Source organism: Vibrio sp. 2017_1457_13 (assembly GCF_030851525.1).
Lineage (GTDB): Bacteria > Pseudomonadota > Gammaproteobacteria > Enterobacterales > Vibrionaceae > Vibrio > Vibrio metschnikovii.
In genome coordinates this window covers 230,687-288,357 of sequence record NZ_VHTA01000006.1, presented here as the reverse complement: position 1 = coordinate 288,357, position 57,671 = coordinate 230,687, and the positions used below count along the sequence as shown (strand labels likewise).

General features: G+C 44.6%; 55 protein-coding genes and 1 tRNA gene (1 of these 56 cut by a window edge). 29 read left to right on the top strand and 27 right to left on the bottom strand.

The window, feature by feature from the left end; all coding sequences use genetic code 11:
• The first annotated feature begins 101 nt into the window (after positions 1 to 101).
• A complete protein-coding gene (locus FKN88_RS10680) occupies positions 102 to 992 on the top strand; it encodes a YvcK family protein (protein WP_154170584.1) in 891 nt (296 codons plus the stop codon).
• A gap of 112 nt (positions 993 to 1,104) precedes the next feature.
• On the opposite strand, the gene FKN88_RS10675 is transcribed toward FKN88_RS10680, so the two are convergent.
• Both FKN88_RS10675 and FKN88_RS10670 read right to left on the bottom strand, forming a co-directional pair.
• On the bottom strand, positions 1,105 to 2,076 hold the full coding sequence (locus FKN88_RS10675; protein ID WP_040904182.1) for a lytic transglycosylase domain-containing protein: 972 nt from the start codon (positions 2,074 to 2,076) through the stop codon (positions 1,105 to 1,107).
• Positions 2,077 to 2,096: 20 nt separating this feature from the next.
• Positions 2,097 to 2,387, bottom strand: coding sequence for a YcgL domain-containing protein (locus tag FKN88_RS10670; protein WP_040904181.1), 291 nt, complete (start codon positions 2,385 to 2,387; stop codon positions 2,097 to 2,099).
• Between the two features lie 299 nt (positions 2,388 to 2,686).
• On the opposite strand from FKN88_RS10670, the gene minC reads away from it, so the two are divergent.
• Genes minC through minE form a run of 3 tightly spaced genes read left to right on the top strand, consistent with a single transcriptional unit; the run spans position 2,687 to position 4,453 of the window.
• Positions 2,687 to 3,349: a septum site-determining protein MinC gene (gene minC / locus FKN88_RS10665; RefSeq protein ID WP_154170582.1), complete on the top strand. Its 663-nt coding sequence runs from the start codon at positions 2,687 to 2,689 to the stop codon at positions 3,347 to 3,349.
• 21 nt (positions 3,350 to 3,370) lie between these two features.
• Positions 3,371 to 4,183: a septum site-determining protein MinD gene (gene minD, locus FKN88_RS10660; protein ID WP_004394872.1), complete on the top strand. Its 813-nt coding sequence runs from the start codon at positions 3,371 to 3,373 to the stop codon at positions 4,181 to 4,183.
• A 6-nt stretch (positions 4,184 to 4,189) separates the two neighbouring features.
• Positions 4,190 to 4,453 (top strand): cell division topological specificity factor MinE, encoded by a 264-nt coding sequence (minE, locus tag FKN88_RS10655; RefSeq protein WP_004394871.1) that lies wholly within the window; start codon positions 4,190 to 4,192, stop codon positions 4,451 to 4,453.
• Positions 4,454 to 4,553: 100 nt separating this feature from the next.
• Here the strand turns inward: minE and rnd are convergent, their stop codons facing one another.
• The 8 genes from rnd to FKN88_RS10615 form a co-directional block, all read right to left on the bottom strand.
• Positions 4,554 to 5,672 carry a ribonuclease D gene (gene rnd / locus FKN88_RS10650; protein ID WP_154170580.1) on the bottom strand — a complete coding sequence of 373 codons (1,119 nt, stop codon included), beginning with the start codon at positions 5,670 to 5,672 and terminating at the stop codon, positions 4,554 to 4,556.
• A gap of 97 nt (positions 5,673 to 5,769) precedes the next feature.
• Positions 5,770 to 7,467 (bottom strand): long-chain-fatty-acid--CoA ligase FadD, encoded by a 1,698-nt coding sequence (gene fadD / locus FKN88_RS10645; RefSeq protein ID WP_154170578.1) that lies wholly within the window; start codon positions 7,465 to 7,467, stop codon positions 5,770 to 5,772.
• Between the two features lie 110 nt (positions 7,468 to 7,577).
• Positions 7,578 to 8,435, bottom strand: a complete 858-nt coding sequence (locus FKN88_RS10640) for an alpha/beta fold hydrolase (RefSeq protein ID WP_154170576.1) — start codon at positions 8,433 to 8,435, stop codon at positions 7,578 to 7,580.
• Positions 8,435 to 8,992 carry a Slp family lipoprotein gene (locus tag FKN88_RS10635; protein WP_158138727.1) on the bottom strand — a complete coding sequence of 186 codons (558 nt, stop codon included), beginning with the start codon at positions 8,990 to 8,992 and terminating at the stop codon, positions 8,435 to 8,437. The genes FKN88_RS10640 and FKN88_RS10635 overlap by 1 nt, the downstream gene beginning before the upstream one ends.
• Positions 8,993 to 9,007: 15 nt before the next feature.
• Positions 9,008 to 9,316 (bottom strand): chromosome partitioning protein ParA, encoded by a 309-nt coding sequence (locus FKN88_RS10630; protein WP_154170574.1) that lies wholly within the window; start codon positions 9,314 to 9,316, stop codon positions 9,008 to 9,010.
• Between the two features lie 90 nt (positions 9,317 to 9,406).
• Positions 9,407 to 10,117, bottom strand: coding sequence for a tRNA (adenosine(37)-N6)-threonylcarbamoyltransferase complex dimerization subunit type 1 TsaB (tsaB, locus tag FKN88_RS10625; RefSeq protein WP_154170572.1), 711 nt, complete (start codon positions 10,115 to 10,117; stop codon positions 9,407 to 9,409).
• Between the two features lie 8 nt (positions 10,118 to 10,125).
• Positions 10,126 to 12,054, bottom strand: a complete 1,929-nt coding sequence (locus FKN88_RS10620) for an ATP-dependent DNA helicase (RefSeq protein WP_154170570.1) — start codon at positions 12,052 to 12,054, stop codon at positions 10,126 to 10,128.
• A gap of 103 nt (positions 12,055 to 12,157) precedes the next feature.
• The gene (locus FKN88_RS10615; protein ID WP_154170568.1) at positions 12,158 to 12,361 is read right to left on the bottom strand and encodes a hypothetical protein; all 204 of its coding nucleotides are present in this window, start codon (positions 12,359 to 12,361) and stop codon (positions 12,158 to 12,160) included.
• 185 nt (positions 12,362 to 12,546) lie between these two features.
• Between FKN88_RS10615 and purU the strand changes: the two genes are divergently transcribed.
• Positions 12,547 to 13,380, top strand: a complete 834-nt coding sequence (gene purU, locus FKN88_RS10610; protein WP_115152654.1) for a formyltetrahydrofolate deformylase — start codon at positions 12,547 to 12,549, stop codon at positions 13,378 to 13,380.
• Between the two features lie 94 nt (positions 13,381 to 13,474).
• On the opposite strand, the gene FKN88_RS10605 is transcribed toward purU, so the two are convergent.
• On the bottom strand, positions 13,475 to 15,478 hold the full coding sequence (locus tag FKN88_RS10605) for an NADPH-dependent 2,4-dienoyl-CoA reductase (protein WP_154170566.1): 2,004 nt from the start codon (positions 15,476 to 15,478) through the stop codon (positions 13,475 to 13,477).
• 182 nt (positions 15,479 to 15,660) lie between these two features.
• Here FKN88_RS10605 and sppA point away from each other — a divergent pair, with 182 nt between their 5' ends.
• A complete protein-coding gene (sppA, locus tag FKN88_RS10600; protein WP_306687496.1) occupies positions 15,661 to 17,511 on the top strand; it encodes a signal peptide peptidase SppA in 1,851 nt (616 codons plus the stop codon).
• Positions 17,512 to 17,673: 162 nt separating this feature from the next.
• Positions 17,674 to 18,687 (top strand): asparaginase, encoded by a 1,014-nt coding sequence (ansA, locus tag FKN88_RS10595; RefSeq protein WP_154170562.1) that lies wholly within the window; start codon positions 17,674 to 17,676, stop codon positions 18,685 to 18,687.
• A 101-nt stretch (positions 18,688 to 18,788) separates the two neighbouring features.
• On the opposite strand, the gene FKN88_RS10590 is transcribed toward ansA, so the two are convergent.
• On the bottom strand, positions 18,789 to 19,073 hold the full coding sequence (locus tag FKN88_RS10590; RefSeq protein WP_004394858.1) for a YeaC family protein: 285 nt from the start codon (positions 19,071 to 19,073) through the stop codon (positions 18,789 to 18,791).
• 117 nt (positions 19,074 to 19,190) lie between these two features.
• On the opposite strand from FKN88_RS10590, the gene FKN88_RS10585 reads away from it, so the two are divergent.
• Positions 19,191 to 20,015 (top strand): DUF2989 domain-containing protein, encoded by an 825-nt coding sequence (locus FKN88_RS10585; protein WP_161439002.1) that lies wholly within the window; start codon positions 19,191 to 19,193, stop codon positions 20,013 to 20,015.
• Between the two features lie 40 nt (positions 20,016 to 20,055).
• On the opposite strand, the gene msrB is transcribed toward FKN88_RS10585, so the two are convergent.
• A complete protein-coding gene (msrB, locus tag FKN88_RS10580) occupies positions 20,056 to 20,472 on the bottom strand; it encodes a peptide-methionine (R)-S-oxide reductase MsrB (RefSeq protein WP_154170560.1) in 417 nt (138 codons plus the stop codon).
• 333 nt (positions 20,473 to 20,805) lie between these two features.
• On the opposite strand from msrB, the gene gap reads away from it, so the two are divergent.
• From gap to FKN88_RS10550, 6 genes are all read left to right on the top strand, one after another.
• Positions 20,806 to 21,801 (top strand): type I glyceraldehyde-3-phosphate dehydrogenase, encoded by a 996-nt coding sequence (gap, locus tag FKN88_RS10575; protein ID WP_154170558.1) that lies wholly within the window; start codon positions 20,806 to 20,808, stop codon positions 21,799 to 21,801.
• Positions 21,802 to 21,962: 161 nt separating this feature from the next.
• Positions 21,963 to 22,844 (top strand): D-hexose-6-phosphate mutarotase, encoded by an 882-nt coding sequence (locus tag FKN88_RS10570; RefSeq protein WP_154170556.1) that lies wholly within the window; start codon positions 21,963 to 21,965, stop codon positions 22,842 to 22,844.
• Between the two features lie 85 nt (positions 22,845 to 22,929).
• Positions 22,930 to 23,748: a 23S rRNA (guanine(745)-N(1))-methyltransferase gene (rlmA, locus tag FKN88_RS10565; RefSeq protein ID WP_154170554.1), complete on the top strand. Its 819-nt coding sequence runs from the start codon at positions 22,930 to 22,932 to the stop codon at positions 23,746 to 23,748.
• Between the two features lie 73 nt (positions 23,749 to 23,821).
• Positions 23,822 to 24,745 carry a ChaN family lipoprotein gene (locus FKN88_RS10560; RefSeq protein ID WP_154170552.1) on the top strand — a complete coding sequence of 308 codons (924 nt, stop codon included), beginning with the start codon at positions 23,822 to 23,824 and terminating at the stop codon, positions 24,743 to 24,745.
• A gap of 262 nt (positions 24,746 to 25,007) precedes the next feature.
• Complete coding sequence (locus tag FKN88_RS10555) at positions 25,008 to 25,370, top strand: hypothetical protein (RefSeq protein WP_154170550.1); 363 nt, start codon at positions 25,008 to 25,010, stop codon at positions 25,368 to 25,370.
• 201 nt (positions 25,371 to 25,571) lie between these two features.
• Positions 25,572 to 26,093 carry a DUF2058 domain-containing protein gene (locus FKN88_RS10550; RefSeq protein WP_158138733.1) on the top strand — a complete coding sequence of 174 codons (522 nt, stop codon included), beginning with the start codon at positions 25,572 to 25,574 and terminating at the stop codon, positions 26,091 to 26,093.
• Between the two features lie 598 nt (positions 26,094 to 26,691).
• Here the strand turns inward: FKN88_RS10550 and FKN88_RS10545 are convergent.
• Both FKN88_RS10545 and FKN88_RS10540 read right to left on the bottom strand, forming a co-directional pair.
• On the bottom strand, positions 26,692 to 27,387 hold the full coding sequence (locus FKN88_RS10545; protein ID WP_154170546.1) for a response regulator: 696 nt from the start codon (positions 27,385 to 27,387) through the stop codon (positions 26,692 to 26,694).
• The gene (locus tag FKN88_RS10540; protein ID WP_154170544.1) at positions 27,377 to 28,828 is read right to left on the bottom strand and encodes an ATP-binding protein; all 1,452 of its coding nucleotides are present in this window, start codon (positions 28,826 to 28,828) and stop codon (positions 27,377 to 27,379) included. The genes FKN88_RS10545 and FKN88_RS10540 overlap by 11 nt, the downstream gene beginning before the upstream one ends.
• 94 nt (positions 28,829 to 28,922) lie before the next feature.
• Between FKN88_RS10540 and nifJ the strand changes: the two genes are divergently transcribed.
• Both nifJ and FKN88_RS10530 read left to right on the top strand, forming a co-directional pair.
• Entirely contained in the window at positions 28,923 to 32,219 is a 3,297-nt protein-coding gene (gene nifJ, locus FKN88_RS10535; protein ID WP_306687497.1) for a pyruvate:ferredoxin (flavodoxin) oxidoreductase, read from the top strand.
• A 157-nt stretch (positions 32,220 to 32,376) separates the two neighbouring features.
• Positions 32,377 to 32,467, top strand: a tRNA-Ser gene (locus FKN88_RS10530).
• A gap of 437 nt (positions 32,468 to 32,904) precedes the next feature.
• Here FKN88_RS10530 and FKN88_RS10525 read toward each other — a convergent pair.
• Positions 32,905 to 33,879, bottom strand: a complete 975-nt coding sequence (locus tag FKN88_RS10525) for a transposase (protein ID WP_306687498.1) — start codon at positions 33,877 to 33,879, stop codon at positions 32,905 to 32,907.
• 149 nt (positions 33,880 to 34,028) lie between these two features.
• Here FKN88_RS10525 and FKN88_RS10520 point away from each other — a divergent pair, with 149 nt between their 5' ends.
• From FKN88_RS10520 to FKN88_RS10495, 6 genes are all read left to right on the top strand, one after another.
• Positions 34,029 to 34,985: an endonuclease/exonuclease/phosphatase family protein gene (locus FKN88_RS10520; protein ID WP_004394846.1), complete on the top strand. Its 957-nt coding sequence runs from the start codon at positions 34,029 to 34,031 to the stop codon at positions 34,983 to 34,985.
• 135 nt (positions 34,986 to 35,120) lie between these two features.
• Positions 35,121 to 35,465, top strand: a complete 345-nt coding sequence (locus tag FKN88_RS10515; RefSeq protein ID WP_004394845.1) for a YajD family HNH nuclease — start codon at positions 35,121 to 35,123, stop codon at positions 35,463 to 35,465.
• Positions 35,466 to 35,501: 36 nt separating this feature from the next.
• Positions 35,502 to 36,098 carry a TetR/AcrR family transcriptional regulator gene (locus FKN88_RS10510; RefSeq protein ID WP_154170538.1) on the top strand — a complete coding sequence of 199 codons (597 nt, stop codon included), beginning with the start codon at positions 35,502 to 35,504 and terminating at the stop codon, positions 36,096 to 36,098.
• A 99-nt stretch (positions 36,099 to 36,197) separates the two neighbouring features.
• The gene (locus tag FKN88_RS10505) at positions 36,198 to 37,235 is read left to right on the top strand and encodes an NADP-dependent oxidoreductase (RefSeq protein WP_154170536.1); all 1,038 of its coding nucleotides are present in this window, start codon (positions 36,198 to 36,200) and stop codon (positions 37,233 to 37,235) included.
• A 12-nt stretch (positions 37,236 to 37,247) separates the two neighbouring features.
• On the top strand, positions 37,248 to 37,862 hold the full coding sequence (locus FKN88_RS10500) for a glutathione S-transferase family protein (protein WP_187985155.1): 615 nt from the start codon (positions 37,248 to 37,250) through the stop codon (positions 37,860 to 37,862).
• Positions 37,863 to 37,999: 137 nt separating this feature from the next.
• On the top strand, positions 38,000 to 39,400 hold the full coding sequence (locus tag FKN88_RS10495) for an HD-GYP domain-containing protein (RefSeq protein ID WP_154170533.1): 1,401 nt from the start codon (positions 38,000 to 38,002) through the stop codon (positions 39,398 to 39,400).
• 61 nt (positions 39,401 to 39,461) lie between these two features.
• On the opposite strand, the gene FKN88_RS10490 is transcribed toward FKN88_RS10495, so the two are convergent.
• The 5 genes from FKN88_RS10490 to FKN88_RS10470 form a co-directional block, all read right to left on the bottom strand.
• Positions 39,462 to 41,066, bottom strand: coding sequence for an ABC-F family ATPase (locus FKN88_RS10490; protein WP_154170531.1), 1,605 nt, complete (start codon positions 41,064 to 41,066; stop codon positions 39,462 to 39,464).
• Positions 41,067 to 41,284: 218 nt separating this feature from the next.
• A complete protein-coding gene (locus FKN88_RS10485) occupies positions 41,285 to 43,006 on the bottom strand; it encodes a SulP family inorganic anion transporter (protein ID WP_154170529.1) in 1,722 nt (573 codons plus the stop codon).
• Positions 43,007 to 43,051: 45 nt separating this feature from the next.
• Complete coding sequence (locus tag FKN88_RS10480) at positions 43,052 to 43,471, bottom strand: TIGR01244 family sulfur transferase (protein WP_154170527.1); 420 nt, start codon at positions 43,469 to 43,471, stop codon at positions 43,052 to 43,054.
• Positions 43,472 to 43,488: 17 nt separating this feature from the next.
• A complete protein-coding gene (locus FKN88_RS10475) occupies positions 43,489 to 44,352 on the bottom strand; it encodes an MBL fold metallo-hydrolase (protein ID WP_154170525.1) in 864 nt (287 codons plus the stop codon).
• A gap of 103 nt (positions 44,353 to 44,455) precedes the next feature.
• Positions 44,456 to 44,932: a YqhA family protein gene (locus FKN88_RS10470; RefSeq protein ID WP_040904169.1), complete on the bottom strand. Its 477-nt coding sequence runs from the start codon at positions 44,930 to 44,932 to the stop codon at positions 44,456 to 44,458.
• 305 nt (positions 44,933 to 45,237) lie between these two features.
• On the opposite strand from FKN88_RS10470, the gene phnD reads away from it, so the two are divergent.
• Genes phnD through phnE (FKN88_RS10450) form a run of 4 tightly spaced genes read left to right on the top strand, consistent with a single transcriptional unit; the run spans position 45,238 to position 48,672 of the window.
• Positions 45,238 to 46,185 (top strand): phosphate/phosphite/phosphonate ABC transporter substrate-binding protein, encoded by a 948-nt coding sequence (gene phnD / locus FKN88_RS10465; protein WP_306687499.1) that lies wholly within the window; start codon positions 45,238 to 45,240, stop codon positions 46,183 to 46,185.
• Positions 46,186 to 46,244: 59 nt separating this feature from the next.
• Positions 46,245 to 47,063: a phosphonate ABC transporter ATP-binding protein gene (gene phnC, locus FKN88_RS10460; RefSeq protein WP_306687500.1), complete on the top strand. Its 819-nt coding sequence runs from the start codon at positions 46,245 to 46,247 to the stop codon at positions 47,061 to 47,063.
• Positions 47,060 to 47,866 carry a phosphonate ABC transporter, permease protein PhnE gene (gene phnE / locus FKN88_RS10455; protein ID WP_004394833.1) on the top strand — a complete coding sequence of 269 codons (807 nt, stop codon included), beginning with the start codon at positions 47,060 to 47,062 and terminating at the stop codon, positions 47,864 to 47,866. The genes phnC and phnE (FKN88_RS10455) overlap by 4 nt, the downstream gene beginning before the upstream one ends.
• On the top strand, positions 47,863 to 48,672 hold the full coding sequence (gene phnE / locus FKN88_RS10450) for a phosphonate ABC transporter, permease protein PhnE (RefSeq protein WP_154170519.1): 810 nt from the start codon (positions 47,863 to 47,865) through the stop codon (positions 48,670 to 48,672). The genes phnE (FKN88_RS10455) and phnE (FKN88_RS10450) overlap by 4 nt, the downstream gene beginning before the upstream one ends.
• A 107-nt stretch (positions 48,673 to 48,779) precedes the next feature.
• Here phnE (FKN88_RS10450) and FKN88_RS10445 read toward each other — a convergent pair whose 3' ends face one another.
• From FKN88_RS10445 to FKN88_RS10435, 3 genes are all read right to left on the bottom strand, one after another.
• Positions 48,780 to 50,402, bottom strand: a complete 1,623-nt coding sequence (locus FKN88_RS10445) for a methyl-accepting chemotaxis protein (protein WP_158144828.1) — start codon at positions 50,400 to 50,402, stop codon at positions 48,780 to 48,782.
• 223 nt (positions 50,403 to 50,625) lie between these two features.
• Complete coding sequence (locus tag FKN88_RS10440) at positions 50,626 to 52,584, bottom strand: DNA topoisomerase III (RefSeq protein ID WP_306687501.1); 1,959 nt, start codon at positions 52,582 to 52,584, stop codon at positions 50,626 to 50,628.
• 84 nt (positions 52,585 to 52,668) lie between these two features.
• Complete coding sequence (locus tag FKN88_RS10435; protein ID WP_072669841.1) at positions 52,669 to 53,004, bottom strand: Grx4 family monothiol glutaredoxin; 336 nt, start codon at positions 53,002 to 53,004, stop codon at positions 52,669 to 52,671.
• 321 nt (positions 53,005 to 53,325) lie between these two features.
• Here FKN88_RS10435 and sodB point away from each other — a divergent pair, with 321 nt between their 5' ends.
• The 3 genes from sodB to FKN88_RS10420 all read left to right on the top strand — a co-directional run bounded on the left by sodB (position 53,326) and on the right by FKN88_RS10420 (position 55,469).
• A complete protein-coding gene (gene sodB, locus FKN88_RS10430; RefSeq protein WP_158138747.1) occupies positions 53,326 to 53,910 on the top strand; it encodes a superoxide dismutase [Fe] in 585 nt (194 codons plus the stop codon).
• A gap of 128 nt (positions 53,911 to 54,038) precedes the next feature.
• A complete protein-coding gene (locus FKN88_RS10425) occupies positions 54,039 to 54,542 on the top strand; it encodes a VC2046/SO_2500 family protein (RefSeq protein WP_154170514.1) in 504 nt (167 codons plus the stop codon).
• Between the two features lie 258 nt (positions 54,543 to 54,800).
• Positions 54,801 to 55,469: an SDR family oxidoreductase gene (locus FKN88_RS10420; protein WP_158144826.1), complete on the top strand. Its 669-nt coding sequence runs from the start codon at positions 54,801 to 54,803 to the stop codon at positions 55,467 to 55,469.
• A 95-nt stretch (positions 55,470 to 55,564) separates the two neighbouring features.
• On the opposite strand, the gene FKN88_RS10415 is transcribed toward FKN88_RS10420, so the two are convergent.
• From FKN88_RS10415 to FKN88_RS10405, 3 genes are all read right to left on the bottom strand, one after another.
• Positions 55,565 to 56,317 (bottom strand): VacJ family lipoprotein, encoded by a 753-nt coding sequence (locus FKN88_RS10415; RefSeq protein WP_154170509.1) that lies wholly within the window; start codon positions 56,315 to 56,317, stop codon positions 55,565 to 55,567.
• A 410-nt stretch (positions 56,318 to 56,727) separates the two neighbouring features.
• Positions 56,728 to 57,237 (bottom strand): DUF2802 domain-containing protein, encoded by a 510-nt coding sequence (locus FKN88_RS10410; protein WP_040904167.1) that lies wholly within the window; start codon positions 57,235 to 57,237, stop codon positions 56,728 to 56,730.
• Positions 57,237 to 57,671, bottom strand: the 3' portion of a protein-coding gene (locus tag FKN88_RS10405; RefSeq protein WP_004394823.1) for a chemotaxis protein CheW. The gene runs 51 nt beyond the window's last position; the window shows 435 of its 486 coding nt (coding positions 52–486); its start codon lies beyond the right edge, outside the window; its stop codon occupies positions 57,237 to 57,239. The genes FKN88_RS10410 and FKN88_RS10405 overlap by 1 nt, the downstream gene beginning before the upstream one ends.

The following is a 57,671-nucleotide window of genomic DNA, read 5'->3' as shown; positions in this document are numbered from 1 at the left end:
AAAAAAAACGGTTTTGATGCATAAATTGCCGCAAAATGAGTACCATCCGCTTGAGCATTGCTCTAAATTGTAGGCCATCAAAGAACAACTCGAATGATAACATGTCCCTCTATGATGATAAAAAAGTGGTTGCGATTGGCGGCGGCCACGGATTAGGCAGAATACTGGCTGCATTAAAAGTCTTTGGTTCCAATGCAACAGGTATTGTCACCACTACAGATAACGGCGGATCGACCGGGCGTATTCGTCACTGCCAAGGAGGTATCGCTTGGGGAGATACACGCAACTGCATTAATCAATTAATCACAGAACCTTCGATAAGCTCGATGATGTTTGAGTACCGTTTCAAAGGCGCTGGTGAACTGAACGGACATAATCTTGGCAATTTAATGTTAACCGCGTTAGACCATCTATCGGTACGCCCGCTAGAAGCGATTAACTTGATCCGCAACATGCTCAAAGTCGACGTCAATATTGTGCCGATGTCAGAACATCCAGCTGACTTAACCGCCCTATCGGTAGAGGGAAAATGGGTCACAGGGGAAACCAGTGTTGATGAAATGGCCCAAGATCTACTGAGGCTGGATCTTGATCCAGAAGTCCCCGCCACTAAGGAAGGCGTCCAGGCTATCTCTCAAGCGGATGCGATCATTCTCGGTCCGGGCAGTTTTCTCACCAGTATCATGCCACCGCTATTATTACCTGAAATCGGCCAAGCGATCGCAGAGAATACCCGCGCCAAATTGATTTTTGTTGAGAACCTTTCCCCAGAATATGGCCCAGCGGGGCGCATGAGTTTGCAGCAGAAATTAGAATGGTGTGAGCGCGCCTGTGCCGCTCGCCATATTGATGTAGTGATTGGCGCCATTGAGCATCCAGAGCTCAATCATCAATGGAATTGTGTCACACGCGATCTCGCTTCTCCCAATCGTGATTGGCGGCATGATCGCGTCAAGTTACGCAACGCAATTGAAGAACAATTGATCGGCTAAAAGCGACAATCCACTTTTTATCAATTTCATCAATCACCAAGGTACGAGAATAAAAAAGGGCTGTCACAAAACAGCCCTTACCGAGGAGACTAACCACTTTGGTCACTCATGGTTAAAATTTGATCCTATCGGCTAAATGGCTGACCGCAACCGCAAAGTAGTGCGAGCGGTTCCATTTCATCAGCACATTATAATTGTTATACACCAAGTAAATCCGCCCACTTTCATCATCTGGCATAATAAGCCAAGCTTTGATGTCTTCTTTCAACTGTGGCAATGGTTGACCATCATAACGAGTGATACCAAGCTCACTCCACTCGCGCAGTAACTTGCCTTTTTCAGCCTGACGGCCTTCCAAAGCTTTATCAAAATTAGCCGGAATTTTTACCTGACGCCCCCAAGTATAACGATCATCCCAACCGGATTTACTTAGATAATTAGCCGTTGACGCGAAAACATCCGCCTTGGTGCCCCAAATATCTTTTTTACCGTCACCATCACCGTCTGCGGCAAACGCTAAAAAGGAGCTCGGCATAAACTGACATTGTCCCATCGCCCCAGCCCATGAGCCTTTCATTTCATCAACCGTAATATGCCCCTGTTGCAAAATTTGTAAGGCAGCCATGGTTTCCTTACGGAAAAACTCTTCGCGTCGACCATCATAAGCCATCGTTGATAAAGCATCGATAACTGGGAAATTGCCAGTAAAGCTACCGAAGTTACTTTCGACACCCCAAAGCGCAACGATAAAACGCGGCTGAACACCATACTGCTTACCAATACGCTGTAACTCATCATAGTGTTTTTCATACAATGCTTGAGCTTGTTTGACTTTCCAGTCCGGTACCGCACGAGGGATGTATTCATCTAAAGTTAAACGTCTTTCCGGTTGATTACGATCTGCGGTGACCGCTCGAGGACGATACTCCACATTAGCAAACGCTTCTGCCAATATTTGCTCAGAAATGCCTTCTTGACGCGCCTGTTGCTTTAACCCTTCAAGATATTGCTCAAAACTCACCGTATTGGCCAGCAAAGGAGCCGATAGCGTTAACCCTAAAATAACTGACAGTAATTTTCTCAAGATGCCCTCCTCAAGCGATCCTAATCAGCAGTGGCTTGTCTACTTTGTGCTTTCTGCTGTTTATGTATATCCAATAAATTTTCTGTTGGCGGGGGAAGCTGTAAAAAGAATCCCGTTACTTGCAACGCTGTTTTTACCTTATCCACATCCACTCGAGCTAGTTGACGATTGGTCAAGTTGACTAACATGACAAAGATAGGTTTACCAAAGGTCTCGAGCAAAGTGTCAGGAACTTGTGAAAAGTCATCTCTTTTCGGAAGATACAGATAAGTTCCTTCTTTTTTCGAACTTTTATAAATAGAACAAAGCATGCCAACCCTTTTGTATTGTGTTATCTGCGTTATGTGCAGCCAGAGAGAGTATACACCCAAATGACTTGGATATATTTTGAATAACCACAGTGAAAATTGCGAGTAAATCACGCATTTGACCGCAAGATAACTTGCTGTCACTGAGCGCTGAATATAACATGACAGCCATCGTCTTCGACAACGCTAATTATTCTATACCCAAGTAACCTCAAAATAAGTATGCTGCTCTTTTTCGAGTGTTGTGAGCTGATTTGGGTATATAACCAGCGTTACCAACGTTTATTGAGGTCAACGTTATCATGTCTCATACACCTGACCTAAAAGGCAGCAGCTTCACTTTGTCTGTATTGCACCTTGCAGATCATCATGTTGCCAATGCGATCGATTTTCTCAAACAAAAAGCCGATCAAGCCCCCGCTTTTTTTGCTAATGCACCAATTGTACTTAATATTAATAAAGTCGGTGGTGAACTGGATTTTCATGCTCTGAAACAGGGCATTCGTGAAGCGGGTTTTGTCCCGGTTGGCATTACTGGCTGTAAAGATAAACGTTGTCAACGTCAAGCATTCGAAGCTGGCTTTGCCGTCATGACAGCCAGCAATACGCCGGCGAACGCTCCGGCAGCGATGGCCCCGACAAAAGTGATTCATACGCCAGTCCGCTCTGGCCAGCAAGTTTATGCCAAAGATGGCGACTTAGTGATTCTTAGTCATGTAAGCCCAGGCGCAGAAGTCATCGCCGATGGTTCAATCCATATTCATGGTACATTACGTGGGCGAGCCATTGCTGGGGCGAGTGGTCAAAGAGAAGCAAAAATAATTTGTAATGATTTACAAGCCGAGCTGGTGTCTATTGCAGGAAATTACTGGCTAAGCGATCAAATTGACAGTCAGTTTTGGCAAAATAAAGTGATGCTAAGCTTAAACGATGAATCACTGCATTTTGAAAAATTGACAATTTAGATTCGAAAGGAAATTAATTAAATGGCACGCATTATTGTTGTAACGTCAGGAAAAGGCGGAGTGGGTAAAACCACCTCCAGCGCAGCCATTGCCTCAGGGCTGGCGTTGAAAGGTAAAAAAACCGCGGTGATTGATTTTGACATCGGGTTACGTAATCTCGACTTAATTATGGGTTGTGAACGACGGGTAGTGTATGACTTTGTCAACGTCCTCAATGGGGAAGCGACACTGAATCAAGCGCTAATCAAAGATAAACGCAATGAAAACTTATTTATTTTACCGGCTTCACAAACGCGAGATAAAGATGCCCTGACCAAAGAAGGGGTACAGCGTATTCTCAATGAACTAAATGAGATGGAGTTTGAATTTATTATTTGTGACTCTCCAGCAGGCATTGAGCAAGGGGCGCTAATGGCGCTCTATTATGCGGATGAAGCGATTGTCACCACCAACCCTGAAGTCTCTTCTGTGCGTGACTCAGACCGTATCCTCGGTATTTTAGATTCAAAATCACTGCGCGCCGAACAAGGCCTTCCGCCAGTTAAACAGCATTTACTGTTAACTCGTTATAATCCAACACGGGTTAACCAAGGCGAGATGCTCAGTGTTGAAGACGTTGAAGAAATTTTGCATATTCCACTGCTAGGAGTTATCCCTGAGAGTCAAGCCGTATTGAACGCCTCAAACAAAGGCGTACCAGTGATTTTTGATGAACAATCAGATGCCGGCCAAGCCTACGATGATACCGTTGAAAGACTGCTTGGCCAGCAAGTAGAGTTTCGTTTTCTTACTGAGCCGAAAAAAGGCATCTTTAAACGACTTTTTGGAGGCTAAATTAGTATGTCTTTACTTGAGTTTTTCCGCCCACAGAAAAAAAACTCGGCCAGTTTGGCTAAAGAGCGCTTACAAATTATTGTTGCCGAGCGCCGTAGCCAAAGCGATCCTGCGCCAACCTATTTACCACAATTGAAAGAAGACATTCTGAAAGTGATTGCTAAATACGTTGCGATTGATCCATCGATGGTTGAGCTTTCTTTTGAACATAAAGATGACGACATTTCTGTCTTGGAGTTAAACGTAAAACTCCCTGATGAAGAGAAGTAAGCCAGCGCATCAATACTGACACCGCTTTATAGATAGGCCATCCCAACAGAGCAAAGGTTGGGATGACTACTGTCGACTGCCACTTAGTGGCTGATAAACGTTATCCGATCAACTTATTGAGTCGCTCACCGAGTAAAGGTAAACGCCAATTTTGCATTAAGTCTGGCAGGTGATCCGGTTCACGCTGCTGGTTCCAAACCCAGCTCACTAACTGATTTAACTGCTTTTTTGATGCCAAAAACTCACTGGCTAAACCCGAAGTTTGCGATACCACTTTGACTTCATCTTTGAGTTTTTTGAATAGCTGCTTATAGCCAGGGTAATCCATTAACGGCACGATCGCCGCAGGGTAATTCTCTACAGGCGTCTGTTTCGCTTGTTTAACGATCGTTGCTATCGCATCACTGTGACGACGAATCACATGCGGGTCAATCCCCTCTTCTTCCATTCGCTTTGGCGAACTCAGCGCTAAACGGGCAATAGTTAGTAAATCATGTTCACGGATCACAAAGTTCAAAGCTAAATCACGTTTAACCGCCTGTTGATAACGCCAAGTGGCAAGCGGTTTTAAAATGGCTAACTCTTTAGGCTTTAATTGCCAAGCACCTTTGATCTCAAGGTAAGCGAATTGTGCATCAAACACTCGAGTCCGTTTTTCAACTTGCAGTTGTGACTCTTGTAAAACAGCATCCCACCAGCCAGCTTGCGTGACTTTATCGAGTAGCTGTTCATACATCGGCAGTAAATAAAAAACATCCGCGGCGGCATACTCTAGTTGTTTCTCAGACAAAGGCCGCGCAAGCCAATCGGTACGAGACTCGCTTTTATCTAGCTCAACATTGAGTAAATCATTCGCCAAAGCAGCAAAGCCAGTTGATAAGCCATAACCAATAAAGGCCGCCATCAATTGAGTATCCACCATCGGAAATGGTACACAACCCAAGCTGTTGTGGAACACTTCCAGATCTTCTCCGCAGGCATGCAAGACTTTTAAAACGGAAACATCTTGCAGCAGCTCAATAAATGGCGTCATATCCTCCATTGCCAACGGGTCGATCAGCGACAGCGTCTCCCCATCAAATAATTGGATCAAGCCTAATTGCGGAAAGAAAGTCCGAGTACGAACGAATTCAGTGTCGAGCATGACAACGTCTGCTTGACGGGCAAGTGCGCACACTCGCTGTAATTCATGCTGTTGATTAATGATTGTATAATTCACAAATGGCTCACTCTGCCTGTGTTGATTTGGGGGCGCTAAGATAAAAAAATGCCGACGAGAATGGTCGGCATTGTAACATTAAAACGCTATTGCGCACTTAAGCACATTTCGACTTTTCTGCCAATTGCGCATCGTTTTCTTCGCGTAGTACGCGACGTAAAATCTTACCGACGTTAGTCTTAGGCAGCTCTTCTCTGAACTCAATCAGTTTAGGAATTTTATAACCCGTCAAATGCTTACGACAGTGAGTAATAATTTCTTCTTTCGTTAAACTTGGGTCGCGTTTAACCACATAAATTTTAACGACTTCACCAGAGACTTCATGCGCTTGACCAATCGCCGCCACCTCTAGCACTTTACCATGTAGTGCAACAACATCTTCTATTTCATTCGGGTAGACGTTAAATCCAGACACAAGAATCATGTCTTTTTTACGGTCAACGATGTAGATCATACCCTCTTCATCAAAGCGCACAATATCCCCTGTCGACAACCAGCCATCTTCATTAATCACTTCTTTGGTGGCTTCAGGTCGCTGCCAATAGCCATGCATCACCTGTGGGCCACGCACTTGAAGTTCGCCGGTTTGATCATTGGCAACGACGTTCCCTTCATCATCAACCATACGAACTTCAGTCGAAGGCACGGGTAAACCAATCGCGCCAGAGTAATCAGACAAGTCATAAGGGTTACCAGTGACCAAAGGTGAACATTCCGTTAAACCATAACCTTCGAGTAAATGGATACCGGTGATCTTTTTCCATTTTTCAGCCACTGCGCGTTGTACGGCCATACCACCGCCAACCGATAATTGGAGATGACTAAAATCCAGTTCATGAAAATCTTCATTATTGACCAACGCATTAAACAGCGTGTTGACACCAGTGATCGCCGTGAATGGGTATTTTTGTAGCTCTTTGATAAAGCCGGGGATATCACGTGGGTTGGTGATCAGTAGATTACGCCCTCCCATTTCGATAAACAGTAGACAGTTTACCGTGAGTGCAAACACGTGATAAAGCGGCAATGCCGTTACCACTAACTCACGTCCTTCACGTAAAACCGGACCATATGCGCCCTTGGCTTGCAATACGTTAGCGACCATGTTGCGATGAGTCAAAATCGCGCCTTTCGCTACCCCCGTTGTCCCACCGGTATACTGTAGAAACGCAATGTCTTCACCGGACATAAAAGGCTTAACGTATTGTAAACGACGGCCCTTATGCAGTGCTTTACGCATTGATATGGCTCCCGGTAAATCATATTTAGGAACCATACCTTTGACATACTTGACCACAAAATCAACCAAGGTCCCTTTGGCGCGAGGTAACATTTGCCCAAGACTGGTCAAGATGACATGCTTAACTTGAGTGTTCGCGACTATTTGCTCTAGCGTATTCGCAAAATTGGAGACAATAACGATCGCACGAGCATCGGCATCATTTAATTGATGCTCTAATTCACGCGGGGTATATAACGGGTTGACATTAACCGCGATCATCCCCGCTCGTAATACCCCAAATAAAGCCACGGGATATTGCAATAGATTTGGCATCATCAGCGCTACTCTATCGCCCTTTTTAAGCTTTAGCTCATTTTGTAAATAAGCGGCAAATGCTCGACTGCGCTCTTCCAACTTACGAAAAGTCATTACCGACCCCATATTCATGAATGCGGGTTGGTCAGCGTATTTATGGACAGATTGTTCGAACATTTCGACCAATGATAAATATTGATCGGGATTAATCGTTTCTGGTACGTCAGTGGGATAACGTGAGAGCCAAGGTTTATCCACAGTAATACTCCTCGTAATTGGCTGGCATAATCAAGATTATCTTTGTTATAAAAATGATCACTATTACAGCACAGCCGGAGCGCTTGAGCACGAAAGACCCAAACACTTGTTTAAATTTTGTTAACTAAGCCAAGAATTAGTTCCGCGACCAATAAAGGTTGTTGAAGATGGCAATGATGCCCACCGGCGACGATCGATGATTGACTAGGCTGTCCTATATAATCAGTCAGATCCGTTTGCAATGAAGCAAACCCTTGATCTCCTAAAATAACATGATGTGGACAGACAATATTGTTCATCACCGCTTGAGCGTGTTGCGGAGTTTGCCGATACAATGAATCGCACAATAACTTATTATCATGACGCCACTGCCACTGAGTGCCCACGTGATGAAGACCTCGTCTCACCACCGGTTCAATCAATTCAGCAGGCAGTTGATTCACCCGAGCACGATGCTCAATCGCTTCCTCGACGCTATAGTAATAGCGGGTGGGCTTGCGCCTCACTCGTTGCCGACTCAACACCCCTTGACGTAATCGTTGGACACTATCCACCGGATCTTCCGCTAAGGGTAAAAAACCTTCAATTTGCACTAATCCTGCGACTTGTTCAGGAAAGGCGGCACTATAACAACTTGCGATTAAAGCACCAAGCGAATGCCCTACTAGCACCAGTCTGTTTGGCGAAAGATTGTGCAACACTTGATAAACATCATCGATATAATCATGAAAGGAGTAATAATTCGCCGCAGGTTTATGGCTTGATAAACCATGCCCAGGCAAATCAATGGCACAAAAATGCCCTTCAGGAGCAAGCTGCTGGAGAAATGAAATAACACGAATAAAGCTGGCGGCATTGTCTAACCAGCCATGTAAAAAAAGGACACTGTAGTCAGATTGCCGTACGTCACCTACCGTTAACCCAGCAATTTCACCATGAGCAATAGTAAAAGTTTCGCTGCGGAGCATCACTTCACTTCTTGGATCACTCGGCCACTACGTGGAAAGTCCTCAACGTGACGGCAATAGAAACTCCGACATGGGAAGACATAAGGCGTAATGTCATCAATAACGACGCGCTCTTCCACTCGCCATAAATGAGAGCCTCGTACCTTCATCACTGGAAACGTATACTCAAACTCACCTACGGTGCCCGTTTCTGGTTGAGCTGTGGTGCCAATAAAAGTCACTAGTCGACCTTGACCATAAGCAATCGGGTCGACAAAACCATCAATATAGCCAATAAAACGACCTTGGGGCTCATCCGTTAATAGCGGCTTACCGGCCTTATCTATCGGTAAATTGACCACTTCAATACGAGTTCTATCGACCAAATTTGTTACCTGAGCGATAACACCGCCTAAACGTACCTCATTAACGGTATCGCTGGGTTGAGTCAGCCACTGATGATAATCGGTGATCAGCGCATCGTTATCAGTCGCTAGCGTAGGGGGGAGTGACGAACACGCCGTCAATAAGCTAAGTAAAGTACAAGCAGGTAAGAATAACCAACGGTTGGATAACATAGAAAGCCCCCTTAATTAGATATACAGATCGACACCGAGCATTTGTGTAAGTTCCTCTTTCTTAGCATGATTCATAATATCTAAATATTCTTCCATTGCCTTACGCGCTCGTCCTTCGGGTAAATCATAGTGCAGTTGCGCGCGGTGAATATCTGCCGAATCCATTTGGCGTATTGAATGAGCAACCGCCTCGGCGACTTTGCTGGTTGAAGCCGCCGAAGATGAAGACTGAGAGACTTGATTTTTCTTCGCTTTTGACGCCCGTTGAGTATTGGTAATGCGTCCTGGCGGCAAACCATTGAGTGAACCATTAATTGCGACCATAATGCTCCTTATCTACCTTCACGGGCAGGAGAAGCAACGCGTCTTCTCCTTGAGTCATCGAATTGACGTTATTCTAATAAAGAATAGTGTTTATTCTCTTCCTGGTAGCTTTTTCCATGCCACCGTATCCCTTAAATAACACGGTGTGGCTTGCTCTACAGGCACATGCTGACCTTTTTTCCATGCCTGTTGTGCCAATACCACCATATCTTGCGCTTGAGGATACAACACCGCACTTTGTTCCGTACGCAGCGGCAAAGCAGTGAGTGTCTCTGTATAGGCTTGCCAACCGGTTCCTGCCATCGTCCAGCAATGTTCATCCTCAGATCGAGCAGCCATGTGTTCTAATAATAGGGACGGAGCAATGACACACTCAGCGTCAAGCTCAGACCAACTGCCGTCAGCTTGGCGGACAAAGCGCCCCCAATAGACCTCACTCATTCGCGCATCAATCGCACAAGCAACGTGAGTGGCTCCCTGCTCTCGATACGCAGCCTGAGCCATCGCAGCTAAGGTCGAAATACCAATCATCGGCAAATCAGCACCAAAAGCTAAGCCTTGTGCAATTCCGATGCCAATCCGCACTCCGGTGAAACTCCCTGGGCCACGACCAAACGCCAGTGCATCTAACTCGTGCAATGTGATGCCCGCTTCTTTAAGTACTTCATCGACCATCGGCAGAATTTTTTTGGTGTGATCTCGAGGTGCCACTTCACTGCGTGAGTAAAGTTTATCTCCGACCATCAAAGCAACCGAGCACGCCTCGGTTGCGGTATCTAAAGCAAGAATGGTTGCACTCATGAATGTCTCTAATTAGTGTCTGTTACAGAAAGAGATAGCAGAAAGTCTTTTACCACCGCCAAATCACGTGTTCGTGGTATCGGAGGCAAACTGGCTAAAAATACGCCGCCATAATCACGGGTAACTAAACGATTATCACAGATAATCAATACGCCTTTGTCTTTCTGATCTCGAATGAGTCGTCCTACTCCTTGTTTAAGAGTAATGACAGCGTCAGGTAATTGGACCTGAGCAAAAGGATCGCCACCGCGCAAACGACAATCCTCGATACGCGCTTTTAACAGCGGGTCATCCGGGGAAGTAAACGGTAGTTTATCAATAATAACACAGCTTAGGGTATCGCCTCTAACATCAATCCCCTCCCAAAAAGCTCCTGTGGCAACTAAAAGCGCATTACCAAGCTCCATAAATTGTGCGAGGGTTTTCTGTTTACTGGTTTCCCCTTGTAACAGTACCGGAAGGCTCAAATGCTCACGAAATCGCTCACCCAACTCGCGCATCATAGTATGGGAGGTACACAAAAAAAAGCAGCGTCCTTGGTTTTGTTCAATCACCGGGGCAAGCATTTCAACCAACTTATCCGCTAACCCTGCGCTATTGGGTTCTGGCAAGTAACGGGGGACGCACAGTTTCGCTTGCTGCTGATAATCAAAAGGACTGGGTAAGGAAAATTGCTCACTGGGTTTTAGCCCTAAACGATGGGTGAAGTGTGCAAAATCTTCATTCACGGCTAACGTTGCCGAAGTAAAAATCCACGCACCGGATTTAAGATTAATTTGCTCTTGAAACTTATCAGCGATCGATAATGGCGTAATGTGTAAACTAAAATGCCGCGGCGTGGTATCAAACCAATAGGAGTATCCAGTAATAGAAACATCACAGACCCGAACAATACGTGCTTTTAAGGTATTCGCGCGCTCAAAAGCGGTATCAAGCAACTGACTTCGACCAAGGGCAAGCTTTAACACGTCGATAGCAAAAGTTAAACTCTCTTGCAATCGCTCCACTTGCTGAGCAATGCTAGCCACCGACAGCGCCTCTCGCCAGTTGCCGCGAAAACCAGAATCCCCTAATAATACGCGCAAATCCATCGCCGTTTGCTGGAGTTTATCGCCAACTTTTTGCAATTGGCGCATATCCTTCGCTTCGGTGCGATAACCAATTTCAATATCTTTGGCTAAATCTTGAATCTGTCGGCTTGAAACCGATTGACCAAAATATTGGCTTGCAATATCAGGTAACTGGTGCGCCTCGTCAAAAATAAACACCTCGGCGTCAGGGATAAGCTCACCAAATCCGGTCTCTTTGATGGCAAGATCCGCTAAGAAAAGATGGTGGTTAACGACCACGATATCCGCTTCCATTGCTTTACGCCGCGCTTTTGAGACAAAGCAATCTTGATAACTTAAACACTCTTTGCCTAAGCAGTTATCGTTGGTCGAAGTAATGGTCGGGATGATCATGCTATCTTCCGCCAACTCATCACATTCACCGAGATCGCCGCTTTTGGTCGATGATGACCAACTGCGTACTTTAACTAATTGGGTTAATAACGTTGGATCGCTTTGCGCGTGATGGCTTTCAACCATTTGTCGGCTCAACCTATCCAAGCAAAGGTAGTTAGCGCGCCCTTTCAGAAGCGCCACTTGGCCAAAAAAGCCCAAAGCCTCGACCATTAAAGGTAAATCTCGATGAAATAGTTGCTCTTGTAAGTTTTTCGAGCCCGTACTGATGATGACCTTTTTGCCACTCAATAACGCAGGAACTAAATACGCAAAGGTTTTACCGGTTCCCGTGCCCGCTTCAACTACTAATTGTGATTGATTCTCGATCGCTTTAGCAACAGCTAACGCCATATCAACTTGAGCTTGACGCCCTTGAAAACCAGGAATGGCTTTGCCCAAAGCCCCATGTTGAGAAAAGGTTTTAGCGATCATGACAGCAATAATGACGATGAGGAATGCAGCGATTATGGCAGGTTTGTTGCGACAGCGCGAATCGAAATCCGCTTCGCGCTGATCGTGTCACTAGAAAAACGTTTTATTTGCGATTGAGATAACGGGCTAACCAAGGGGGTGCGTCGTAACCATTACTGGCTGTCGGCATCATGGCTTTTGCGGCATCCACAGGGGAAGCTTTACTTTCCCACATCGCGTCCAATAACGCTTCATCAACTGGATTGTCTCCCATCAGAGCATGCACACGCTCTACGTATAATTTACGTGCAAGTAGTTCTTTGTCCATACACACCACCTTAAATGGTACTCAGCAAAAGACTGAAAGAGGAAGCCGTTAGTGTCTAGCCGTGATAGTTGTTGAATCCTTATTGATAATAGATTAATTATAGTCGCTACAGTGTGGTCTGCATCACCGTTCTTGCAGCCTTGATTTATTTTACAGACCGAGAAAAATACTCACGGAAGTTATCAATGGAAAAAAAAACCCTCCTGACGCATTGCAGTGATGCCCCAGGATTGATCTCAAAAATCACTAATATTTGTTATAAACATCAACTTAACATCATTCATAACAATGAATTTGTCGATAATACCAGCGGTCATTTTTTTATGCGTACCGAGTTAGAAGGGTATTTTAATGACACCACATTTCTCGCTGATCTTGATCAAGCTCTACCGTCTGGTACCAAACGTAAACTGATGGGTTCTGCTCGTAAACGAATCATTATTATGGTGACCAAAGAGGCACATTGCCTTGGCGATATTTTAATGAAGACTTACGATGGTAGCTTAGAAGTAGACATCGCTGCCGTGGTCGGCAATTACGATACTCTACAAGGCCTAACTGAAAAATTTGATATTCCTTATCATTATGTCTCTCATGAAGGACTTAATCGTCAAGAGCATGAACAGAAAATTCTCGAAGTGATTGAACCTTATCACGTCGATTTTGTTGTGTTAGCTAAATATATGCGGGTACTCACGCCCGGTTTTGTCGAAAAATTTCATCATAAAATCATCAATATCCACCATAGTTTTTTACCGGCTTTCATCGGCGCAAAACCTTATCAACAAGCTTACGAGCGTGGGGTTAAAATCATTGGTGCAACCGCGCACTTTGTCACCAACGATCTTGATGAAGGGCCCATCATTAAACAAGATGTGATTCCGGTTGATCATACCTTCAGTGCGCAAGACATGGCCCAAGCGGGACGTGATGTGGAGAAAAATGTGCTCAGCAAAGCCATCAACAAAGTGATTAATGATCACGTGTTTGTTTATGGCAATAAAACCGTCATTTTATAATCCGCCAGCCTAAGTCACTGCTGGATTTCAATCGATACAGTAAGGGGCCTTATCAGCCCCTTATGTTTTCATATTTAAGTCATTGACAGTTCGCTTACAATTTCACTGCCAATTCAACGCCTTGGCGAATCGCACGTACCGCGTCAAGCTCTCCAGCGACATCGGCTCCGCCAATCACATGCAGTTTCTCACCCAAGCTTGCCCACTGTTCGGCAAAAGGCCGAACCGACTCTTGCCCAGCGCACACAATAACGGTGTCCGCGTCTAACAGTTTTTGTTGCCCATCCAGCGTGATATGTAGCCCCTGTGCGTCTATTTTCTCGTAGCCAATACCACCTAACATATTGACACCACGTTTCTCTAGTGTACGTTTGTGAATCCAACCTGTCGTTTTACCAGGGCCTTTACCCACGCGTCCTTTACGGCGCTGCAACAGCCAAACTTGCTTATCACTAACCGCATCCGGGTATGGGTATAACCCGCCAGGGTGGGCAATCTCTTTATCAATTCCCCACTCATGTAACCAGTCATCTAAATCGTGATCCGTAGGCTCGGTTATCATTGTCGCTACATCAATACCAATACCACCAGCACCAATAATCGCCACTTTTTCACCTACAGGTGTCTTTTCGCGAATCAAGGTTTGGTAATCAATGACTTTTTCAGGATGATCAATGCCCTCTAATTGAATGCTTCTAGGCTCAACGCCCGAAGCCATCACGATATCATCGTAATCAGCGAGCATATCAAAGGTTACATTGCGATCTAAATGCAATTTCACCCCTGTTTCATCAATGCGATTGGCAAAATAACGAATCGTCTCGCGAAACTCCTCTTTGCCTGGAATTTGCATCGCGAGCCTAAATTGCCCACCAATCCTATCGTTACGCTCAAAGAGATCGACCTCATGTCCCCGCTCGGCCAATGTCGTTGCACAAGCAAGGCCCGCGGGGCCTGCACCAACTACTGCGACTTTTTTCTTATGAGTTGCCGGTTGGATACGAATTTCGGTTTCATAACAAGCGCGAGGGTTTACCATACAAGTGGCTCGCTTGGCCTGAAAAATATTATCTAAACAGGCTTGGTTACAACCAATACAGGTATTGATCAGTGCCGCTTTATTTTGCTCAGCTTTACGCACAAAATCAGGGTCAGCCAAGAAAGGACGCGCCATTGACACCATATCGGCTTGGCCACTAGCCAGAATTTTTTCGGCTTGTTCGGGCGTATTGATCCGGTTACATGTCACCACAGGCACCGTAAGATGCGATTTGATTTTTTCCGTCACCCAACTGAACGCCGCACGGGGTACTTGCGTAGCAATAGTCGGGATCCGCGCTTCATGCCAACCAATTCCGGTATTAATGATGGTCACTCCCGCTTTTTCTAATCCCTTAGCGAGCTGTAAGACCTCTTCAAAGGTACTGCCTTCTTCAACCAAATCGAGCATCGATAGACGGAAAATAATGATGAATTCTTTACCGACCGCTTCGCGTATCGCACGTACGACTTCAAGAGGAAAACGCATGCGATTTTCATAGCTACCGCCCCAATCATCGTAACGAACGTTCGTTCGTTTACAAATAAACTGGTTAATGAGGTAGCCTTCAGATCCCATGATTTCAACCCCATCGTAACCCGCTAACTGAGCTAACTCAGCACTATGAGCAAAGGCTTGAATAGTATTACGTATCTGTCTAACCCTCATTTCACTTGGGGTAAATTTCGCAATCGGCGCTTTAATCGCCGAGGCACTCTGTGCGAACGGATGCATCGCATACCGTCCAGCATGCAGTAGCTGCAGCGCAATCTTGCCACCATGGCGATGCACCGCTTCAGTCACCACTTGGTGCGCTTTGGCATGCTTAGTCTTGCTAAACTCAGCACTAAATGGATGCAGTCGACCACGTAAGTTTGGCGAAAAACCGCCGGTGACGATTAAGCCAACGCCACCTTTCGCTCGCTCTTCATAAAAAGCAGCCAACTTACTTAGCCCTTCTTTATGTTCTTCAAGTCCAGTATGCATTGATCCCATTAATACGCGATTACGCAGTTGAGTAAATCCTAAATCTAAAGGCTGTAATAGGTGTGGGTACATGGTGACATCACTTTTTGTTATCTTTATGGTCCGACCAGAATAATCCTGCCAATAATAAAAATCAAACAAGTGTTTACAATTTTGTAACACCGATCAATCTTGCAGTTGTTTGCCTTTCTGAGATCACGTAGGATGATAGGAATAATTATCGACACGCCGTCCTGCGTTGCATCGGAGATACAATGAAACCACTATTTCGACTTATTGGGCTGATTTTTAAAGGGATTTGGAAAGTTATTACGTTTATTCGTCTCGCCATAACCAACCTTTTCTTTCTACTCAGTATTGCCGTTATCTACTTTCTATACCTAAGTGCCGACTCATCCGCTCCAGTAGTCAAAAAACCGTCTGCCTTAGTCGTCAATTTTTCAGGCCCGATTGTCGAGCAAAGTACCTCCCTGAATCCAATGGACTCTTTAACAGACTCGCTTTTGGGACGAGAAATACCTCGAGAAAATGTCCTATTTGAGATTGTTGAAACACTGCGTCATGCTAAAAACGACGACAACATCACTGGCTTAGTCTTAGCGTTGCGTGACATGCCAGAGACCAATCTCACTAAGCTGCGTTATATTGCGAAAGCCATTAATGAATTTAAAGCTTCTGGTAAACCGGTTTATGCCGTGGGTGATTTTTATAATCAAAGCCAATACTATTTAGCCAGCTACGCCGACAAAATTTATCTTGCTCCCGATGGCGCTGTGCTGCTTCGCGGTTACAGTAGCTATAACCTCTACTACAAAAGTTTGTTAGACAAATTAAATGTTAATACGCACGTATTTCGAGTCGGTACTTACAAATCGGCCGTTGAGCCTTTCATTCGTGATGATATGTCAGAACAAGCTCGTGAATCTGCCTCTCAATGGTTGAGTCAATTGTGGGGCGCTTATATCGATGATGTTGCGACCAATCGCCATATTGACGCTCAAACCCTAAATCCGACGATGGACGAGTTTTTAGCGCTCATGAAACAGGCGTCTGGAAATCTTGCCGAACTATCGCTCAATATTGGTTTAGTGGATGAATTAGCAACCCGTCAACAAGTTCGCGCGCAATTGGCCGAAGTCTTTGGTCGTCATGGCGAAGACAGCTACAATGCGATCAGTTACGATCAATATCGTCCAACAGTGAAACCACGGACTCGACCTCAAGCAAAAGAGATCGCCGTTGTCGTCGCCAGTGGCGCGATCATGGATGGTAAACAATCACGCGGTAATGTTGGTGGGGATACCGTGGCCAGCTTACTGCGCCAAGCGCGCAATAATGATCAAGTCAAAGCGGTGATATTACGTGTTGATAGCCCTGGAGGCAGCGCGTTTGCCTCAGAAGTGATCCGTAACGAAATTGAAGCGCTTAAAGCCGCAGGTAAACCCGTCGTGGCATCAATGTCCAGTCTGGCGGCTTCTGGTGGTTATTGGATTTCGATGAGCGCTGACCATATTGTTGCTCAGCCAACCACCTTAACCGGCTCAATCGGCATTTTTAGTGTCATTACCACCTTTGAAAAAGGGCTTAACCATCTTGGTATTTATACTGATGGTGTTGGTACATCACCATTCTCTGGTGTAGGGGTAACGACTGGATTGAATGAAAAAGTCAAAGACGCTATTCAAATGGGCATCGAAAACGGCTATCAACGGTTTATCTCTTTAGTCAGTGAACAACGTGGCTTATCACTAGAAGAGGTCGATAAGATAGCTCAAGGCCACGTCTGGACGGCAAAAGACGCTCAACAAGCAGGTTTAGTCGATACCTTGGGTGACTTTGATGATGCGGTGCAAATTGCGGCGAATCTCGCCCAATTAGAACACTACAACTTATATTGGATACAAGAGCCACTCACTCCAGCACAACGTTTTATCAAAGGTCTGTTTAGCGAAGCGCATGCTCAGCTAGGGGTTAATCTTTCCGGTCTCATTCCAAATGCGTTACAACCAACCACTCAGCAACTATTGCAAGATGCTAATTTATTAAATCAATTTAATGATCCTAAAGGATATTATGCATTTTGTTTGCCTTGCCAAATAGAATAACTAGCACCTGTAAACGCGAAAGAGAACAGGAGTTAACCGCCTCTTTCTTGCGCAAAAACATCAAACCATAAAATAAGGGGCGCTTTGCAACAAGCGCCCCTTTTTATTGTAGTGGTTTTCGCTATAATTTTGGCTCTGTTCCCTACAATAAGCGTTGCCTCTATGACTAGAAAGCATATTTATATTGCCTACACAGGCGGTACCATTGGTATGAAAAAGTCGGATCACGGCTATGTTCCCGTGGCTGGATTTATGGAAAAGCAGTTGGCTGCCATGCCAGAGTTCCATCGTGATGAGATGCCAAAGTTCACCATTCATGAATATGATCCTCTGATTGATTCTTCCGATATGACTCCTGAAGATTGGCAATTTATTGCCGATGATATTCGTGATAATTATGACAACTATGATGGCTTTGTGATTTTGCATGGTACGGATACCATGGCTTATACCGCATCAGCACTGTCATTTATGTTAGAGAACTTAGGCAAACCAGTGATCGTTACTGGTTCACAAATCCCTCTTGCCGAACTGCGCTCTGATGGGCAAGCCAACTTACTCAATTCGCTGCATCTTGCGGCCAATTATCCGATTAATGAAGTCACCCTATTTTTCAACAATCAGTTGATGCGTGGCAACCGAAGTACCAAATCGCATGCCGATGGTTTTAGCGCCTTTACGTCCCCCAATTTACCTCCCCTACTGGAAGCTGGAATCAATATTCAAATTAGTAAAGAAGTGACAGTGGGGGCAAAACCGGAAGGCGCATTTCGTGTACATAACATTACACCGCAACCAATCGGTGTGATCACTATGTATCCGGGCATTTCACACGAAGTGATCCGCAATACGTTACTGCAACCTGTCAATGCAATGATTCTTTTGACCTTTGGCGTCGGTAATGCACCACAAAATCCACAGTTATTGGCGCACTTAAAAGAGGCCTCTGAACGCGGCGTGATTGTTGTCAACTTAACCCAGTGTTTGGCCGGAAAGGTGAACATGGGAGGATATGCGACAGGCTGTGCGCTCGCCGAGGCAGGAGTGATCAGCGGTTATGATATGACGCCAGAGGCCGCTCTAGCCAAACTGCATTATCTACTCAGTCAAAATTTATCTTATCAAGAAATTAAGCACAAAATGCAACAGGTGCTCCGTGGAGAGATGAGTTTATAAACTGATTTTATACTCTATCATTATGAGCAGGCAGTGACCTCCGAACAGGAGGTCACTGCTATGTCCGCAACGAGCAAGGGAACAAACAATAAAGACCGTTTTTATTCTTGGTTTGGATTGACGCGAACAATATCTTCTTGCCCATCTTGGAAACGTTTTTTCAATTCTCGTTTCGATTTTAAGACCATTTCACCACCAACGCCTATACTCATATGGTCAGCTTCTACATTATGCCGAGATTGATACAACATCACAGCTTGCATACAAGAATCTCGCTGCGATTGAGAAAGTGGTGTACCTTCTGGCCACTTACCCGTTTCAACGGCAAACAGCAGACGCTGGTAGGCTTCCGGGGTGATAGCATCAACTAACTGATGGGTATCCATTATTTTATCCTTGATGACGAAATGACTGAGCATAACTAGCACCACAACAATAGCGACCTAGTGTAGCGAGTCAACACCAGCCAAATAAATAAGCGTATTGGATCACAAGTGATGATAATGAATGGGATAAAAATTAGCATACTGCTTTTGATGACCGTGTTATTGAGCGGTTGCCTAGAGAATCGCAATAATACCGATAAACTGTGTAACGATAACCCAGGCCTACAGTGTGAAAAACTCAATTTAAACGATGGTCAATGTCGCTTACCGCGGACTGATTTAATCTGGCACCGTTTTGAGGTACTCAAGAACCCGACCGTCGATAATAAGTTAGAAGAGTATCGACTTGTTCGGCTCTATCGCCAATGTTTAGAGTTAGCCTCACAAATTCAAGTCCTTAATGACCCACTACTAACACAAAATCGCTTCAATGCTTTGGTACATTCAGGGGAAGAACTCGATAGATTAACCAAAGATCTTCGACAGATGCGCACCCCCCATGCATTGTATTTTTTATGGAGTCAAACGGGTGATAATATTGCTCGCAGAGAATTTCTTCGTATGGAAGGCTCACCAGAATTAGACACGGCCGAGATGCAATACGCGCTTGCAACCTTCTATATTTCGCGCGATCGAGAAAAAACCATTCAACTGCTGACTCGAGCTTTAGAGCTCAGCTCACCAAGAGCGATCAACACTGAGATTTTTCAGTCACTGGCTAGTACCCATCAGGCGCTTGGCCATCAAGAACTGGCCTACTTATGGGCAATGGTAGGTAAGCAATTTGATGTCCCCGTCGCCTCTCCTGCCGAAATGGCGCTGCTTTATCCCTTTAACGCAGAACAATTTCGACAATTAGATAATCAAGCCAATCAGTTGGCACGAACGATTCGCCGAGGTGAATTCTCTCGTCATAGCGTCCCAGTTTTTAATGAACGCTAACATTGTAATATTTCAACCATTGATGACGAATTTTTACCCATTATTGCGGCTTTTTGGTGAAATTTAACGACACAGAATTAACGCAGAAGCGCTCCCCCGTCGTCGGTGGACCATCGGGAAAAACATGCCCTAAATGACTATCACATTGCGCACAACGAATTTCAGTGCGCGTCATTCCGTGACTGCGATCCTCTAAATAGCGAATTGATTCTGTGGTTAAAGGCGCATCAAAGCTAGGCCAGCCGCAACCTGAATCATACTTGTTCTGAGAACTAAATAGTGCTGCTTCACAGCACGTGCAGTGATAAATTCCCGTTTGTTTGTTATGCAGTAACTGACCACTGAAAGGCGCCTCGGTTCCCTGCTGACGACAGACATAATAGGCCTCTTCACTTAGGGTTTCACGCCAGTAATCATCAGGCTTGATGTTTTTTTTGCTGGAATCATTGATCGCCATTCTTATTCCTCTTGGTTTCACTCAACGCTGTGCTTTTTTATCTGAAAAACTTGCCTATTTTACGCTTTGTAGCACATACTTTCTTTCCGAAATTCGAGTGGTATTTCACCTATAACACCCGAAGCTAGACTGACTATTCTACGTCAATTGGTAGGGATAAAAAGCAGCATCAAGTCTAAATATTAACCACTTGCAACTGATTGTTAAAAAAAACGATGCTTTTTTTTGACTTTAAACAAGTTAAGTCCGATTATCTGTTGCAGACATTTACTGGATTCTGTAATTTTACTACCAGTTATCTTTAATCAGAAATTAAGTTGTGGAGCAACTATAATGACTATCAAAGTAGGTATTAACGGTTTTGGCCGTATCGGCCGTTTTGTATTCCGTGCAGCACAAGAACGCAACGACATCGAAGTTGTAGGTATCAACGATCTTATCGACGTTGAATACATGGCTTACATGTTGAAATATGACTCAACTCATGGCCGTTTCAACGGTACAGTTGAAGTAAAAGATGGCAACCTAATCGTTAACGGTAAAACCGTTCGCGTTACTGCTGAACGCAACCCAGAAGATCTAAAATGGGACGCAATCGGTGTTGACGTTGTTGCAGAAGCAACAGGTCTATTCCTAGACGACGCGACTGCACGTAAGCACATCACTGCTGGTGCGAAGAAAGTAGTTCTAACTGGTCCTTCAAAAGACAAAACCCCAATGTTCGTAATGGGCGTAAACCATAGCAGCTACGCTGGTCAAGACATCGTTTCTAACGCTTCTTGTACGACTAACTGTCTAGCGCCTATCGCTAAAGTACTGAACGACAAGTTTGGTATCGTGTCTGGTCTAATGACAACTGTTCACGCGACTACAGCGACTCAAAAAACCGTTGATGGTCCTTCTGCAAAAGACTGGCGCGGTGGCCGTGGTGCTTCTCAAAACATCATCCCATCTTCAACTGGTGCCGCTAAAGCAGTAGGCGTTGTTCTTCCAGAACTAAACGGCAAACTAACTGGTATGGCTTTCCGCGTACCAACCGCTAACGTTTCTGTTGTTGACCTAACCGTTAACCTAGAGAAAGGCGCTTCTTACGCTGAAATCTGTTCAGCAATGAAAGAAGCTTCTGAAGGCGAACTAAAAGGCGTACTAGGCTACACTGAAGATGCCGTTGTATCTCAAGACTTCATCGGTGAAGTACAAACGTCTGTATTCGATGCTAAAGCTGGTATCGCTCTTACTGATAACTTCGTTAAAGTTGTATCTTGGTACGACAACGAAATCGGTTACTCAAACAAAGTTCTAGACCTAATCGCTCACATTTCTAAGTAATGTCGTGATTAGCGAAGTCATTCGTTGAGCAACAAAATTAGCTAAAAGGCGGCCACAGTGTCGCCTTTTTGGTCTTTTCTATTCACGAGATCTTGTTCGCCCTTTACCATCGATATTAAGTGCTGAATGTCTTAATATCCAAACATCAGGAGCTTATCTTTATGGATTTACTACGACTTCCTAGCCTAACGGTACTTTCTGACTGCATCACGATTGTTGAACAGGATAATGTAAAAATCGTCCGCGTTATTCATGATAAAGCGGTAGCCGGTATTGCGCTGCACGGTGGTCATGTCGTGTCTTTTCGACCTACCGGTCAAGATGATCTACTCTGGATGAGCAAAAAAGCAATTTTTGATGGCAAAACGGCACTACGTGGCGGAATACCCATTTGCTGGCCGTGGTTTGGCCGCTTAGCGACTCCAGCTCATGGCTTTGCTCGCTCAAGTCAATGGCAACTCATCGAACATCGGGAAAACGAGCAAGGGGTGATCGTCGTCCTTGGTCTCGACAGTAACCAGCAAACTCGCTCAGTATGGCCGCATGAATTCCAACTTCGTCTGTCTATCGAAATCTCTGATAGCTTAACCGTGCGTTTAACCATTACGAATACCGACCAAAAGGCATGGGCCTTTTCAGGGGCTCTGCACAGTTACTTAAATGTGGCTGATGTACGGGAGACAACCATTACCGGAATGGGCAGTGATTATCTTGATAGTCTGCAAAACGATCAGTGGTGCCAAGGAGAGGAAACACTAACCCTGCGCGACAGCATTGACCGGGTTTATACGAAGCCGCAATCTCACATTCAAGTGCAGGATCATCAACGTCAGCGTACTCTAGTGGTAGAAAATCAAGGGCATAACTCTGCTGTGCTTTGGAATCCGTGGGCACAAGGTGCTCAATCGATGGGAGATATGCAAAATGATGGTTATCTGACCATGCTTTGTGTCGAATCAACTTGGCATGCACCGAGTCTTACTGCAGGTAAGGTCTTACAACCGGGTGAAATTCACTGTCTAAGTACACGGATTACCGCTTAATCTTGATTAGGGCGATAGTAACGCCCTTTTTATTTCGAATAAATATCGCTAAACTTGCCGACTTGATTTTCTCTTCGAGAGCGTTATGACTTATCAATGCCCCTTGTGCCACCACTCGCTAACTCTTCATCAACGCAGCTATCACTGTGCGAATCATCATCAGTTTGATCAAGCTAAAGAAGGCTATGTCAATTTGATGCCAGTGCAGCATAAACGCTCCAAAGATCCTGGTGACAACAAAGCAATGATGCAGGCAAGACGACGCTTTCTCGATGGAGCGCATTATCACCCAATGCGCAGCGCAGTGAGCACTCTGTGCACTCGTTACTTAGTCAATACCAACCACCAATTACTCGATATTGGCTGTGGTGAAGGTTATTACACCCAATATATTGCTAGTGCGTTACTTGAACAACATCCACAAGCCAATGCCTATGGCCTAGATATCTCAAAAACAGCGATTCGTTTTGCTGCTAAACGTTACCCACAAGTGGACTTTGTTGTCGCCTCCAGCCATCGCTTACCGTTTGCCGATCAATCCTTAAATGCTATCGTGCGTATCTACGCGCCTTGTAAAACACAAGAGCTGCAGCGCGTTCTTGACGATAATGGCGTAGTCATAACCGTCACCCCTGCTGCTCGCCACCTTTATCAGCTCAAAGCGTTGATCTATCCGCAAGTGCAACTGCATGATGAAACAGCAGAAATCATCGATGGTTTTGAGCTAAAACATCAACAGCAATTGCACTATACTATGCCCCTTTCTGGACCAGAGGCGTTTGATCTGCTACAAATGACGCCTTTTGCTTGGCGTGCGAGTGACCAACTACGCCACGATCTGCCATTAACGCCCCAGTTTGAATGTGAGGCTGATTTTATGATTCGAGTTTATCAAAAGGTTTAATTGATAATAATTATCACTACATTGATAATTAACTTGGCCTCCAGTAGACTGCTGACTCATTATTGGAGGCTTTATGCGTATTTTTATCACCCTTGCACTATCGATATGGCTCATCGGCTGTAGCGCTTCGAACTCTCGTCAAATCAGTGACTTTTACGACTATCAACTGGCTTCGCCTCAAGGGGAGTGGCTAGCATTGTCCAATCTTCCCGATGCGGTGAAACAAGCAGACGTGATCTTAGTCGGAGAATGGCATACCCACAGTGCTATCCATAAGTTTCAAGCCGATTTACTACGGACTTTGCTTGAGCACCACCACCCCATCGTCCTTTCTATGGAGCAATTTTCTCGAGATAGCCAACCTTATCTGGATCAATATTTACAAGGCGAGATTGGTGAACAATACCTTATCGAGCAAAGTAACGCTTGGCCAAACTATGCCAGTGATTATCGTCCACTTGTTGAATTAGCGAAACATCATCAAAGACCCATTATTGCCGCCAATGCGCCAAAAAATATGGTTCGTTGTATTGGTCAACAAAGCATTGAATATTTAGATAAGCTACCTACAGAACAACGTCATTGGGTCGCAAAAGAGATTAACCTCAGTGACTCCCCTTACAAAGCTCATTTTATGGCCTCAATGCATCATGGTACACCGACCCAACATGAACAACAATTTGCCGCCCAAATGACTTGGGATGAGACCATGGCGGAAAGTATTGTCGATTATCTTGCCGCTCACCCACAACAACAAGTGCTACACATTGCCGGCGCTTTCCATATTCAGCAAGGATTAGGTACTGCGGCGGCGATTCATCAACGCAACCCTAATTTAAGCATCGCGATCATCACCCCAACCAGTCAACTTACTGAACAATCAAGCGATTTTCAGTTACTCGTCCTACCCATGCCGATTCGTTATCTACAACCGGCTCACCAATGGCAAGCGATTGAAAGACTCAAAAAACGCAACACAGATCTCAGTTGTGATTAAAATATCGACCAATTAATTTAACAGGCATACTGTTTGCTTATTAATCAACATTCGCCAAATGTGCAAAAAACGCACAAGTTTTTTTGCGCTTGGCCGATATGGATATTATCGACACGATTTCACGCTATCGACAGCGTGCCATGGTACATAAGTAGCACTTGCTTATGTACCATAACTAAAGGTTAACGTCGTAAGGACACAAGTTAACCGATATAAAATCGGAGATCGACAAACTGCGTTGCTGTTGATTAAGGAGAATAGAATGAATCCTGTTACCTCTGGTGCTCCACAGACCTATTCCGCCAACGGGACGGCTTCCTCTGTCATGCCAATCACTACCGATAATGCTCATGATCTTCCAGCCAAAGCAGAACCGAATAAAGTCACCCTATCCGAAGAAGGCAAAGCGCTGCTTGCGGCTTTGCAACAGTTCAATGACTCGGAGCATCAAGAGCAACAACCTGAGACACAACCCAAATCGGGGACAGCAAAAGCCTTTACTTATGGTGCGCTAGGAATGGGACATCCTGATCAAACCACAGAACCAACGAATAAAGCCTATACAGCGGGAAAATACCTTTCTGCAGCAGCAAAAATTGGTGGCCTTGTACTTCTACTCGCTTGAATAGATTTGTGGCTTTATTTGCTCAACACGAGTCGGTACACTTAGCCGTTATTGATTAATAGTAACGACTTGAACGCCTCAGCTATCGCAAATAACCAGCGCTCGTTAAGAAAAGCCTCATCGGCTTAACGTGCATAACTTGGTACTGAACTGCCGCCTTCAATTCGTATCGAAACACTACCTGATTGTATTGGACTAACCATGACACGACTATCTCTACAAGAGCAAATGCTCAAAGCGGGCCTTGTGAATGAAAAAAAACTTAAAAAAGCCCAAAAAAGTTCGAAGAAATCACGCGTACAAGCGCGAGAAGTAAAAGCCGCCGTTGAGGCAAATAAACAAGAGCAAATAGAACGTGATAAGGCGTTAAATAAACAGCAAAAAGAACAATTGCTGACCAAGGAAATTCGCGCTCAAGTGAAACAGTTAATTGAAATGAATAAATTGCCGCACAATAACGGCGATATTCAATATCACTTTACCGATGGAACCTTAGTCAAAAAACTCTACGTTGATAACCAGACTCGCGATCAACTCAGTAAAGGTCATCTCGCGATTGCTCGTTATGAAGAGAGCTACGCCATCATTCCTAATATCGTCGCTGAGAAAATTTGGCAACGTGATGAGAACAGTATTATTCCTCTACCAGAAGAAGATAAACAAGCCCATGATGAAGAAGATCCTTACGCCGATTTTGTCGTCCCTGATGATTTAATGTGGTAGAGCCGCAGAATAGACCCACTTATCGCCACCGCTCTTTGACTTTTAGCGATTACAATCACTCTCGATAATTAATCTATAAGGGTCAATCAAACCTATTGTAGAAAGGCTGCAATAGGCAGAATTTGGATAAAAAAAGGGGCTCCGAGGAGCCCTGAATCGAAAAAAGTGATAGCAAAGGGGGAAAGGACTTTTGAGCTACAGGTGCGCTATAAGCTCTTTGGGTCTGAACCATTGCTGCCATTCAAACGCTGTAGTTCCCAACTCTACAGGTTTGAACTTTCACTTGACGCAGTACAACCCTTACAATACCGCGTATGACTTACATCCTGTATGTTATGTTGATCCGTCGACAAAAATGTACTGGTTATTACTCTGTGTTGTGTTTCGCAAACTATCCCACTATAGATTCACGCCCAACCTGTCTGAATACTTAACCCAAACCCACACCATCGAACCATAATGTGGACATGTGATTACTATAAGTAATTCGATGTATCCATGTTGTATAGATAAAGCGTAGGCGTATATAATTTTTATAAAGAGAGATAATTAAGCAGGATACATACGAGTCAATCTGATGCGAGTCAGTGCTTAACTATCAAACCTCATCCACCAAACGATAACCCACCCCTGTTTCAGTAATAATGTGTTTCGGTTGAGCAGGAATATCTTCGATTTTATGACGCAATTGAGCGACGTGAATACGTACATAATGGTGATGCTCAATATAGTTACTGCCCCATACTTCTTTTAAAATTTGTTTATGAGTCAAAACTTTACCCATGTTTTTGGTCAGTAATTTAAGAATGTTGTATTCGGTTTTCGTTAACTTAACCACTTGTCCATCTTTGGTCACACGCTGTAAAGCTAAATCAATCACGACTCGACCAAATTGATACTGCACTAACTCCTGCTGATCGGGCTGTTCAAATAAACGCAAGGCAACCCGAATTCTTGCCAGCAATTCCTCACTCCCAAATGGCTTAGTCAAGTAATCGTTAGCACCAGCATCAAGGGCGAGTACTTTGTCCGTCTCTCGCTCTCGAGCTGAGATGATAATGATGGGGGTCTGTGTCCAGCTACGCAGCTCTTTGGTCAGCTCAATCCCATCTTTATCCGGTAATCCTAAATCTAATAAAATAAGATGGGGATTCCAATTGGCGATCAACGCAACCCCCTGCTCTGCCGATGAGGCGGTTTTGACCTGATATTGATAACCCGTGATCAGGACATTTAAAAAACGCTGAATAGGTGCTTCATCTTCAATAATTAAGACTTTTATTTCACTGTTCATACAGTTCCTTTAAATCATACAATCGACAAGGAATACTCACATTAAAACAGATGCCTCCGCCCGCAAGGTTATGCGCGCTGATCTCACCTCGGTGAGCTAAAACAATCACCTGACAAATTGCCAAGCCCAACCCAGTACCATCTTTTTGCTGATCATTGAGTCGATAAAATCGTTCAAAAATACGTATTAATTCTGGCTCCGGCACGCCCGGCCCATTATCCTCTACCGTTAAAATAAACCGTCCGTTAGTATAATCGGTCGTGATCGTAATTTGACTGCCTCGCGGAGTATACTTAATGGCATTTTCAAGTAAATTTAAAATAACTTGCTCAATCAGCAAACTGTCCAATTCCACCAACATCGGCGTACTGGTAAACTGAATGTGATGGAATGTCAGTCGCGAGTTCAGACTCGCTAATACGCTGCCAATCAGCTCTTCTGGCTCAACCCAATCAAGCTTAGGGACCAAAGCACCTGTGGTATAACGGGTAATGTCGAGCAATTTAGTTAAACTACGATTCAACCTCCGCCCTTGCTCGGCAATGGACTGTAATAGCTCATCTCGAATCACCGAAGATAAAACAACACCGTTATCTGCTAAGGTCGTTGCCGCGCCAATAATCGTCCCTAAGGGTGTTTTAAGATCATGAGAAACTGACGCTAATAAGGTACTGCGCATCGATTCTAATTGATTGGTGGCCTCCACTTGAGCTAACGCTTGATTGGCCTGAGATCGCGCTAACGACAAACTCAATAAAGACAAAACCCAAGGCTCAACACGTTGTGGCGGCTGATCGGTTTGTATCACTAGTGCTCCCAACTCTCTCTCACGATCTTTTAGCCAATATACCGATGCCGCTGATAACGGCTGATTAGGCTGCCAACTGTCGATATCTGGCAAAGTCCATTTGTCATGCTGGGCGACCAGTCGCCAGTCTGGGGAAGATAAAAACACAGCGCCACGTAATGCTGACTCTTTATTCAAAAACTGTACCGTTGCTTGCGCGATTTGCTCACTAGTGCGCAGCGCTGAAAGATGGCAAGCTAACTGATAATATTTTTTATGCTTATATTGCAAGCGTTTATTTTTCTGTATTTCCTTCCGTTGTGACTGTGTTATATTGATCGCGAATATCCCACTAAAGACCATCACCGCATAAGTAATGATGTGCTGTGCATTCTGAAATCGGAACGAATGATAATCCGGTAACAGAAAGTAATGAAAGATAATGACCCCAGCTAAAGTCATTATATAAGCATAGCTAGGCCGAAGTACCGATGCGCTTAAGATGTTGAGTAATAAGAACAACATCGCCATATCGGTCTCTATCATAACTTGACGGTAAATCACCCCGATGACGGTTATCAAACCGTACAGCAATATCAGTATGATGATTTTATATCCATCGTACTTTTTCAGCATGTTCTGCATCTTAACCATTTTATTTCTCGTGTTTTCGTCACGTTATGTGAGGGAATCATACTTGTTTAGCCTTAAGTCACAACCATTGTGATTAACCAGAGGTTCCAGAGTGATGAATTGGATTACTGATGCTAATACCGCGGTAGCTCAAGTTGCTTACCAATTGAGTGAAGTGATCGCCGTTTACCCGATCACCCCAAGCACAACTATGGCAGAAAAATGTGAGTCATGGGCAGCACAAAAAAGGCCTAATCTTTTAGGGGAAGTGCCTCAGCTGATTGAAATGCAATCGGAAGCAGGAACCATTGCTGTTATACATGGCAGCGCAATGAGTGGGGCGTTAGCAACAACTTTTACCTCATCACAAGGTTTATTATTGATGATACCAACCTTATATAAACTGGTTGGTGAACTCACGCCATGTGTGATTCATGTTGCGGCGCGTGCTTTAGCCACTCATGCTTTATCAATTTTTTGTGATCATTCAGATGTGATGAGCGTGAGACAGACCGGTGTTGCCATGTTATGTGCAACGGATGGCCAGCAAGCGCAAGATATGGCGTTGATTGCGACGCTTTCTTCTTTGCGTTGTCGGTTACCGTTTATTCATTTTTTTGATGGATTTATCACTTCACATGCTCTGACTAATCTTATTCCTCTCGATGAGCAAACCATTAAGCAATTACTTTCCGGTGATGATCTACTTGCGTTTCGTCAGCGAGCCTTAACCCCTGATAGGCCAAGCCTACGTGGTGCAACCGCAGACAGTGATAGCTATTTCCAATGCCGAGAAGCGCAAAATAGCTATCATCAACAAACGCCATCTATCGTACAAAGCATCATGGATGACTTTGCCGCGCATACTGGACGACAATATCATTTAGTCAGCTATACTGGTCACCCACAAGCGACTCAGGTTATTGTGGCACTTGGTTCAGTCACCGAAACCCTGAAAAGCTATGTTGATCAACAGGTCAATCTCGGCCAGAAAATTGGCGTGATCAGCATACATCTTTATCGCCCCTTCCCCAGTGAAGCGCTATTAGAAGCCCTGCCAAATACCGTGCAACAAATCGCAGTGCTAGACAGAACCAAAGAGCCAGGATCGAGCGGAGAACCGTTATATCTTGATGTATTACATGCATTACAAACCCAGCCTCGCTCGATTACTTTATATCGTGGTCGATACGGGTTAGCCGGAAAGCCCTTTTATCCTGAAGATGCTGAGCAAATTTTTAATATGCTTTCGGCTCCTCAAGCGCAACAAAAAAGAGAATTTGTGATCGGTATTTCCGATGACAAGACACATCTCAACTTACCCATCGCCCAACTCACTCATAATGACGACCATTTACAACAAGTGCTGATGTATGGTTATGGGGGAGATGGCAGCGTTTCCGCTGGGAAAAATGTGCTTAAGGTTTTAGGTCAACATTATCAATCGAACGTCAATGCGCAATTTGAGTACGATTCAAAAAAATCACGGAATATTACCACCACTCACTTACGTTTTTCATCACAGCCGATTCGAACGCCTTATCCAATCCGTCAAGCGCAGCTCATTTCACTGAGCCAAGAAGGGTTATTACGGGATATAGACATTAGTACTCACCTCGCTCATCGTGCCATTTTACTGATCAATACCAATAAAACAGGCAGTGAGCTGTGGTATAAAATTCCGACGTCACTACAAGCCGTAATTCAAGCGAAACAAATTCGCGTGATCACCCTTGATGCCGATCAACTGGTGGCAAAACATCAGCTTAACAATAAAACCAGTGTGGTCATGCAGGTCGCCACTACCCTACTGTTAACCAATCAACAAGATAACCAAGCCCTGCTTACCCAACTGCGCAACCTATGTGAACAACAGTTGCAAGGAAAATCGGCCGAGCTGATTACACGAAGTATTGCGTGTATCGAAGCCACACCAGAGAATATTAATTACAATCCTTTTGCTGCTCATGTCGCCTCTAGCTTTATCGTCCCTAGCTTTATCGCCCCTACGCCATGTGCTTCTGCAGAGCCCTTATCGTTAGTTGAACAACTGCTCGCTAGACAAGGAAATAGCTTGCCAGTTTCTGCCTTTCCCGCAGATGGCTGCTGGCCAACCAACACATCGCATCTCGAAAAAAGAGACATTTCCGAGCAGCTACCTGTCTGGTCGGAAGATTTATGCACTCAATGCGGTTACTGCGTCGCGATTTGTCCGCACTCAGCCATTCGAGCGAGAATTGTCGAACCAACAGAAGGCGAAGATTTATCACCATTAAAAACCATGCCTTACCGCTCTCGTCATCAACCAGATGCTATCTATACTTTGCAAGTATCACCCAACGATTGTACTGGCTGTCAGCTGTGCGCTAATGTTTGTCCGGGTAAAGATAAGAAAAATCCTGAACGTAAATCCTTGATGATGGTCGCCAAACCCGATTGTTACGATCAGGAGGTAGGTCAATTTGAACGCTTTGAAGCCTTACCAACACAAAATATTTATCAACAAGAACGTATTGATGTCAAAACGCTTCAACATGTTGAGCCTTACTTTGAATACCCTAATGCCTGCGCTGGATGTGGCGAAACCGCTTATATTCGAACCCTAACTCAACTGTTTGGGGATAGACTATACATTGCTAACGCAACCGGATGCTCTTCTATCTTTGGTGGCAACTTACCGACAACACCTTATAGTCAAAATGCGGATCGACGAGGGCCTGCATGGGCCAATAGCTTATTTGAAGATAATGCCGAGTTTGGTCTGGGTATGAAACTGGCTGTCAAAGCCCTTCAATCACGAGCAGAGCATGTATTAGCCCAACAAGGAGGTTCGGATAACATTCAAGCGTTGAATATTCCTGAACGTCGCCAGCAAATTCAAGCTTTGCAAAATCAGATTGAAGCACAACCTCAACATGCTGAGCTGCATCTTCTTTTGGATTACTTAGTCGAAAAACAAGTATGGCTAATCGGTGGTGATGGCTGGGCCTACGATATTGGATTCGGTGGACTCGATCATGTACTAAGAAGTGGCGAAAACATCAACATATTAGTGCTTGATACTCAATGCTACGCCAATACTGGGGGACAAAAGTCTAAATCAACCCCGCAAGGCCAAACGGCGAAATTATGCAGCGAGCCTAATCCAAATCCAGCGAAAGATTTGATTGAGCTTTACCGCCACGTCTCCGGTGTTTATGTGGCCAGAATTGCACTCGCGGCTAATATGAATCACACCATTAAGACCTTAAAAGCCGCGGGTGAACACCAAGGTCCATCTTTAGTGATCGCATACTCACCCTGTATTGAACACAATTATGACTTAGCACACAGTGCCGAGTTTACTCGCAACTTAGTTAAAAGTGGCGACTGGCCACTCTATGCCGAAGTCGGAGGAAAAGTTACTGAATAACAGCGATAAAACTCAAACCAGCCAGCATGAATATCACTTTACTGGTTGGTTTAAGCCAGTTAAGGAAATAAAAATGCCTTTTTTGCTCGTATTTTATTCACTTGAAATCAAAGGGACTTTACAAGCACTAAGAAGCCTTATATTATTCGCGCCACACGGAGAGATGGCTGAGTGGTTGAAAGCACCGGTCTTGAAAACCGGCGATGGTTAATAGCTATCCTAGGGTTCAAATCCCTATCTCTCCGCCACATTCAAGCCCCTGAGTAATCAGGGGCTTTTCTTGTTTTAAGACGATCAAATGTCACCTAATACAAATAGGTGATACATATGTATTTGATTAAACTGAGCAATAACGTGTTTTATACACGTATTTCCACTCCTGTTGCATTACAGACTTCTCTTGGTTATCCAAGAGAGATTCGTCTCTCCATCTTTATCAAGGACACACACCTACATTTTTCTCTTGGCCATAATGCTGCCTGGCCGCTTAAAAGGACATACACTTATAAATACATTCGATAACGCTGTGATCGATTTAAAAACTAACCTTGATGTGCGATTCAGAAACGGCCTTACTTAGATATAAAAGTAAAACATCAAATAGTTGGGTGATTTCAAAAGAAGGGATTACCACCAGCACAATTACTGGCTCGTTTTTACTAGACTTTAGCAGTTGTTAGGTTGCTTATTCCAAGAGATAAAGCTGTACTCTTTGTTTTTTCAGAAGCACTTTCGCTATTACCGCCTGAGGCCGAGTACCGATAGCTGTCGCGCGCGATTTCTCTAGACCAGTGCAGATTTTTAGCCAATCCTTTGAATTAAAACTTAATCGCGACAAAATATTTGGCATTTTATCGCTCATCGACGCTTTGCCGTCTCGATATTGGCGAGCGGTCCAGTCAACCAACTCTAAATAATCCATCAGACGAAAAGGGATCCCCTCTCGCGGCTCATTAGTTGGGTTACCAATAAATGGATGCAAACAAGGCGCTGTCGCTAAATTTTTATTTAGTGCATCTATTCTGGCTTTTATCGAAGTAAATTCACCGGTTTCTAGGGTATCAGCGATCCCCGCTCGAATCGGGTTTAAATCAACATAAGCCATTGCCGCTACCAATGCTTTTTCATCAAGTAGTGCTTGGCTTTTGAAACGGCTCTCCCAAAAGTGTCCAGTGCAATTGTCTTCTCGGTTAGCTTTACAAGCAATATCGTAATTGAGCTCTTTCATAAACCAGCTCAAGCTCGATAACCTTTCCCGCCAAACTTCAATTAGTTCAATGCAGCGCGTTTGTTCAGCTAGGCTAGTGAGTTGTTTATTTTGCCAACGTTGAATCAAAAACGGTAGCTTGTGCACTTGGCTCCAACGTTCAACGACTTCATGAAATGTGAGTTTTAATGCTCTATTTTGGTTAATATTTACAACCAGATGATAATGATTACTCATAATGGCGTATGCACAAATATCAATGCAATAGACGTTCGTTAACGAATAGATTTTTTGTTCTATCCATTCTCTTCGATGTTCATAACAACGATTGGTCAAGGTATCTTTACCGCATAAAAAGCTACGCCTCACGCAGCGAGAAACGCAGTGATAATAAGATGTTACATCCGTAGAAACCAGTTGTTGTCGAGCGGTGGTCAAAGTAGTGTCCTCCATTAAACGTGAAGGAACCTTAGCAATAAATGATGCATAAATGTGCTACCGAATCACCAAAAAACTAAAAATCATTCTTTTTTCATACTTTTGGTGTGTGTCCTTTAAAAGGAGGTATAAGATCAATTTAAACGCGACTGACGAGAATACTTATGACGATAACCTTGGCCACGATTAACCTGTTTAACTACTTAGAGCCGCCCAACGCATTTTATCAATTTGATAATATATACACCAATGAACAGTGGCAGAAAAAAAACGCTTGGTTTGCAACTAAAATCCAGCAGTTGAACGCGGATGTGATTGGTTTTCAAGAAGTGTTCAGTTTTGCAGCGCTACGCCAACAAATGAATGCTCTGGGTTACCCGCACGTGGTGTGTGTCGATAGTCCAATGATTGAAGATGACTACATTTATCGCCATCCAGTGGTCGCGCTGGCTTCTCGTTACCCTTTAACCCAAGTAAGCCCATTACAAGCTGTTCTCCCTGAGCAAAACCAAGCGTTCAGTTTTCATCGTATTCCTCTGCACGCGACGATTGAAGTCCCAAAACTTGGGGCTATCGATGTGTATGTCGTGCACTTTAAATCTCAGCGCGCTACGGAAGCCGCCCAAGCTCCGAACAATCTGGTGGAAGAATGGCAACAAGAAACTCTTGGCCGTTGGTTATCTACCGTGCAGCGTGGCTTTGAAGTCAATTTAACCCATCAATATATTATTCATACTCGCCAAAAAACTCAGCGCCCGTTTGTACTAATGGGGGATTTTAATAAGCCTTTGCATCATGAAGAGTTTCAAGGTTTGATGTCTCAAGCTTTGTATCGTAAACCAGAAACGCAAGATCCTCTGAGTGATTATGTGTTTTACGACAGTTGGGATATCTATAGCGAAGCAACCGGGCAAATGCGCCAAGCGACTTATTATGCAGGGGCCACGGGATCGGTGCTCGACTACATTCTACTTTCCGCCGACTTTTCTCCCTTATCAACAGCCCCTAAAGGCAATATCAGCGGCTATACGGTTTTGGATCAGCATTTAGTTAACCCAAGTTTTGCTGATGATAGTTTTAGTACCGATCATGCTTTGGTGGCGGTGACAATCACAGTTTAGCTGTTAGTCACCCTCTATTAGGCAAAACCTAGCCCTGAGCGCTTTCTCTCCGACAAAAACCTCATACAAGCTTTGCTCTGCGGCGGCTTTTAGTCTTTAATATCGTCAAAGAAAATTTAAAGATAGGAATGCAATATGTCGTCGGATTTTTACGGTTCGAGTGCCAATTACGCACGTAAAGAAAGTGGTTACCGAGAAAAAGCGCTCAAACTTTACCCATGGGTATGTGGTAAATGTGCTCGGGAATTTGTGTACTCCAACTTGCGCGAGTTAACCGTGCACCATAAAGATCATGATCACACCAATAATCCGGAAGATGGCAGCAATTGGGAGCTGCTATGCTTATATTGTCACGATCATGAGCATTCAAAGTATCTCGAACATGAACGTTACGGCGTTGAGTCAACCGCTAAGCTTGATGAGCACCAAAGCGCGACTTACAACCCGTTTGCCGATTTAGCTAAAATGATGAAAAAATAACTAGACGACTGGTCTAGTTATTTTTATAGTGTCGTCATGAACATGAAAACCAATGATACTCGTCAACATATTTTAGATGTCGGCTACCAACTGGTGGTGAGTAAAGGCTTTACCAATGTTGGCCTATCTGAATTGTTAAAAACCGCTGACGTACCAAAAGGCTCGTTTTATCATTACTTTAAATCGAAAGAGCAATTTGGCGAGGCATTAATCAATGATTACTTTGCTGATTACTCACAGCGAATTCATGACCTATTTGCCGACCAACACGGCACCGCTTACCAGCGATTAATGCGCTATTGGCAATACTGGCATGAGCAAAGTGAAGGTCAGTGCCATGCGCAGCGTTGTTTAGTGGTGAAGTTAAGTGCTGAAGTCGCTGATCTTTCTGATGCGATGCGCATCGCACTATTGAATGGGGCGAATGCCATTATCCATGCGATTGCTCAATGTATTGAGCAAGGGGTCAATGAAGGCTCAATTTACGTTCAGCACAGCCAGCTAACCGCTGAGCTGTTGTATAATTTATGGATTGGCGCGAGCCTACTGAGTAAACTTCGTCAAGATAATCAAGGACTTGATCAAGCACTTATTACCACCGAGCAAATATTACAAGGCAAACCTGTAAGTTAAACCAGTGGCTTGTCTATATAGAATACCGCTATTTCGATAGCGGTTTTTTACCCACGAAAATTAGACGACTGGTCTAATTTAATAACTGGAATTTGATGTATGACTCAAACGATCAACCGCCAAATCGTACTGGCTTCTCGGCCACATGGTGCCCCGACTGACAGTAACTTTCGTTTACAGCACGTGGCCAAACCAACTCCTGCGCAAGGTGAAGTATTACTGCGCACCATTTACCTTTCTCTCGACCCTTATATGCGTGGACGCATGAGCGATGCTAAATCCTATGCTGAACCTGTTGCGATTGATGATGTGATGGTCGGTGGCACTGTATGCCAAGTTGAAACCTCGCATCACCCAGACTTTACTGTTGGTGAGTGGGTGCTTGCTTATACTGGTTGGCAAGATTACGCCATCTCCAATGGTGAAGGCATATTGAAACTGGGGCGAGATCCGATAACCCCTTCCTATGCATTAGGCGTGATGGGGATGCCCGGTTTTACCGCTTACATGGGACTACTGGATATTGGTCAGCCTAAAGCAGGGGAAACCTTGGTTGTCGCCGCAGCAACTGGCCCTGTTGGCGCAACCGTCGGCCAGATTGGCAAAATCAAAGGTTGTCGCGTAGTCGGTATTGCAGGCGGAGAAGAAAAATGCCGTTATGCCAAACAAGTACTGGGATTTGATGAGTGTCTTGATCACAAAGCGGATGATTTTGCTCATCAACTCGCCCAAGCCTGCCCACAAGGCATCGATGTTTACTATGAGAATGTTGGCGGCAAAGTCTTTGATGCGGTATTACCGCTGCTGAATACTTCAGCTCGCGTTCCTGTTTGTGGTTTAGTTTCCCAATATAACGCGACCGGGCTACCGACTGGCCCCGACCGCTTACCACTACTGATGGGCACTCTACTCACTAAGCGCATTCGTATGCAAGGCTTTATCATCTTTGATGATTACGGCGATCGTTATAGCGAATTTACCCGCGAAATGAGTCAATGGCTTGGCCAAGGAAAAATCCACTACCGCGAGCAAATCATCTCCGGTTTAGACAATGCACCACAAACCTTTATCGGTTTACTGGAAGGTAAAAACTTTGGCAAAGTGGTGATTGAAGTCAATCAACCACTTTCAATCTAAAAGGAAAAAATCATGATCATCCTGCATCATCTTAATCAATCACGCTCAAAGCGGATTATCTGGTTACTGGAAGAATTGGGACTCGACTATCAAATTGTCGCTTATCAACGGGATAAAGCGACGTTTCTCGCACCACCCGAACTAAAAACCGTACACCCTCTCGGTAAATCACCTGTCCTTGAAGATGATGGACTGATCGTTACCGAATCGGGGGCGATCACCGATTATTTAATTGACAAATACGGCCGACAATTTGCTCCGCAACGTGGCAGTGTTGATTACGTTCACTATCAACAATGGCTACATTTTGCTGAAAGCTCTGCAATTTTACCGTTATTATTACAGATGTTTGTCGCAAAAGATGGTTGTCAAACCAACTTTTTAAAAGGCTATGCTGATCACGAAGCAGCGCAAGTAATGCGCTATTTTGACCAATCTTTAGCAGATAAAACCTATTTGGTCGCCGAGCAACTCACAGGGGCTGATATCATGATGTCGTTTATTGCTGAGATTTTGGTCAAAGATGGTGTCATCGAACACTATCCAAATATTGCGCGTTATTTGCGTCAGTTGGCCACACACCCCGCTTATCAAAAAGCCAATCAACTCGAAGCGCAATACGCTTAGTCTTAGGGTAATCATCAACATCGCACGGCATAAATTAATGCGGTGCGATTTATCAATACTCGCTGATTTCTCGCCTATCCGCTCGACAATCGACTAAGCTAAGGATATCCGTAACAAGCTATTGAGAGCCGTCCTTAATGCATGAAAATTCGATATTAGAAAACCACATACCGCAACCTTATTCTAAGCCCCTCATGCCGCTCTCTGAACTGATGTTAGCCTTAACTGCCGCACTCGATATGACGGAAGGGCAACCGCCAGAGCATTGTATTCGTTGCTGCTGGATTGGCATGCACATTGGCCAAGCGATTGGCCTAGATGAGACACAACGCCACGATCTGTTTTTTACCTTATTACTCAAAGATGCGGGCTGTAGTAGTAACGCGGCGCGAATTTGTGAGTTATACATGGCCGATGATCGTACATTTAAACGTAATTACAAAACCATCGGCACCAGCTTATCCAGTGCGATAAACTTTGTCATCAAACATGCAGGTGCTGGGCAAAGTTGGATAGAAAGGATCAGCACAACGCTGGATATATTGAAAAATGGCGGTGATTACGCACAAGAATTAATTCAAACTCGCTGCACGCGAGGCGCTGAAATTGCTCGTGAGCTGCGCTTCTCTGAACCAGTTGCGCTAGGTATCCACAGTTTAGATGAACATTGGGATGGCAAGGGCAGACCCGAACAATTGCAGCAAGAACAAATTCCACTTTACTCTCGTATCGCCCTACTCTCTCAAGTGGTGGACGTATTTCAATACCAACACAATCTCTCAACCGCTTTACAAGAAGTGCAATCACGCAGTGGTCAATGGTTTGACCCAGCGTTAGTGGATACTCTGGTCTCTATTGCTAAAACTGAATCGTTTGTTGATGGGCTCAAAGCGCAAGATATACGCCAACGTATAATGGCAATGGCTCCGGCTCAAGCGAATATTTATCTCGATGATGATTATTTCGATGATATTGTTAGTGCCTTTGGCAAAATTGTCGACGCGAAAAGTCCCTATACCGCCGATCACAGCCAACGCGTAGCGATATATGCTGATTTGATCGCCGAACAGCTAGGTATTGACCCGCTCGAACGTCGTTGGCTAAAACGCGCGGCTTTGCTGCATGACTTGGGTAAACTTGGGGTCAGTAATACCATTTTGGATAAACCCGATAAGCTCAACGATCAAGAATGGGAAGCCGTTAAAGCTCACGCCTCACTTACTGAACAAATATTAATCAACATCTCAGCTTTCCGCTCTTTGGCAACCATTTCAGCCGCTCATCACGAGAAACTCGATGGGACCGGTTATCCGCGACAATTAGCAGGCGAAGAGATTTCACTAATGACTCGGATCATCACTACCGCTGACATCTTCGATGCGATTACCGCTGAAAGGCCATATCGCGGCGCGATTCCTATCCCTCAGGCACTAGCAATAATGCAAGACAACCTACACACCGCGATTGATGTGGATTGCTTTAATGCATTAACCATCGCGATTAAAAAACTGCCTGAGTGGCAATCAATCGATCTTTAATAAGACCATAAAGATGAACCGCCACGATTATCTAACCATCGTGGCGATCGGTATAACAAACCTAAGCGGCGCTGAGGATTTTCTCTTGGTGAGCAAGATACTCGTCATAAGTGCCTTGAAACACCTGTAGCCGTTTATCTTTGATCTCAATAATCGATGTCGCCAGCGAAGATACAAACTCTCGGTCATGGCTAACAAAAATCAAAGTGCCTTTATAACCTTTTAATGCGGTGTTTAGCGCTTCAATCGCTTCCATATCCATGTGGTTAGTGGGTTCATCCATCACCAAAACGTTAACGTCTAACATCATCAATTTACCAAACATTAAGCGGTTCTTTTCTCCACCGGAGCAGCTTTTGGCTTTTTTGTTGGCATCATCAGCACTAAACAGCAAACGCCCCAAAATACCACGCACAATCAGATCATCATGCTTTGCGGTGCGCCATTGTGAAATCCACTCAAAGACGGTTAAATCGTTATCAAAATCGGCGGTATTGTCTTGAGGACAATAACCGATGGAGGCATTTTCTGACCATTTGACTACGCCTTGCGTTTGAGCCAATTCACCGACTAAACAGCGCAATAAGGTACTTTTACCGACACCATTTTCACCAATTACCGCCAATCGAGTTCCCGCTTCTAGCAACAAGTTACCTTTTTCAAATAATGGCCCTTCATCGAAGGCATGCGCTAACTCTTGTAGCTCAAGGGCTTGGCGATGTAGTTTTTTCCCTTCACCAAAGGTAATATGTGGACTTACTCGGCTACTTGATTTCACTTCATCAAGCTTAATTTTATCCATTTTCTTGGCACGTGAACTGGCTTGCTTAGCTTTTGAAGCATTGGCACCAAAACGGTTGACGAAATCTTGTAACTCATTCAACTCAGCGGTTTTTTTGGCATTCCCCGCTAGCAGTTGCTCACGAATTAAGCTTGATGCTTCTAAGAAATAATCATAATTACCCGGATAAATCCGCAGCTCACCATAATCAATATCAGCCATATGGGTACAGACGGCATTTAAGAAGTGGCGATCGTGAGAGATGATGATCATGGTACATTTACGCTGCTTCAACTCTTCTGCTAACCAGTTAATGGTATGAATGTCCAAGTTGTTGGTCGGCTCATCAAGCAATAAAATATCGGGGTTAGCAAACAGAGCTTGCGCTAATAAGACACGCAGTTTCCAACCAGGAGCGACTTGCTGCATCAAACCAAAATGCAGCGATTCTTCAATGCCTGCTTGCAGTAGAATATCTCCCGCGCGACTTTCCGCAGTATAACCATCCATCTCGGCAAATTCGCTTTCTAGCTCAGCGACGGCCATGCCATCGGCTTCACTCATTTCAGGTAATGCGTAAATTCGTTCACGTTCTTGTTTAATTTCCCACAGCTTACGATCGCCCATGATCACGGTATCAATCACGCTAAATTGCTCAAAGGCGAATTGATCTTGACTCAACACGCCGAGCTTCAAACCAGGCGTCATCGAAACGTTACCAGAGCTTGGTGTCAGCGCACCACTGAGGATCTTCATGAATGTCGACTTACCACATCCATTCGCACCGATTAACCCATAGCGGTTACCGTTGCCGAATTTAGCAGAAATGTTTTCAAATAAGGGTTCTGCACCAAATTGCATGGTGATGTTGGCAGTAGAGATCAAAGAAGTCTTCCTAGGTATGAATATGAACGAGCCGTTGGGTGACAACCGATAACGGTCACACACCAATTAATAGGTATTGATACCGTAATGATACCCCGACATCGGACTGGCCATCGGTGAACATCATCAGGGTATAGATAGGCGGCGAATTATACAGGTTTATCACACAAATGATAGATATGAGAGATTAATCACAGAAGTCTTCCCATGGTGTAGCGTTAGATTCGCCAGTCCTCATCGGGATGCTCAGCTTGAGTTAAGTAGCTAAAAGCTTGAAATTGGCTGATAAAAATTTGCCCTGTGAAATGCTCTAAAAACGTTGAGCGTTGTATTTCATCCATCACGGGGCCTTTGACCTCAGACAAATGCATAGTAATACCCGATTGAGCAACACGCTCTGCGATTAAATGTAAGCTCTCCAAGGCACTACTATCGATACGATTGACCCCAGAAAGCATCAACACTAAATGCTGGGTTTCAGGGTAGCTAGCTAAATACTCTGGGATTTTATCTTCTAAATAACGGGCATTGGCAAAATATAAGCTTTCATCGATGCGTAAAGTTAATACCGTTTTACTTTGCTTAACTTGAAAACGCTGCACATTACGAAAATGTTCACTACCTTCGATTAATCCCACCACCGCGATGTGCGGCTGACTGGTTCGCCATAAAAAAATCACTAATGAGAGCAGCACGCCAATGATGATCCCCCACTCAATATTGATAAAGAGCACTCCAACAATGGTACTTAACATCACCACGCCATCGCTTTTTGCGGCGCGCCAGGTGGTAAAAATGGCTTTGATATCAATCAAAGCCGATACTGCAACAATAATAATCGCCGCTAAAACCGCGTGAGGAAGATAGCTAAACAATGGAGTAAAATACAGTACCGTGATGCCAATCCCTATCGCGGTCAACATGCCCGCCAATGGCGTTTCCGCTCCCGCATCATAGTTAACCACTGAGCGCGACAAGCCACCAGTGACCGGAAACCCACCCTGTATCGCAGAGGCAATATTCGCCCCACCCAAAGCAATCAACTCTTGGTTTGGTTCAATCCGTTGACGTCTTTTCGCCGCTAACGTTTGGCCAACCGACGCTGACTCAACAAACCCGACCACGCTGATCAGCAGCGCTGCAGGCAACAGTTGAACCATTAAGTTGGTTTCAAACACGGGCATAACCAAACTTGGTAACCCCGTCGGGATAGCGCCAACTACACTCACCCCTTGAGTGTGCTGTGGAAAGTAATCAATGATCAAGATGCTTGCGACCATGACCATCACCGGCAGTAATTTGGTGATATGGCCCGCCCACGATGCAGAGCAGCCAAGGTTTTGTAATAAAGAGGAGAAATAACGTCGGCCAAGCACCAATAGTACTAAACTCCCCAGCCCCAGCCATAAGGTCGGATAGTGCACAGCAGCCAACACTTCATTGAGCGAGCCATCGGCTACTGATAAGCCCAGTAACTTAGGTAATTGTCCCAAAATAATCACAACGCCAGAGGCGGTCATAAAACCAGATAGTACTGAATGACTTAAAAACGTCGTTAAAAAGCCTAAGCGAAACACCGCCATGATTAACAGCATCAGTCCAGATAAAAACGCCAGCGTCGCCGCAGCCGTTACATAAGCGTGTGTCCCAACATCATGTAAAGGCGCAATCGCTTCTGCGGTCATTAACGAAATCACCGCAACGGGGCCAACAGCCAACGTTTTGCTGGTCCCCAACAGGGTGTAAGCCACCAGCGGTAAAATACTGGCATATAGGCCATAAACTGGAGGTAAACCAGCCACAATCGCATAAGCTAAACTTTGTGGCACCAGCATCAAGGTGACAATGATCGCCGCCACTCCGTCTTTGCTGGCAGCCTGACGAGTGTATTCCGGCAACCAAGTCACGATGGGCAGATATTGACGCCAAGCTAGCTTCATTGGCTGATCCCTATTTACTTTAATTTCAACTCACCGCGCTTGTGCTTAACGCTGAGCAAATCGCTCGCCGAGACCATCAAGCTTAAAGCCTTGCTTGGTAGCAACCTGCAAACGCTCACTGAACATCGCGCTATCTTGACTTGCCAATGACCACAACATACTAGAACGGGTTCCCGTGCGACAAAAAGCTAAGATAGGTTGAGGGAGCGTCTGTAACAATTCACCAAATTGATGGATCTGAGCTTCGCTAATTTGGCCACCCACCACGGGTAAATGAACATAAACTAAACCAAGCTGATCGGCATGTTGTTCAATCACTTGATTCAATGGCTGGCCACTTTCCTCGCCATCGGGCCGATTATTGATCACCGATTTAAAACCTAAACCAGCGATCTGTTCGATATCACTTGGCTCAATTTGCGGTGCAACGGTCAGTTGTGGGGTTAATGTAATCAATGTCAACATCAGACTATCCTTGTTAGTTAAACTTTATTAAGCGGAATTTTTAGATACTGAACACCATTGTCTTCAGCCGGAGGTAATACGCCAGCACGCATATTGACCTGAACCGAGGGCAAGATCAAAGTCGGCATCGATAACGTCGCATCCCGAGCTTGACGCATGGCGACAAACGCCGCTTCTTCCACGCCATGACCAACATGAATATTATGCACACGCTCTTCACCAATCGTGGTTTGGAAAAGAAACTCTTCTCGCCCCGGCGCTTTGTAGTCATGGCACATAAATACGCGCGTTTCATCGGGTAAAGTGAACAGTTTTTGAATGGAGTGATAGAGCGTTTTGGCATCCCCGCCCGGAAAATCACAACGCGCGGTACCGTAATCAGGCATAAACAGCGTATCACCAACAAAAGCACTGTCACCAATCAGGTAAGTCATACACGCTGGTGTGTGTCCCGGAGTATGAATCGCTTTGGCCTGAAGGTTACCTACCGTGAATGACTCCTGATCGGTAAATAAATGATCAAACTGGCTGCCATCTGCGGCAAAATCCTGTTCTGTGTTAAACAACTTTCCAAAGGTATCTTGAACCACGGTAATCTGTTGACCTATCGCCAGTTTACCGCCCAGTCGTTGCTTGAGGTAAGGCGCGGCACTTAAGTGATCGGCATGGACATGGGTTTCTAAAATCCACTCCACTGATAAGCCTTGTTGTTCAACAAAGGCGACCACTTTATCGGCGGACTCATAAGATGTTCTGCCTGATGCTGGTTGGTAATCCAGCACAGAGTCGATGATTGCACATTTCGATGAACTCGGGTCGACCACCACGTAACTGTAAGTAAACGTGTTAGCATCAAAAAATTCATGAACATTAGGTTTCATTACAATCCCCCCACCACAATGATTAGCAAATGCTTATTTAGGTTATACTAATTCATCATCGCACGTTTTGCCAGTGATACGAGTAAAATTTGTCCATTTACTGTTACTTCATCGATTTCCACGCCCAAATCGCCGCAGCAATCACCATACTCATCCCTGCGCCTAAATACAGCGTTTCAATACTGGCACCCACTTCCACCAAATGCTCAAGGAAAAGAATGATCATGATCACCACCGCCACTTGCAATAAAGTGATTTTTAAATCATGAAAATTTCTAATCGCGAGAGCAGAAAGAAAGGGACTCGCCTCCAAAGCTGATGGGCGAATAAAAAGACGATATAAACTGGCGGCAATGATTTGAAAGGTAATCGCAATCAGTGAGATATCTAAGACTTTTAGCAACCTCACCGCCAACATTTTGCCTTGAGTAACGCCAGATGGAATTCCGCCCCACAAATTACTGACAATACCGAACATAATCGACAGCACAACGAGATATAAGATCACCGCAGCAACAAAACTGGTCACGATAACCGCTAACACTAAAAATCGACTACTACCAAATAAACGATCCATCATAATGATTACTCTTTTTAACCCAGAGATAAGCAGCTCAGGTACATAAAACCGCTGTTTTTAAACTTACTTTGATAAGCAACTTATAATCTATCATAGCTGATCACTCGATGGGGAAAGCCAATGACGACCTTTGTGAGCATCCCAGCATCCGCCATCAAAAGTAAGTACAACGCCAGTCTTTTACCCATTACGCATCACTAAAAATAATCATTGTCATCAAGCCTTAACGGTTTATTCACATAAAAGTCACCTTTCCCTTCTACCGTTTACCAACTTGTTTAAGGACGACAACCTGAGGTTTTATCATGAAATTGTTAGCTCAATGCGTCGCATTGGCGTTAATCGCAACGCCACTTGCTCACGCACAATTCTCTCTCGATTCACGCTATAAAGATAACGATGGTGATCTGGTCGCCGATATCCCCAGTAATGCGTCAGCTTGGGTGAACCCATCAACATTGATTTTTGCCTATACGCCCGTCGAAGACCCTGCCGTTTATGCGGATGTCTGGAAACCATTTTTAGACCATATGGCCAAAATAACAGGAAAACGTGTCCAATTTTTCCCAGTTAACTCTAACGCCGCACAAATTGAAGCCATGCGTTCAGGACGTTTACACATCGCTGGATTTAACACAGGTTCAAACCCATTAGCCGTCGCGTGCGCGGGTTTTCGTCCTTTTGCGATGATGGCCAGAGAAGACGGCAGCTACGGTTATGAAATGGAAATCATTACCTACCCAACGTCTGGAATTGAAAAGATTGAAGATCTGCGTGGTCGCACCTTGGCATTTACTGCAGAAACCTCTAACTCGGGATTTAAAGCGCCACAAGCGTTACTTGAAGCGAGTTATCAATTAACCGCAGGCAAAGATTATACCCCCGCCTTCTCGGGTGCTCACGATAACTCCATTTTAGGCGTGGTTAACCGCGACTATGATGCTGCTGCCATTGCCAATTCTGTTGCCAAGCGCATGGTCGCAAGAAACGTGATTAACCCAGACAGCTATAACACGATCTTTAAATCGGAAAGTTTCCCAACCACAGGTTATGGCGTGGTTTACAACCTACACCCAGATTTACAACAAAAAATCCGCCAAGCCTTTTTCAGTTTTGATTGGAAAGGTACAGCGATGGAAAAAGAATTCTCTCAGTCGGGTGAAGCACAATTTATCCCTATTACCTTTAAAGAACACTGGTCTGTGGTGCGTGAAATCGATCAAGCCATGGGGGTTCAATACACCTGTCGTTAACCCTTAAACGCCAGATGATACTGATCATCTGGCGCTTTTTATCATCAAGGAGTGGATTCATGCTGACCATCAATGGATTAACCAAAACTTATCCAACGGGCGATAAAGCCCTCAATAACGTTTCATTCAGTGTGCCTAAAGGGCAAGTTGTTGGCTTAATTGGCCCTTCAGGAGCTGGGAAATCAACCTTAATTCGCTGTATTAATCGCTTAGTCGAGCCCAGTGACGGGCAAATTATTTTAAATGACTTAACGGTCAATCAACTTTCTCAAACTCAGTTACGACAAGCAAGACGAAAAATTGGCATGATCTTTCAAGAATATGCCCTCGTTGATCGCTTAACGGTGATGGAGAACGTCCTCTCGGGACGATTAGGTTATGTCTCGTTTTGGCGCAGTTTTTGGCGACAATACCCCGAACAAGACATCAGCAACGCTTATCGCCTTTTAGATCGTGTGGGCTTACTTCAACATGCTGACAAAAGAGCCGATGCATTATCTGGCGGACAACGCCAACGGGTAGGTATTGCTCGTGCTCTAGCTCAAGATCCAGAACTGCTGTTGATTGACGAGCCAACCGCGAGCTTAGATCCTAAAACCAGTCGCCAAGTGATGCGTTTATTGGTTGAAATGTGCAACGAACGTGGCTTACCAGCGATCATTAATATTCATGATGTGGTCCTCGCTCAGCAGTTTACCGACCGAATTATTGGCTTAAAAGCCGGTGAGGTGGTGTTCGATGGATCTCCACAGCAGCTAACAGAAAGTGTATTGACTCGAATTTACGGTGAAGAGGATTGGACCAGCATGCGCCAGCCAGAATCATCCATTGACACAGAACTGGCCTCTCAAGCTCATCGTTCATTGGTGAATGCATGAACCCAGTACCTTATTCAACTCAATGGCGCAAACCGCCACAGATCATTAAAAGTCGCGTTTGGCGATGGGTGATTACTCTTTTGTGCCTAATCTATTTATGGTTCGCGATTGGCAGTATAGATATTAACTGGCTAAGGATTTACGAAGGATTAGAACGGGCACAGCGCTTTATTGGTGGATTCTTACAGCCTGATTTTTCCACTCGCTGGCGAGATATTTCCGCTGGAATGATCGAAAGTTTAACCATGACTTTAACTTCCACTGTGGTGGGTATTGCTTTAGCGATTCCGGTTGGACTTGGCGCAGCTCGCAACTTAAGTCCAACTTGGGTTTATATGATTTGTCGTGCTTTTATTGCTCTTAGTCGCTCTTTACAAGAAATTATCGTCGCAATCTTTTTCGTCGCTTTATTTGGCTTTGGTGCTTTTGCTGGCTTTTTGACCTTAACTTTCGCCACGATTGGTTTTATCGGTAAATTACTGGCAGAAGAAATTGAGGGCATCGACCCCGCCCCTATTGAGGCGATTAAAGCCACTGGCGCATCATGGTTACAGTGGATTAATTATGCTATTCAGCCACAGGTGTTACCGCGTCTACTTGGGTTGTGCTTATACCGACTCGATATTAACTTTCGTGAGAGTGCCGTAATCGGCATTGTTGGAGCCGGTGGCATTGGCGCAACACTCAATACCTCTCTCTCGCGCTACGAATATGACAGTGCTGGCGCCATTCTCTTACTAATTATTGCGATTGTGATGCTCAGTGAATATGCTTCTGGCTATCTACGGAAATACGTGAAATGAATCCTCTCAACTCAAGCCTAACTTGGCAATATCGTACGCCAAAGACTCAATTGTTACTTTGGGTTGGTTGGATGTTACTGCTGGCTTTGTTTATTTATTGCTGGAATGTCATGACAGAACATACCATGTGGGTGTTCGTCTACGATGCTCCTCAAGCCGCTGCTGATTTAATAGACAGAGCCTTTCCTCCCCGTTGGTCTTATATGGAGCGCTTATGGTCGCCATTGTGGGACACGCTCAATATGGCAACCTTAGGTACGTTACTGGGCGTCATTCTGGCTACGCCACTGGCTTTTTTAGCCGCCAGTAATACCACACCCTCTAGAGTATTGGTGAGACCAATTGCTTTGTTTGTCATTGTCGCCTCTCGCTCAATTAACTCTTTGATCTGGGCACTGCTGCTGGTTTCGATTCTTGGCCCTGGTCTACTGGCTGGCATTTTAGCCATTGCACTGCGATCCATCGGTTTTGTCGGCAAATTATTGTATGAAGCGATTGAAGAGACCGAACTGACTCAAATTGAAGCAATAACCGCCACGGGGGCAAGTCAAGCGCAGGTTTTAAATTATGCGATTGTGCCGCAAGTATTACCTACGTTTTTTGGGATCAGTGTTTTTCGTTGGGATATTAATATTCGCGAAAGTGCGATCTTAGGTTTAGTTGGAGCGGGTGGCATCGGCATGCAATTGCAATCTAGTTTAAATGTCCTCGCTTGGCCTCAAGTCACCTTGATTATTTTAGTCATCTTGGCAACGGTCGTCGTAAGTGAATGGATCTCTGCCAAGGTCCGTCAAGCAGTGATTTAATGGGGTTAGCTCTTAATATTCAACGTTAGGGCAATAACAAAGTGGAGAGCTCTTCTCCACTTTGTTGTCTTTATCCGACTCAATAACAACCGATATAAACTCGGTTGTTATACTTTAAAACGCTGTAACTGCTCATCCAATTGGTTAGCACTATCAGCTAGATGCTGGCTTTGTTCAGCCAAATCTTGCGCCGATTGGCTAATATGATCAGCCGACAGATTAATATGACTGACATTGCTGTTCATCTCTTCAGCTACGGTATCTTGCTGCTCTGCCGCGGTGGCAATTTGGGTCACCATGTCATTCGCTCGAGTCAGCTCTGTCACCATCTGTTTTAACATTTGCTTAGTTTCGGTTGCGGTTTGAACATTTTCTGTCACACGACTATGACACTGCTTCATCGCTTGTGACGCACTGCCCGCTCTGGCAATTAAGGACTCGATGGTTTGCTGAATTTGATGCGTCGATTGCTGAGTACGGCCAGCCAAATGACGCACTTCATCAGCAACCACCGCAAAGCCGCGACCTTGCTCTCCTGCCCGCGCGGCTTCAATCGCCGCATTTAAGGCCAATAAGTTAGTTTGTTCAGAGATGGCTTGAATCACATCAACAATTTCATTGATCCCCGCGACATCATTCCGCAGCGCTTCAACCAATTGATCGGTTTGCGAGACCTCTTGAGATAGCTGTTCGATGTTTTGCTCCGTTCTCTCCATCATGCTATTACAACTTAACGCTTGATTGGCGACATCGTCGGTCGAAGCGGCGGTTTGCTCGGCATTTTGCGCCACATCGCGAATGGTCGCATTCATTTCATTCATGGCGGTCGCTAACTGCTCCAATTGCATGCGCTGCGATTGGGTACTGGTTGCGGTTTCTTCACTAGCCGAAGCGATTGACGACGCCATCTCAGCGGCATTCATCGCTGACTGCTTGGCGGTAATTAAAGCTTGATGGGTACTTTCGATCATTGAATTTATCGAACGCCCTAAACTAGCAATCTCATCCCGTCCTTTAGGATTAAAACGCACCGTCATATCCCCTTGCGCTGCCCGCTGTACTTTGGTGACAAACAGAGCCAGAGGGTCGGTAATGTTTTTACCGATAATGCTCGAAAACAGTAAAGTAATCACCACGCCCGCCAAAGCAAAGCCAACATAAAATAAGGCATTGTGATACACCGTTTGATTGATATCGTTAACGATAACGCCGGTACCAATGACCCAATTCCAACCATTGGCTTGTGCAACATAGGAAATTTTGTCCTCAATCGGACCATTCGGTGGCACAAAAGTGTATTCGACAAACCCAGCGCCTTGACGTTGAACAACCTGTGCCATTTGTTGCCAATGAAAACGACCAGAACCATCACGTACCTGACTCATATCTTGATTGGTCATTTCTGGGCGCAGAGGATGCAGTACTAGACGAGCATTAGCCGTCATCACCCAAAAATAGTTACCATTGTCATATCGGAGTGCCTTGATCGCTTCGATCGCTCGTTGCTTAGCTTCTTCTTCACCAATTCTTGGTGCTAAACGAGCATAATAATCAACTAAACTGACCACTGATTGGACTTGATTTTCAACACTTTGTTGGCGTTCTTGAAAGGCCATTTCTCGTAACTTACTTACCCCGTAGAGGCTGATAAGCACAATAATGGCCAGAGAAATGAGTTCGATCACCAAGATTTTCTGACGAACGTTGAGGGCTCTAAGTATCTTTAACATAGTGTATTCCTAGCGCAAGCGTAATGACGGGCATTTTTGCCTCTGTATGATGATTTCATCCTGATTCTTTGTGATATTCATCCAAGAACCGGAGCTTACTATGGAAAACATTTACCGCTTATGCAACAGGACCATTATTTTTATGTGGATTTATTCTAACTTTCACGCAACAAACCTTAAACGTCCTCATCAATCAATGGTGAATCACCGCGCGATAACGCCTTTATGGGGTTGAACAACGTGCAGGCGGGCTTTTTCTTTTACTGCTCGTCGACCTTTTCTTGGTTTTAAATGCAGGTCGCTTAACCGGCGGTAAAGCTCGCAACGAGGCGGGGACAGGTTGTTGTTTCACTTGCTCTATCCATTGGCTAATTTGTCGCTCAAGATCTTCAATAAAGGGTTGATAAGCTTGACCTCTTTCTGCCATCGCTTGCAGTTGATGCTCCCAATGAGCGGTCATATCAGGATAAGTGGCTTGCAGCGGTAGCGCCTCCACCAGTCCTTTGCCAGCCGGAGTACTTTTTATCTGTTTTCCTTCTCGTGTCAGTAATTGACGCTTGAATAACGTATCTAAGATGCCAGCTCGAGTGGCTTCTGTGCCTAACCCATCGGTCTCACGAAGAATTTTCTTAAGCTCTTTATCTTCAACAAAGCGGGCGATCCCCGTCATCGCTTGCAATAACGTTGCCTCAGTAAAATAACGCGGCGGTTCGGTCTGGCAAGTTTTCATCTCTCCTTCGCGACAGATCAACGATGTCCCCTTTGGTAGCGGCGGCACAGTATCAATTCCATCCTCAGGTTGCTCTTGTTGACCTATGACACTTTTCCAGCCTGCGAACACCAATTGTCTGCCTTTAGCAATAAAGGTTCCTCCCGCAATGGTAAATACGAGTTTAGCTTCAGCGTATACTGCGGGAGGATAAAATTGCAGTACGTACTGGCGAGCAATTAACTGATAAATATTCTGCTCAGCAGCAGAAAGTCCATGTACAGCACTTTGCTTAGGGGTAGGAATAATCGCATGATGCGCATCAACTTTACTGTCGTTCCACGCTTTAGAACGGAATGTACGGTCTGCACCGGCGACCGCAGTTTGTAATGGCTGAAGATTATGAGCAATCGCCGTCAGTATCGTATCCGTCTGAGTTAAATGTTCTTTAGGTAAATAACGACTGTCGGAACGTGGATAAGTGATTAACTTGTATTTTTCATACAGTGACTGACAAATATCCAATACTTGTTGAGCACTCAAACCATAGCGCTTGGCAGCATCAATTTGTAAGGCCGATAATGAATAAGGCAGTGGTGCTGCTTGCTTAGTTTGCGTTTGTTCTGACGCCACAACAATCGCAGGCTGATGTTGAATACGACGGGCAACATTTTCAACCAAAGCGCGGTTTAACACTCGTCCCTCTTCATCTTGCCAAGGCTGGCAGGCGTCACTAGGCTGCCAGCGAGCTCGAATATCAAACTCATGTCCTTCGACTTGATAAGGGATCAATGCGTGTAAGGTAAAATAATCATGGGCGACAAAATGGGCTATCTCGGCATCACGACGGACCACCAAACCCAGTATAGGTGTTTGCACTCGACCAACGGATAATACCCCTTGATAACCCGCTTTTTGTCCAAGCAAGGTATAAGCACGAGACATATTCATACCGTATAACCAGTCAGCCCGAGAGCGTGCTAAGGCTGAAATCGACAATGGAATAAATTCACGATTACTGCGCATTGTTGAAAGTGCGCGTTTCACCGCAGGCAAATTGAGATCGCTGATCAGTAAACGTTGAATGGTTTGCTGCTTTTGTTTAGAGACCTGACAATAATCGATAACCTCATCAACCAACAGTTGACCTTCGCGATCTGGATCGCCAGCATGGACAATTTCTTGGCTACTTTTTAGTAACTTACGCACTACGGCCAATTGTTGACTCGCCGTTTTCCGCGGCTTCAATTGCCACTTTTCGGGTAGGATGGGTAAATCAGCCAAATTCCACTTTTTGTATCGCGGATCATAGCTGTCCGGTTCCACTTGCTCCAGTAAATGACCAATACACCAAGTCACCTTATCGCCATTGGCACATTCAATAAAACCTTGCTGCTTTTTATGGGGCTTGGGCAACGCATCAGCAATGGCTCGGGCTAAACTGGGTTTTTCAGCAATGAATAAGCGGCTCATAACAGTCTAAAATCAGAAAAAATTAGGGCCACATTAACCAATGTGACCCTAAAAAATCAAGCTAAACTGTTTTTTTATACAGTATTAAGCTTCATCTGTCGCGTTACGTGCGGCCGCTTCTTTAATTAATGGCTGTAGTTCACCTTTTTGGAACATTTCCAAAATAATGTCACAACCACCAATCAATTCACCTTCAACCCATAACTGGGGAAAAGTAGGCCACTGAGCATAAACCGGTAGCTCTGCGCGAATATCTGGATTTTGTAAGATATCGACGTAGGCAAATTTTTCACCGCACGCCATTAACGCTTGAGCGGCTTGCGAAGAGAAACCACAGCTTGGCAGTTTAGGTGACCCTTTCATATAAAGAAGAATTGGGTTTTCGGCAAGTTGCTGTTTAATTTTATCGATGGTTTCCATTGCTTCCTCTTAATGGATGGCTAAGTTAATCCCTTCCATTCTAAATCATTAAGAGAGAATAAAAAGCACATTCTGTTTATGGATTTAGCAGAGTAAGTATCAAGTGATCGCGGTATATTGACTTAACTGAACTTTTTCTTTCACTTGGGGTGTTAATAAAGTAAAAACTTGCTAAAATGCATAGCAAGTCAGTTTTATCGACTCCATTACAATAACACTGGAAGCAATCAAAGAAGTGTCTACATCAGTCGTGGGCCGTAACCTGTATTTGACCTCGTCTGCTTAGTCGTTTCTTTCCTCTCAACAACGGAGAATTGAACAATGGCATTTGAACTACCAGCACTACCTTACGCAAAAGATGCGCTACAACCGCACATTTCAGCAGAGACTTTGGATTACCACCACGGTAAACACCATAATACTTATGTCGTAAAATTGAATGGTCTGATCCCGGGTACAGAGTTTGAAGGCAAATCTCTCGAAGAGATCATCAAAACGTCAACGGGCGGTATTTTTAATAATGCGGCACAGGTATGGAACCACACTTTCTACTGGCACTGCCTATCTCCAAACGGCGGTGGTGAGCCAACAGGCGCAGTGGCAGAAGCCATCAATGCAGCCTTCGGTTCATTTGCTGAGTTTAAAGCAAAATTCACTGATTCTGCGATCAACAACTTCGGTTCGTCGTGGACTTGGCTAGTGAAAAAAGCAGACGGTTCATTGGCGATTATCAATACTTCTAACGCAGCAACCCCAATCACTGAAGAGGGCGTAACGCCTTTATTGACCGTTGATCTGTGGGAACATGCTTACTACATTGACTACCGTAACCTCCGTCCAGACTACATGAACGGCTTCTGGGCTCTAGTCAACTGGGAATTTGTTGCACAAAACCTAGCGAAGTAATCTTGGTTGATTAAGAGGTGAGAGCCGAATAACGCTCCAACCGATAAGCCTACCTCAAATAAGGTAGGCTTTTTTTATTAAAGTTTTTCCTTCATGTGCCGTTATTAGTGGTGCATTGAGGAGAAACCATGCAAGTACATACATTAGACAAAGCCGGAATAATTAATGAGTTACAGCTCGGAACTGGGGTCAACCAAGCGGTACAGCAAGGTCGTCATGCCGATTTCGCTCTATTCATGGCACTCTTCTCGAATGACGTTCGCGATACCACGCCCATCGAGCCGATCACCACTCACCGTACGACTGAAGATCAGCTACGTCAACGCTTTGAACTGCCAGCATGTCAAGCACTACGCAATGATCAAAGCTCTTACGCTATTTCGGCTCAGCAAGCAAAACTGTTTCACTCTGGCGGCATGGCGAGCGCCAAACTGTCGCACTATTTGCAACCTGAAGTGCTCACTTACCTCCCTGAAGACACTGAAAATTTCCCAGAAGACGTGTATTTAAATCTCTCTGGGCATGACCGCCGTCATCTCGCACAGCAAGAGAATAAGACGTTGATGATAATGGATTTATATCCTCAGCTTAATCACGCCCTTAGGCAAGATCAACTAAGAGCTCAGGTATAGGATATATCTCGACGGCGCTAAAAATAGCGAATCATCGATCAAAAAGTTTCTCTTTTTATCCCCCCAAAAGCCAACCGCCCCTAGAGCAGCTGTGTATATTTTTGCTTAAGCCTTGTCGCCGAATGTGAATAAGCGCAAAGAAAAAACGATTGCTTTTCGAACAACTGGGTTTATTTGAAGCAATTCACACCATCATATCAAACCGTCAACCATGCTTAACGTACTCGATGGTCACGGCACCTCCAAGGAAGGCACACAATGAAAATTAAAAGTGCATTAATTTTAATTACTTCAGCTAATTCGCTACTGGGCAGCACGCTGGCGATGCATTTTGCTCGTTTGGGGGCTAACGTTATATTATGTGATACCAATCATAGTGCTTTAGTCACCACCTGGCAGCATTGCTACGCGATCAGTCATCGTGTTCATTACTACACGTTACCCGACCGCTCTCCAACGAGTATTCATCAGTTATTTGATTATATTGAAACCACCTACCACTCAGCCCCGGACGTGTTAATCAATCACTGGCCAAGCGTCAGTTTTCCTTCTTTGGTGGATGAACAACCTACAGAGCGTTTTATTCAACAATTGGCCAATATGGCTTCATCCCTCTTTACCTTTGGGCAAACTTGCTCAGAAAGGATGCGTCAGCATCAAGCAAAAGGAGTGATTGTTAATCTCGTCTGGCACAATACCGCACAACAACAAGCCGGAATGGAAAATACCAATTCTATGGTTGCCGGCTTTACCCAAAGTTGGGCCAGAGAGTTAACGCCCTATAATATTCGTGTCGGTGGCGTGATCCCGATGGCGGGAGGCAATCATCACAATCTGCATTGGGCTGAAATTCAAGATGAGCTTATACGTAATACCGAATACATTGTGACTAATGACTATTTCAGTGGACGAGTCATGTCAGCATGATGGCAAAGAGAATACAGAAATAGAAAGTGCAGATCACTTTAGGGTCAAGTGACCTGCACTCATTGGATCTCAATAACAGATGGTATCAAGAAAAACTAGAATCCGCCGTCGAGGTAATCATCAAGGAAATCTTCTTGATCAGTGTCGTAATGTTCTGTGTCTCGTTCAGCTTTAAAGTCACGACGTTGTAAATAGACTTCTCGCGTTAATGCGTAAGGATCAGGAGAACGCTGTAGCATGGCTTCTTGAGGCACTAAAGCGGCTCGGGTTTCCATTCCTTGAACCGCCCATTTACCAATACTTCCCCAAATATTCAAATACGCAAGAGGAACATACCAACCATCAACCGTATCCGCCACTTCCCGCACAGTATAGGGTCCATAACCCGGTACCATTAAGTATGGTCCGTTACCGACACCGTAATAACCTATCGCATCACCAAATTGTTTGTCATCATGCTTACGAATTCCGGCTTCTGAGGCGATATCAATCAAACCTAAAAGCCCAAAAGTACTGTTTAACCAAAAACGGTTAAAATGATCGAGCGCTTTTTCGCCATTCCCCATGATCAGGTTATTAACCATACTGGCTGGCTCATCTAAATTGGATAAGAAATTCGCTAAACCGCGTCTTAATGGTGACGGGACATAATCGACATAAGCCAGTGAAACAGGACGAGCTAGGTAGGGATCTAGGTAATCGTAGTTAATTTTCCACATCGCGCGATTAAACCCCTCTAAAGGATCATTAGGATGTGATTCATTATGTGCATTTTCAGGTACCGAGCTACATCCGGCCAGTACCAGCATCAATAAAAGCATTGCTATCCGTAACAAACGGCTGGGCATGGTCATAATCCAATTGGTGAAAAGTCATTGCGACATTGCTCGACTTTTACAATATAAAAATAGGGTGAATATAACAATATGAGCCTTAAAATATCATATTATCGTCGAATTTGTCTTATTGATGTAACCAGAATATTAACGCTCGGTCATCAGTAAACAAAAAGCGTCGATTGCTATTAATCATTTTCAGTAACCAATAAAAATGATTAATGAGTTATTCAAAACTGTTGATACTAACACAGCATCCCAGAGACAAAATAGAATTAGCGCTAAACTCGTTATTAACCTGAACATTATCGATGAAAAAACGGCCAAAATCCCGCCTATGAGACGATAGTAAGCAAACTTCTTATAATGGTTTACGAAAATAAAAGCCAAAAGAAAGTGTAACACTCTCATTTGGCTTTTATTTAAAGAGAAGATTTACGAGTCGGTCTTTTACCCGTATTAGAAGCAGGCATGCGCCCTTCCGGATCGCTACTTAAAGGTGGAATAGATTCTTTACCGGCCAACTTTTTTTGCAATGATAACATTAATTCCGCTTCGGCTTTAGGTAACTCACACTCTTCGATAAGCTCATCAATGTCAGCGCCTAACTTGACCATTTTACTTGCCCGACTGTATAGGCGGGCATCGGTATCAACATTTTCTAACTGCTTAAGACGCTCACTTAAGTGAACGATGATCTCTTGTTGCCCTGTGACTTTTTGCCCAAGGCCGATTGCAGCAGAACGCACTTCTAACAACTGCTTGGTGGCTTTTTGCAACTCTTTATCAAGCTGGCGAACTTGTTGACGAAAATAATCGCCTTGGCGAGTTAATGAACGGCGCAAAAACCACAACCCAAGCGTTAATAGTACAACAATGAACGCCGCTCCCCCTGCAAGGACAGAAGGCGTAAAGTGTAAAAAATCACTCATTAGAGATGAGCCATATCGTCCCACTCTTCTTGCGATAGCAGTTTATTGAGATCAACCAAAATAAGCAGTTTTCCATCACGATTACTCACGCCTTGGATAAACTTAGAACTCTCTTCTGTACCGACACTTGGCGTGGTATCAATTTCCGATGAACGTAAGTAAACCACCTCAGCAACGCTATCGACTAAGATACCAATCACTTGACGCTCAGATTCAATGACAATGATTCGTGTATTGTCGGTGATTTCACCTTGCATCAGACCAAAACGTGAACGTGTATCAATAACGGTGACAACATTACCACGTAGGTTAATAATTCCTAAAACATAGTCAGGCGACCCTGGGACGGGTGCGATCTCGGTGTAACGTAACACTTCGCGGACTTGCATCACATTGACGCCATAAGTCTCTTCTTCCAATTGAAATGTTACCCA

What these genes read in the sequence shown, in the direction of transcription:
- FKN88_RS10680 (WP_154170584.1), top strand. Translation starts at nt 102, where the DNA reads ATGTCCCTCTATGATGATAAAAAAGTGGTTGCGATTGGCGGCGGCCAC.
- FKN88_RS10670 (WP_040904181.1), bottom strand. Translation starts at nt 2,387, where the DNA reads ATGCTTTGTTCTATTTATAAAAGTTCGAAAAAAGAAGGAACTTATCTG.
- minC (WP_154170582.1), top strand. Translation starts at nt 2,687, where the DNA reads ATGTCTCATACACCTGACCTAAAAGGCAGCAGCTTCACTTTGTCTGTA.
- minD (WP_004394872.1), top strand. Translation starts at nt 3,371, where the DNA reads ATGGCACGCATTATTGTTGTAACGTCAGGAAAAGGCGGAGTGGGTAAA.
- minE (WP_004394871.1), top strand. Translation starts at nt 4,190, where the DNA reads ATGTCTTTACTTGAGTTTTTCCGCCCACAGAAAAAAAACTCGGCCAGT.
- FKN88_RS10640 (WP_154170576.1), bottom strand. Translation starts at nt 8,435, where the DNA reads ATGCTCCGCAGCGAAACTTTTACTATTGCTCATGGTGAAATTGCTGGG.
- FKN88_RS10635 (WP_158138727.1), bottom strand. Translation starts at nt 8,992, where the DNA reads ATGTTATCCAACCGTTGGTTATTCTTACCTGCTTGTACTTTACTTAGC.
- FKN88_RS10630 (WP_154170574.1), bottom strand. Translation starts at nt 9,316, where the DNA reads ATGGTCGCAATTAATGGTTCACTCAATGGTTTGCCGCCAGGACGCATT.
- tsaB (WP_154170572.1), bottom strand. Translation starts at nt 10,117, where the DNA reads ATGAGTGCAACCATTCTTGCTTTAGATACCGCAACCGAGGCGTGCTCG.
- FKN88_RS10620 (WP_154170570.1), bottom strand. Translation starts at nt 12,054, where the DNA reads ATGATCGCTAAAACCTTTTCTCAACATGGGGCTTTGGGCAAAGCCATT.
- FKN88_RS10615 (WP_154170568.1), bottom strand. Translation starts at nt 12,361, where the DNA reads ATGGACAAAGAACTACTTGCACGTAAATTATACGTAGAGCGTGTGCAT.
- purU (WP_115152654.1), top strand. Translation starts at nt 12,547, where the DNA reads ATGGAAAAAAAAACCCTCCTGACGCATTGCAGTGATGCCCCAGGATTG.
- FKN88_RS10605 (WP_154170566.1), bottom strand. Translation starts at nt 15,478, where the DNA reads ATGTACCCACACCTATTACAGCCTTTAGATTTAGGATTTACTCAACTG.
- sppA (WP_306687496.1), top strand. Translation starts at nt 15,661, where the DNA reads ATGAAACCACTATTTCGACTTATTGGGCTGATTTTTAAAGGGATTTGG.
- ansA (WP_154170562.1), top strand. Translation starts at nt 17,674, where the DNA reads ATGACTAGAAAGCATATTTATATTGCCTACACAGGCGGTACCATTGGT.
- FKN88_RS10590 (WP_004394858.1), bottom strand. Translation starts at nt 19,073, where the DNA reads ATGGATACCCATCAGTTAGTTGATGCTATCACCCCGGAAGCCTACCAG.
- FKN88_RS10585 (WP_161439002.1), top strand. Translation starts at nt 19,191, where the DNA reads ATGAATGGGATAAAAATTAGCATACTGCTTTTGATGACCGTGTTATTG.
- msrB (WP_154170560.1), bottom strand. Translation starts at nt 20,472, where the DNA reads ATGGCGATCAATGATTCCAGCAAAAAAAACATCAAGCCTGATGATTAC.
- gap (WP_154170558.1), top strand. Translation starts at nt 20,806, where the DNA reads ATGACTATCAAAGTAGGTATTAACGGTTTTGGCCGTATCGGCCGTTTT.
- FKN88_RS10570 (WP_154170556.1), top strand. Translation starts at nt 21,963, where the DNA reads ATGGATTTACTACGACTTCCTAGCCTAACGGTACTTTCTGACTGCATC.
- rlmA (WP_154170554.1), top strand. Translation starts at nt 22,930, where the DNA reads ATGACTTATCAATGCCCCTTGTGCCACCACTCGCTAACTCTTCATCAA.
- FKN88_RS10560 (WP_154170552.1), top strand. Translation starts at nt 23,822, where the DNA reads ATGCGTATTTTTATCACCCTTGCACTATCGATATGGCTCATCGGCTGT.
- FKN88_RS10555 (WP_154170550.1), top strand. Translation starts at nt 25,008, where the DNA reads ATGAATCCTGTTACCTCTGGTGCTCCACAGACCTATTCCGCCAACGGG.
- FKN88_RS10550 (WP_158138733.1), top strand. Translation starts at nt 25,572, where the DNA reads ATGACACGACTATCTCTACAAGAGCAAATGCTCAAAGCGGGCCTTGTG.
- FKN88_RS10545 (WP_154170546.1), bottom strand. Translation starts at nt 27,387, where the DNA reads ATGAACAGTGAAATAAAAGTCTTAATTATTGAAGATGAAGCACCTATT.
- FKN88_RS10540 (WP_154170544.1), bottom strand. Translation starts at nt 28,828, where the DNA reads ATGGTTAAGATGCAGAACATGCTGAAAAAGTACGATGGATATAAAATC.
- nifJ (WP_306687497.1), top strand. Translation starts at nt 28,923, where the DNA reads ATGAATTGGATTACTGATGCTAATACCGCGGTAGCTCAAGTTGCTTAC.
- FKN88_RS10525 (WP_306687498.1), bottom strand. Translation starts at nt 33,879, where the DNA reads ATGGAGGACACTACTTTGACCACCGCTCGACAACAACTGGTTTCTACG.
- FKN88_RS10520 (WP_004394846.1), top strand. Translation starts at nt 34,029, where the DNA reads ATGACGATAACCTTGGCCACGATTAACCTGTTTAACTACTTAGAGCCG.
- FKN88_RS10515 (WP_004394845.1), top strand. Translation starts at nt 35,121, where the DNA reads ATGTCGTCGGATTTTTACGGTTCGAGTGCCAATTACGCACGTAAAGAA.
- FKN88_RS10510 (WP_154170538.1), top strand. Translation starts at nt 35,502, where the DNA reads ATGAACATGAAAACCAATGATACTCGTCAACATATTTTAGATGTCGGC.
- FKN88_RS10505 (WP_154170536.1), top strand. Translation starts at nt 36,198, where the DNA reads ATGACTCAAACGATCAACCGCCAAATCGTACTGGCTTCTCGGCCACAT.
- FKN88_RS10500 (WP_187985155.1), top strand. Translation starts at nt 37,248, where the DNA reads ATGATCATCCTGCATCATCTTAATCAATCACGCTCAAAGCGGATTATC.
- FKN88_RS10495 (WP_154170533.1), top strand. Translation starts at nt 38,000, where the DNA reads ATGCATGAAAATTCGATATTAGAAAACCACATACCGCAACCTTATTCT.
- FKN88_RS10485 (WP_154170529.1), bottom strand. Translation starts at nt 43,006, where the DNA reads ATGAAGCTAGCTTGGCGTCAATATCTGCCCATCGTGACTTGGTTGCCG.
- FKN88_RS10480 (WP_154170527.1), bottom strand. Translation starts at nt 43,471, where the DNA reads ATGTTGACATTGATTACATTAACCCCACAACTGACCGTTGCACCGCAA.
- FKN88_RS10475 (WP_154170525.1), bottom strand. Translation starts at nt 44,352, where the DNA reads ATGAAACCTAATGTTCATGAATTTTTTGATGCTAACACGTTTACTTAC.
- FKN88_RS10470 (WP_040904169.1), bottom strand. Translation starts at nt 44,932, where the DNA reads ATGATGGATCGTTTATTTGGTAGTAGTCGATTTTTAGTGTTAGCGGTT.
- phnD (WP_306687499.1), top strand. Translation starts at nt 45,238, where the DNA reads ATGAAATTGTTAGCTCAATGCGTCGCATTGGCGTTAATCGCAACGCCA.
- phnC (WP_306687500.1), top strand. Translation starts at nt 46,245, where the DNA reads ATGCTGACCATCAATGGATTAACCAAAACTTATCCAACGGGCGATAAA.
- phnE (WP_004394833.1), top strand. Translation starts at nt 47,060, where the DNA reads ATGAACCCAGTACCTTATTCAACTCAATGGCGCAAACCGCCACAGATC.
- phnE (WP_154170519.1), top strand. Translation starts at nt 47,863, where the DNA reads ATGAATCCTCTCAACTCAAGCCTAACTTGGCAATATCGTACGCCAAAG.
- FKN88_RS10445 (WP_158144828.1), bottom strand. Translation starts at nt 50,402, where the DNA reads ATGTTAAAGATACTTAGAGCCCTCAACGTTCGTCAGAAAATCTTGGTG.
- FKN88_RS10440 (WP_306687501.1), bottom strand. Translation starts at nt 52,584, where the DNA reads ATGAGCCGCTTATTCATTGCTGAAAAACCCAGTTTAGCCCGAGCCATT.
- FKN88_RS10435 (WP_072669841.1), bottom strand. Translation starts at nt 53,004, where the DNA reads ATGGAAACCATCGATAAAATTAAACAGCAACTTGCCGAAAACCCAATT.
- sodB (WP_158138747.1), top strand. Translation starts at nt 53,326, where the DNA reads ATGGCATTTGAACTACCAGCACTACCTTACGCAAAAGATGCGCTACAA.
- FKN88_RS10425 (WP_154170514.1), top strand. Translation starts at nt 54,039, where the DNA reads ATGCAAGTACATACATTAGACAAAGCCGGAATAATTAATGAGTTACAG.
- FKN88_RS10420 (WP_158144826.1), top strand. Translation starts at nt 54,801, where the DNA reads ATGAAAATTAAAAGTGCATTAATTTTAATTACTTCAGCTAATTCGCTA.
- FKN88_RS10415 (WP_154170509.1), bottom strand. Translation starts at nt 56,317, where the DNA reads ATGCCCAGCCGTTTGTTACGGATAGCAATGCTTTTATTGATGCTGGTA.
- FKN88_RS10410 (WP_040904167.1), bottom strand. Translation starts at nt 57,237, where the DNA reads ATGAGTGATTTTTTACACTTTACGCCTTCTGTCCTTGCAGGGGGAGCG.